Origin of the sequence: Anoxybacillus sp. ST4, assembly GCF_019448545.1 — a bacterium.
GTDB classification, from domain to species: domain Bacteria; phylum Bacillota; class Bacilli; order Bacillales; family Anoxybacillaceae; genus Anoxybacillus; species Anoxybacillus pushchinoensis.
The window spans coordinates 1-48264 of record NZ_JAHZOE010000018.1; the positions used below are offsets into that span (position 1 = coordinate 1).

46 protein-coding genes, 2 tRNA genes, 1 rRNA gene and 3 pseudogenes are annotated in these 48264 nt (G+C 41.2%); 35 read left to right on the forward strand and 17 right to left on the reverse strand.

Features of this window, described 5'->3' with window-relative positions:
• The 8 genes from K1I44_RS10980 to dnaA all read right to left on the reverse strand — a co-directional run.
• Positions 1-115: ribosomal RNA gene (locus K1I44_RS10980) — 16S ribosomal RNA — on the reverse strand; the annotation flags it as partial.
• Positions 116-265: 150 nt separating this feature from the next.
• Positions 266-1351 carry an HD-GYP domain-containing protein gene (locus K1I44_RS10985; protein WP_219986157.1) on the reverse strand — a complete coding sequence of 362 codons (1086 nt, stop codon included), beginning with the start codon at positions 1349-1351 and terminating at the stop codon, positions 266-268.
• Between the two features lie 42 nt (positions 1352-1393).
• The gene (gene gyrA / locus K1I44_RS10990) at positions 1394-3847 is read right to left on the reverse strand and encodes a DNA gyrase subunit A (RefSeq protein ID WP_003397599.1); all 2454 of its coding nucleotides are present in this window, start codon (positions 3845-3847) and stop codon (positions 1394-1396) included.
• Positions 3848-3919: 72 nt separating this feature from the next.
• Positions 3920-5836 carry a DNA topoisomerase (ATP-hydrolyzing) subunit B gene (gene gyrB, locus K1I44_RS10995; RefSeq protein WP_370627995.1) on the reverse strand — a complete coding sequence of 639 codons (1917 nt, stop codon included), beginning with the start codon at positions 5834-5836 and terminating at the stop codon, positions 3920-3922.
• 60 nt (positions 5837-5896) lie between these two features.
• Positions 5897-7012, reverse strand: a complete 1116-nt coding sequence (gene recF / locus K1I44_RS11000) for a DNA replication/repair protein RecF (RefSeq protein ID WP_003397597.1) — start codon at positions 7010-7012, stop codon at positions 5897-5899.
• Positions 7013-7026: 14 nt separating this feature from the next.
• Positions 7027-7239, reverse strand: a complete 213-nt coding sequence (gene yaaA, locus K1I44_RS11005) for a S4 domain-containing protein YaaA (RefSeq protein ID WP_003397596.1) — start codon at positions 7237-7239, stop codon at positions 7027-7029.
• A 97-nt stretch (positions 7240-7336) separates the two neighbouring features.
• Complete coding sequence (dnaN, locus tag K1I44_RS11010; RefSeq protein ID WP_003397595.1) at positions 7337-8473, reverse strand: DNA polymerase III subunit beta; 1137 nt, start codon at positions 8471-8473, stop codon at positions 7337-7339.
• Positions 8474-8630: 157 nt separating this feature from the next.
• The gene (dnaA, locus tag K1I44_RS11015) at positions 8631-9974 is read right to left on the reverse strand and encodes a chromosomal replication initiator protein DnaA (protein ID WP_003397593.1); all 1344 of its coding nucleotides are present in this window, start codon (positions 9972-9974) and stop codon (positions 8631-8633) included.
• A 469-nt stretch (positions 9975-10443) separates the two neighbouring features.
• Here dnaA and rpmH point away from each other — a divergent pair, with 469 nt between their 5' ends.
• From rpmH to K1I44_RS11070, 11 genes are all read left to right on the forward strand, one after another.
• Positions 10444-10578 (forward strand): 50S ribosomal protein L34, encoded by a 135-nt coding sequence (gene rpmH / locus K1I44_RS11020; protein ID WP_003397591.1) that lies wholly within the window; start codon positions 10444-10446, stop codon positions 10576-10578.
• A gap of 63 nt (positions 10579-10641) precedes the next feature.
• Entirely contained in the window at positions 10642-10980 is a 339-nt protein-coding gene (gene rnpA, locus K1I44_RS11025; RefSeq protein WP_003397588.1) for a ribonuclease P protein component, read from the forward strand.
• A gap of 60 nt (positions 10981-11040) precedes the next feature.
• On the forward strand, positions 11041-11808 hold the full coding sequence (gene spoIIIJ, locus K1I44_RS11030; protein WP_003397587.1) for a YidC family membrane integrase SpoIIIJ: 768 nt from the start codon (positions 11041-11043) through the stop codon (positions 11806-11808).
• A complete protein-coding gene (gene jag, locus K1I44_RS11035; protein ID WP_003397586.1) occupies positions 11805-12422 on the forward strand; it encodes an RNA-binding cell elongation regulator Jag/EloR in 618 nt (205 codons plus the stop codon). Before spoIIIJ ends, jag begins: the two co-directional genes overlap by 4 nt.
• 169 nt (positions 12423-12591) lie before the next feature.
• On the forward strand, positions 12592-13977 hold the full coding sequence (gene mnmE, locus K1I44_RS11040) for a tRNA uridine-5-carboxymethylaminomethyl(34) synthesis GTPase MnmE (protein WP_219986158.1): 1386 nt from the start codon (positions 12592-12594) through the stop codon (positions 13975-13977).
• A gap of 15 nt (positions 13978-13992) precedes the next feature.
• Positions 13993-15882, forward strand: coding sequence for a tRNA uridine-5-carboxymethylaminomethyl(34) synthesis enzyme MnmG (gene mnmG, locus K1I44_RS11045; RefSeq protein ID WP_003397584.1), 1890 nt, complete (start codon positions 13993-13995; stop codon positions 15880-15882).
• A gap of 13 nt (positions 15883-15895) precedes the next feature.
• Positions 15896-16609 (forward strand): 16S rRNA (guanine(527)-N(7))-methyltransferase RsmG, encoded by a 714-nt coding sequence (rsmG, locus tag K1I44_RS11050; RefSeq protein ID WP_003397583.1) that lies wholly within the window; start codon positions 15896-15898, stop codon positions 16607-16609.
• Between the two features lie 35 nt (positions 16610-16644).
• Entirely contained in the window at positions 16645-17490 is an 846-nt protein-coding gene (gene noc, locus K1I44_RS11055) for a nucleoid occlusion protein (protein ID WP_003397581.1), read from the forward strand.
• A gap of 101 nt (positions 17491-17591) precedes the next feature.
• Positions 17592-18353, forward strand: a complete 762-nt coding sequence (locus K1I44_RS11060; protein ID WP_003397580.1) for a ParA family protein — start codon at positions 17592-17594, stop codon at positions 18351-18353.
• Positions 18346-19209: a ParB/RepB/Spo0J family partition protein gene (locus tag K1I44_RS11065; RefSeq protein ID WP_003397578.1), complete on the forward strand. Its 864-nt coding sequence runs from the start codon at positions 18346-18348 to the stop codon at positions 19207-19209. The genes K1I44_RS11060 and K1I44_RS11065 overlap by 8 nt, the downstream gene beginning before the upstream one ends.
• Positions 19210-19223: 14 nt before the next feature.
• The gene (locus K1I44_RS11070; protein WP_003397577.1) at positions 19224-19928 is read left to right on the forward strand and encodes a DUF554 domain-containing protein; all 705 of its coding nucleotides are present in this window, start codon (positions 19224-19226) and stop codon (positions 19926-19928) included.
• Here K1I44_RS11070 and yyaC read toward each other — a convergent pair.
• The gene (gene yyaC / locus K1I44_RS11075) at positions 19920-20510 is read right to left on the reverse strand and encodes a spore protease YyaC (RefSeq protein ID WP_003397575.1); all 591 of its coding nucleotides are present in this window, start codon (positions 20508-20510) and stop codon (positions 19920-19922) included. The two genes, K1I44_RS11070 and yyaC, sit on opposite strands and share 9 nt — an antisense overlap.
• Before the next feature lie 181 nt (positions 20511-20691).
• Here yyaC and K1I44_RS11080 point away from each other — a divergent pair, with 181 nt between their 5' ends.
• From K1I44_RS11080 to rlmH, 21 genes are all read left to right on the forward strand, one after another.
• Positions 20692-21567 (forward strand): mechanosensitive ion channel family protein, encoded by an 876-nt coding sequence (locus K1I44_RS11080; RefSeq protein WP_219986159.1) that lies wholly within the window; start codon positions 20692-20694, stop codon positions 21565-21567.
• 41 nt (positions 21568-21608) lie between these two features.
• Positions 21609-21785, forward strand: a complete 177-nt coding sequence (locus K1I44_RS11085; RefSeq protein ID WP_198525516.1) for a DUF951 domain-containing protein — start codon at positions 21609-21611, stop codon at positions 21783-21785.
• Between the two features lie 20 nt (positions 21786-21805).
• On the forward strand, positions 21806-22906 hold the full coding sequence (gene ychF, locus K1I44_RS11090; protein WP_003397572.1) for a redox-regulated ATPase YchF: 1101 nt from the start codon (positions 21806-21808) through the stop codon (positions 22904-22906).
• A gap of 109 nt (positions 22907-23015) precedes the next feature.
• Complete coding sequence (gene rpsF / locus K1I44_RS11095; protein ID WP_003397571.1) at positions 23016-23303, forward strand: 30S ribosomal protein S6; 288 nt, start codon at positions 23016-23018, stop codon at positions 23301-23303.
• A 26-nt stretch (positions 23304-23329) separates the two neighbouring features.
• Positions 23330-23821 (forward strand): single-stranded DNA-binding protein, encoded by a 492-nt coding sequence (gene ssb, locus K1I44_RS11100; RefSeq protein WP_003397569.1) that lies wholly within the window; start codon positions 23330-23332, stop codon positions 23819-23821.
• Positions 23822-23851: 30 nt separating this feature from the next.
• Entirely contained in the window at positions 23852-24088 is a 237-nt protein-coding gene (gene rpsR / locus K1I44_RS11105) for a 30S ribosomal protein S18 (RefSeq protein WP_003397568.1), read from the forward strand.
• A 62-nt stretch (positions 24089-24150) separates the two neighbouring features.
• Positions 24151-25083, forward strand: a complete 933-nt coding sequence (locus tag K1I44_RS11110; protein ID WP_003397567.1) for a YybS family protein — start codon at positions 24151-24153, stop codon at positions 25081-25083.
• Positions 25084-25104: 21 nt separating this feature from the next.
• Positions 25105-27078, forward strand: coding sequence for a DHH family phosphoesterase (locus K1I44_RS11115; RefSeq protein WP_003397566.1), 1974 nt, complete (start codon positions 25105-25107; stop codon positions 27076-27078).
• Positions 27075-27524: a 50S ribosomal protein L9 gene (rplI, locus tag K1I44_RS11120; RefSeq protein WP_003397565.1), complete on the forward strand. Its 450-nt coding sequence runs from the start codon at positions 27075-27077 to the stop codon at positions 27522-27524. Before K1I44_RS11115 ends, rplI begins: the two co-directional genes overlap by 4 nt.
• A gap of 75 nt (positions 27525-27599) precedes the next feature.
• A complete protein-coding gene (gene dnaB, locus K1I44_RS11125; RefSeq protein ID WP_003397564.1) occupies positions 27600-28964 on the forward strand; it encodes a replicative DNA helicase in 1365 nt (454 codons plus the stop codon).
• A 115-nt stretch (positions 28965-29079) separates the two neighbouring features.
• Positions 29080-30366, forward strand: coding sequence for an adenylosuccinate synthase (locus K1I44_RS11130; RefSeq protein ID WP_003397563.1), 1287 nt, complete (start codon positions 29080-29082; stop codon positions 30364-30366).
• 100 nt (positions 30367-30466) lie between these two features.
• Positions 30467-30542, forward strand: a tRNA-Asp gene (locus tag K1I44_RS11135).
• 113 nt (positions 30543-30655) lie between these two features.
• Positions 30656-30728: transfer RNA gene (locus K1I44_RS11140), tRNA-Phe, on the forward strand.
• Positions 30729-30828: 100 nt separating this feature from the next.
• On the forward strand, positions 30829-31533 hold the full coding sequence (yycF, locus tag K1I44_RS11145; protein WP_003397562.1) for a response regulator YycF: 705 nt from the start codon (positions 30829-30831) through the stop codon (positions 31531-31533).
• A gap of 4 nt (positions 31534-31537) precedes the next feature.
• Positions 31538-33352 (forward strand): cell wall metabolism sensor histidine kinase WalK, encoded by a 1815-nt coding sequence (gene walK, locus K1I44_RS11150; RefSeq protein WP_003397561.1) that lies wholly within the window; start codon positions 31538-31540, stop codon positions 33350-33352.
• A 5-nt stretch (positions 33353-33357) separates the two neighbouring features.
• Positions 33358-34686, forward strand: a complete 1329-nt coding sequence (locus K1I44_RS11155; RefSeq protein ID WP_219986160.1) for a YycH family regulatory protein — start codon at positions 33358-33360, stop codon at positions 34684-34686.
• Complete coding sequence (locus K1I44_RS11160) at positions 34673-35458, forward strand: two-component system regulatory protein YycI (RefSeq protein WP_219986161.1); 786 nt, start codon at positions 34673-34675, stop codon at positions 35456-35458. The genes K1I44_RS11155 and K1I44_RS11160 overlap by 14 nt, the downstream gene beginning before the upstream one ends.
• 5 nt (positions 35459-35463) lie before the next feature.
• A complete protein-coding gene (locus K1I44_RS11165; protein WP_003397556.1) occupies positions 35464-36252 on the forward strand; it encodes an MBL fold metallo-hydrolase in 789 nt (262 codons plus the stop codon).
• 117 nt (positions 36253-36369) lie between these two features.
• Entirely contained in the window at positions 36370-37578 is a 1209-nt protein-coding gene (locus tag K1I44_RS11170) for a S1C family serine protease (protein ID WP_003397554.1), read from the forward strand.
• 53 nt (positions 37579-37631) lie between these two features.
• Complete coding sequence (locus K1I44_RS11175) at positions 37632-37787, forward strand: CxxH/CxxC protein (protein WP_003397553.1); 156 nt, start codon at positions 37632-37634, stop codon at positions 37785-37787.
• 83 nt (positions 37788-37870) lie between these two features.
• Positions 37871-38350: a 23S rRNA (pseudouridine(1915)-N(3))-methyltransferase RlmH gene (gene rlmH, locus K1I44_RS11180; protein WP_003397552.1), complete on the forward strand. Its 480-nt coding sequence runs from the start codon at positions 37871-37873 to the stop codon at positions 38348-38350.
• On the opposite strand, the gene K1I44_RS11185 is transcribed toward rlmH, so the two are convergent.
• From K1I44_RS11185 to K1I44_RS11195, 4 genes and pseudogenes are all read right to left on the reverse strand, one after another.
• Positions 38291-39286 (reverse strand): recombinase zinc beta ribbon domain-containing protein, encoded by a 996-nt coding sequence (locus K1I44_RS11185; protein WP_255573386.1) that lies wholly within the window; start codon positions 39284-39286, stop codon positions 38291-38293. The genes rlmH and K1I44_RS11185 overlap by 60 nt on opposite strands.
• Entirely contained in the window at positions 39244-39465 is a 222-nt protein-coding gene (locus tag K1I44_RS15405) for a recombinase family protein (RefSeq protein ID WP_370627994.1), read from the reverse strand. The genes K1I44_RS11185 and K1I44_RS15405 overlap by 43 nt, the downstream gene beginning before the upstream one ends.
• 137 nt (positions 39466-39602) lie before the next feature.
• A pseudogene (locus tag K1I44_RS11190) lies at positions 39603-40960 on the reverse strand (IS1380 family transposase).
• Positions 40961-41003: 43 nt separating this feature from the next.
• Positions 41004-41669, reverse strand: coding sequence for a recombinase family protein (locus tag K1I44_RS11195; protein ID WP_219986162.1), 666 nt, complete (start codon positions 41667-41669; stop codon positions 41004-41006).
• Between the two features lie 425 nt (positions 41670-42094).
• Between K1I44_RS11195 and K1I44_RS11200 the strand changes: the two genes are divergently transcribed.
• Entirely contained in the window at positions 42095-43261 is a 1167-nt protein-coding gene (locus tag K1I44_RS11200) for an IS256 family transposase (RefSeq protein WP_003397546.1), read from the forward strand.
• Between the two features lie 617 nt (positions 43262-43878).
• Positions 43879-44250, forward strand: coding sequence for a VOC family protein (locus tag K1I44_RS11205; protein ID WP_003397545.1), 372 nt, complete (start codon positions 43879-43881; stop codon positions 44248-44250).
• 341 nt (positions 44251-44591) lie between these two features.
• On the opposite strand, the pseudogene K1I44_RS11210 reads toward K1I44_RS11205, so the two are convergent.
• From K1I44_RS11210 to K1I44_RS11220, 3 genes and pseudogenes are all read right to left on the reverse strand, one after another.
• Positions 44592-44978: pseudogene (locus K1I44_RS11210) on the reverse strand (transposase); the annotation flags it as partial.
• A gap of 207 nt (positions 44979-45185) precedes the next feature.
• A complete protein-coding gene (locus K1I44_RS11215; RefSeq protein ID WP_003397543.1) occupies positions 45186-45986 on the reverse strand; it encodes an ExeA family protein in 801 nt (266 codons plus the stop codon).
• On the reverse strand, positions 45979-47202 hold the full coding sequence (locus K1I44_RS11220) for an IS481 family transposase (RefSeq protein ID WP_003397542.1): 1224 nt from the start codon (positions 47200-47202) through the stop codon (positions 45979-45981). Before K1I44_RS11220 ends, K1I44_RS11215 begins: the two co-directional genes overlap by 8 nt.
• A gap of 432 nt (positions 47203-47634) precedes the next feature.
• Between K1I44_RS11220 and K1I44_RS11225 the strand changes: the two genes are divergently transcribed.
• The gene (locus tag K1I44_RS11225) at positions 47635-48018 is read left to right on the forward strand and encodes a hypothetical protein (protein WP_128682684.1); all 384 of its coding nucleotides are present in this window, start codon (positions 47635-47637) and stop codon (positions 48016-48018) included.
• Positions 48019-48170: 152 nt separating this feature from the next.
• Here the strand turns inward: K1I44_RS11225 and K1I44_RS11230 are convergent.
• Positions 48171-48264, reverse strand: a pseudogene (locus tag K1I44_RS11230) (ATP-binding protein); the annotation flags it as partial.

The window sequence follows — 48264 nt, forward strand, 5'->3', positions numbered from 1 at the left end:
CTCACCCGTCCGCCGCTAACGATTCAAAAGCAAGCTTTTGAATCGTCCGCTCGACTTGCATGTATTAGGCACGCCGCCAGCGTTCGTCCTGAGCCAGGATCAAACTCTCCATAGAAAGTTTATCTCTAGCTTTTACGCTGCTGTTTTGTTCAGTTTTCAAGGAACATCAAGCACAAGATATATCATACAAGAGCCCTTTGTTATTGTCAACACTTTTTCTTATGTTTTTTATAAAAAAATAAAATGACAACAGTGATGACCGTTGTCATTTTATAATTTCTTCGATAAATACATCTTTTTCTTCTTTCAGTGAAACAATTTGATTTGTCCCACTTATTTTAATCATCGGATGAGACGGTGAATCTTGCTCGAAAAAGATAATTTCCCCGACCTGCTCGTTTGATAATTTCACTTTTGATCCAATCGAAAGGGTCATTAAAAGCGATGCTAGCGCTTGAACAACGGAAAGATCAAATTTCCCAAAACAATCTTTATGAATTTGTTCGAACACTTTAAAAAGAGATTGCTTGTTACGATAAGGACGTTCAGAAATCATCGCATGGTATACATCAGCAACAGCAACAATTTTACTGTAAGGGTGTATTTTCTCTTCTTTCACATTAAGCAAATACCCGCTTCCATCATTTCTCTCATGATGTTGCAAAATTGCAAGCTTTACCCCTTCTTGTAGCGCTGTAACTTTTTGAACCATTTTATACCCATAAACAGTATGTTGACGCATATCTTTATATTCGGCCGGGGTGAGGGCTGTACTTTTAGTCAGTATTTTCGGATCAACCTTTGCCATGCCACAATCGCTTAGTAAACCAGCGATGGCTACTTGGCAATAGTCACCTTTTGTATATTGTAACTTTTTAGCCAATACACCTGAAAGAAGGCCAACCGTTACCGCATGATGAAATAAATATTCTGACTTTGTACAGTAATGGTGAAGAAAGAGCAATTCTTTTTCCGCTTCTAGTACTTTTTCGAATAAAGGCATAAACATTTTCCGGACTTTTCCGATATCAATAGGCAATCCTGACTGCCAACTTTGAAACATCTGTTTGTATTGCTGAACAGCTTCCAAATATAGCGTCAATACGTCTTTATTCCCTGTTGCTTTTGGCTTTGGTACATCCTCTTGAATAATTTCACTCGGACGAAATGTACTCCCGTCGACAAGGACGGATTGCACACGCACTTGGGTAACAAGAAATTTTTGTAATACAGTTAACATTTTTTTGTTCAACACCGTATTTTTCGGAACGATCACACGATTTGACTTTCCAATGACATCTTCCGCTAAGATGCATCCCTCTTGCAGTTGGGCTGTTTTTACTAACAACACATCTCCCCCCACCTTTGTAGAACGGTAGAGGGGGAACCCCCTCTACTCCTCTTGCAATAGTTCTTTTTCTTCTTCTTTCGGCACTTTGGCCACTGTTGCCACGTACTCTTGCTCATTGTCTTCATCTAGACGAATAAGTTTCACACCTTGTGTATTCCGTCCCATAACAGAAATATCTCCAACTGCTATGCGAATCATTACACCACTTGCAGTCATTAACATGAGATCTTCTTCGCCTGTGACTGTTTTCACGGCCACGACGTCGCCATTCTTTTCAGTAATATTGCACGTTTTTATTCCTTTTCCTCCCCGGCTTTGAATGCGATATTCGGAAGCTGGAGTTCGTTTTCCATATCCTTTTTTCGTTACAATTAAAATTTCCTCATTACCGTTTAAACTTTCCATTCCAACAACTTCGTCACCCGGACATAGCGTAATCGCCTTCACACCTGCAGCTGTTCGTCCCATCGAGCGAACATCTGTTTCAGGAAAACGGATCAACATTCCATTTTTCGTTCCGACGATGATATGTTTATGGCCGTCTGTAAGTTTTACGGATATTAACTCATCACCTTCATGCAAATGAATTGCAATTAAACCGTGGTTCCGGATGTTAGCAAATGAAGATAACGGTGATCGTTTAGCAATACCCTGCTTTGTTGTGAAAAATAAAAACGCATCTTCATGAAATTGTTCGATAGCAATAACTGTATTAATGACTTCATCTTTTTCAATGTTTAATAAGTTAACGATTGGAAGACCTTTTGCTGTACGACTAAATTCTGGGATTTCATATCCTTTTGCCTTATATACTTTTCCTTTGTTTGTAAAAAATAAAACGATATCATGTGTAGATGTAATAACTAGGTGTTCAACGAAATCGTCCTCGTTCGTATTCATTCCTTGAATACCTCGCCCACCTCGTCTTTGGCTCCGATATGTTGAGACAGGGAGTCTCTTAATATATCCCCGGTGAGTTAGCGTAACAACAATATTTTCACGAGTAATTAAGTCTTCATCATCAATCGTTTCTAAACTACCGCTTACAATTTCTGTGCGACGATGATCATTGAACTTTTCTTTAATTTCAAGCAACTCATCACGAATAATTTGTAACACTTTTTGTTCATCAGCTAAAATAGCCTTTAAACGTGCGATAAGTCCTAATAATTCAGCGTACTCTTGCTCAATTTTTTCACGCTCTAATCCCGTTAAACGTTGCAGGCGCATATCTAAAATAGCTTGCGCTTGCTTCTCGCTTAACTGAAACCTCGTCATTAATCCTTCTTTTGCTACGTCCGCTGTGGCAGATTGACGAATAAGCTCAATCACTTCATCTAAATGATCGAGGGCAATACGTAATCCTTCTAAAATGTGCGCGCGAGCTTCTGCTTTGTTTAATTCAAACTGCGTGCGACGACGAATGACAACTTTTTGATGATCTAAGTAATGTTGTAAACATTGCTTTAAATTCAATACTTTCGGCTGCCCGTCGACAAGCGCAAGCATGTTAATACCAAAGCTCGTTTGTAAAGCGGTTTGTTTATATAAATTGTTAAGTACGACATGGGCGCTCACATCTCTTCTCACTTCAATGACGATACGCATGCCGCTTCGATCCGATTCATCACGCAAATCTGTAATGCCATCAATTTTCTTTTCGCGTACAAGCTCAGCAATTTTTTCAATCAACTTAGCTTTATTTACTTGATAAGGCAATTCACGGACAATAATCATTTCTTTTCCGTTTTCTTTTTGTTCAATCTCCGCTTTTGCACGTAACGTAATTGAACCTCGACCTGTTTCATACGCTTTCCGAATGCCGCTCCTTCCAATAATTTGAGCACCTGTCGGAAAATCTGGACCCGGCAAATACTCCATCAGTTCGGCAACAGTCATGTCCGGGTCTTTCATAAGCTCTAATAAAGCGTCAATAACCTCCCCAAGTTGGTGAGGTGGAATGTTTGTCGCCATTCCAACTGCAATGCCCGAAGACCCGTTTACGAGTAAATTTGGAAAGCGAGCCGGCAAAACGATTGGTTCACGTTCTGAACCGTCGTAGTTATCTTGATAGTCGATCGTGTCCTTGTTAATATCACGCAACAGCTCCATCGAAATTTTCGACATTCTCGCCTCTGTATAACGCATAGCCGCTGCGGCATCCCCATCGATCGACCCGAAGTTTCCATGGCCGTCAACAAGCATATATCGATAGTTAAAATCTTGAGCCATCCGCACCATCGTATCGTATACTGCTGCATCACCGTGCGGATGATACTTTCCGATAACTTCACCAACAATGCGTGCTGACTTTTTATAAGGCTTGTCCGCCGTCATCCCTAAATCGTGCATCGCATATAAAATGCGACGATGTACCGGCTTGAGCCCATCACGCACATCTGGAAGTGCACGCGATACGATGACGCTCATAGCATAGTCAAGAAACGATGCACGCATTTCTTGACTAATGCTTATTTCTTTTACCCGTTCAGACATATAGCAACAAACCTCCCTTACTTAACAAATAAAGAAAACAGGGGGAGGGTGAATAAACACTCTCCAACATGTTTAAATGTCAAGATTTTTTACGTATTTTGCATTTTCCTCGATAAACTGTCTACGTGGTTCAACTTTATCTCCCATTAAGATTTCAAACGTCTCATCCGCTTCCATCGCATCTTGCAAACTTACTTTTAACAATGTTCGCGTCTCAGGGTTCATCGTTGTTTCCCAAAGTTGTTCTGGATTCATTTCACCAAGACCTTTGTAACGTTGAATGATCGGTTTTGGCTGCTCAGGCAAACGGGCGAGTATTTCTTCAAGTTGTCGATCGCTATACGCATACTCAATTCTTTTCCCTTGTTGAATTTTATATAACGGTGGCTGAGCAATATACACGTAACCTTGTTCGATTACATCGCGCATATAGCGGTAGAAAAATGTGAGCAACAATGTTCGAATGTGAGCACCATCCACATCCGCATCCGTCATAATAATAATTTTATGGTAACGTGCTTTTGTAATATCAAAATCTTCCCCAATTCCCGTACCGAGAGCTGTAATAATTGCACGCACTTCATTGTTTGATAAAATTTTATCTAATCTCGACTTTTCAACGTTAATAATTTTACCTCGTAGCGGTAAAATCGCTTGAAAATGACGATCACGTCCTTGTTTAGCAGAACCACCCGCTGAATCTCCCTCAACGACATACAACTCGCATATTGATGGATCTTTTGAAGAACAATCCGCTAATTTCCCAGGCAAACTCGATACTTCAAGAGCATTTTTTCTTCTCGTTAGCTCTCTTGCGCGCTTAGCTGCTAGACGTGCGCGCGAAGCTAAAATTCCTTTTTCAACGATTTTTTTTGCAACAGACGGGTTTTCTAACAAAAACTTCTCGAATTGTTCGGCAAAAATAGACTCTGTCGCTGTACGAGCATCGCTATTTCCAAGCTTCGTCTTCGTTTGTCCTTCAAACTGAGGTGACGGATGTTTCACTGAAATGATTGCAGTAAGCCCTTCACGTACATCTTCACCCGTCAAATTCGCATCTTGCTCTTTGAACATATTATTTTTCCGACCATAATCATTAATAATTCGCGTTAAAGCGGTCTTAAAACCAAGTTCATGCGTACCGCCTTCATGCGTATGAATGTTGTTCGCAAAAGAGTAAATATTACTTGTATATCCGTCATTATATTGTAAAGCGATTTCCACTTGGATACCGTCTTTTTCGCCCTCAATGTAAATCGGCTCCTCATGGAGCGTCTCTTTTGTTCGATTTAAATGCTTGACATATGAGGAGATTCCACCCTCGTAGTAATATTCATTAGCACGCTTCTCTTCACGACGATCTTCGAGCGTAATGCGAATACCTTTGTTTAAAAAGGCGAGCTCTCTCAATCGATGTGCGAGCGTATCATAATCATATTCAGTTGTTTCTTCAAAAATCTCTGGGTCTGGTTTAAAATGGATCGTCGTCCCTGTTCGATCTGTCTCGCCTACCACTTGCAAATCCGAACAAGGCACTCCCCGCTTATATTTTTGATAGTGAATTTTCCCGTCGCGATGTACGTATACTTCTAATTCTTCTGACAAAGCGTTGACGACAGATGCACCGACCCCGTGCAAACCACCGGATACTTTATAGCCGCCCCCGCCGAACTTTCCACCTGCATGTAGCACAGTCATAATGACTTCAACAGCTGGTCTTCCCATCTTTTCGTGAATACCAACTGGAATCCCGCGCCCGTTATCAATCACTGTAATGCTGTTATCTTCTTCAACAATGACGTTAATTTCTGTACAAAATCCAGCTAATGCTTCATCGATACTGTTATCAACAATTTCCCACACAAGATGGTGCAGTCCTTTTGCCCCGGTTGATCCGATATACATTCCAGGTCTCTTTCGTACCGCTTCCAATCCTTCGAGAACTTGAATTTGACTTTCATCATAAACCGTTTGCTCTCTTTGTTCCATCGTCATTATTGATCACCTACGCTTTCCTTTTCGAACAATATGTTCGAGTTTTATGAACGACTAGCGTTTTATCATTTGCCCTGATATGACTTCATACACATCTGCATCTTGAATGACGCGGTGCTCAATTCCATCGATGCTCGTTGTTGTGACAAATGTTTGAACTTTGCCTTGTATAGCATCTAGCAAATGCGTTTGGCGGAAATCATCGAGCTCCGATAGTACATCATCGAGCAAAAGAATTGGATACTCACCGATCTCCGAAAAAATTAAATCAATTTCAGCTAACTTTAATGAAAGAGCTGCCGTTCGTTGTTGACCTTGTGAACCAAACGTTTGCACATCTTTTTCGTTGATTGTAAACGATAAATCATCCCGATGTGGTCCGATGAGTGTTGTGCCTCGTTCTATTTCTTTTGTTTTTATTTTTGTGAATTTGTCGTTATACGCTTCTACTATTCTCGACAATTGTTGTTTATCTAATACATCAATGGACGGACGATAATGAATGGCTAACTGTTCGTTCCCTCGACTAATTTCGGCATGAATCGGTTTTGCCCATGTTTGTAGTAATTCGATAAATTCATATCTTTTCAGAGTAATTTTAGCTGCGAGCTGCACAAGCTGTTCTGTAAGCACATCGAGGAATGTTTCGTCCGTTTGCTTTTTTGACTGAAGTAGTTTTAAATATTGATTTCTTTGTTGTAACACTTTTTGATATTGTGCAAGCCCATGCATATACACAGGCGATACTTGACCAATTTCCATGTCGATAAAGCGCCTTCGAATTTGCGGGCTCCCTTTTACAAGGTTTAAATCTTCTGGAGCAAACATAACAACATTCATGTGCCCAACATAACTACTCAATTTTGCTTGTTCAATGTAATTTAGTCTCGCCTTTTTTCCCTTTTTCGATAGCGTCAACTGTAAAAAAGTTGAACCGTTTTTCTTTCCTACTCTACCTTCTATTTTAGCATAATCTTCGTCCCAACGAATTAAATCTTTATCGTTCGTCGTCCGATGCGACTTCGCCATCGCCAACACATAAATAGACTCCATAACGTTTGTTTTTCCTTGGGCATTCTCCCCCAAAATGACATTTACTTTATTTTTAAATTGCCAATCACCTTGCTCATAGTTTCGGTAATTTTTTAAAGTTAACTGTTCTAAAAACAAAGGTGCCCCCACCTTTACGAACGAATCGTAAATGTACCGATTGTTTCAATATCAACAACGTCCCCGACTTTCAACTTGCGACCGCGACGTTGTTCCCGTTCACCGTTAACAAATACATCGTTTGTTTGTAAAAACCATTTCGCCATGCCACCTGTTGAAATGACGTTCGCTAATTTCAAAAATTGTCCAAGCGTAATTGTTTCTGTTGCAATTTTTATTTCTTTCATCCATCATCCGCTCACTTTCCATAAAAAGTGTCCATTCTTTCATTGTACTAAAAAATAGGGATTAAGAAAAGGAAAGCTGCTAGTCTGTCTAGCAGCTTTAGTATGTGCGCACAGGTAAAATTAACTGAAGCATCGAATCATCATGGAGCGGGCGAATCAAAAATGGTCGCATCGCACCAGTAAAACTAATTTTAATCTCTGCTCCTTCTAACGCTTTTAATGCGTCCATCATATATTTAGCACTGAAAGAGATTTTTAGCTCTTCACCTTCTAGTTGTTCGCATTGCACTTCCTCTACCACTTTTCCGATTTCCGGTGAGTTCGAAGAAATTTCAACGACTTTTCCAGGTAACGTTGTTAAACGGACGACATTGTTTCTTCCTTCACGCGCTAGTAGCGACGCCCGGTCGATCGCTTGCAAAAACTCTTTTGTTTTTACAATCATATCCGTTTGGCTGTCTGTAGGAATAAGCCGCGATGTGTCCGGATAGTTTCCGTCTAGTAACCGTGAGAAAAATAGTAAATGTTTCGTTTTGAATAATACTTGATTTTCAGTTACAACAATGTGAACAAGTTCATTTGTTTCCTCGAGAATTTTATTTAATTCATTCAAGCTTTTTCCAGGAATAACGATGTTGTAATGTGCCTCGGCCTCGGTTTCCACTTTCGCTTTTCGCATAGCTAGCCGGTGACTGTCTGTTGCAATACACGTTAGCTCATTGTTTTCGATCCGCCAATTTACACCTGTTAAGATTGGTCGTGTTTCTGAGGTGGACACAGCAAAGACCGTTTGACGAATGACATGTTTCAACAAATCAGCTGGTATTTTAAACATGTTTTCCTCTTGAATTTGCGGCAAGCGTGGATATTCTTCTGGATCTAACCCATTCAAATAAAACTCTGTTTTTCCTGAACGAATTGTTGTAACAAATTGATCTTTTACTTCAATTTCTACTGCTTCTTTTGGTAATTTGCGAACAATCTCGCTAAAAAAACGGGCTTGTAATACGACACTTCCTTGTTTAATGACATCGACAATCATTCGATCTTCTTCCTCTGCAGGGATAAATGACTCAATAGAAATGTCTGAATCACTTCCTGTCATTGTGACACCATGTTCGGAAGCGACAATTTTAATTCCAGTTAAAATAGGGATCGTTGTGCGGGATGATACAGCTTTCATAACATCTTGTACACTTCTCACTAAGTGATCGCGATCGATAATAACTTTCACAAGGAAAACCTCCCTAAAATTTATTTATTATTTTTTTAAAAAACTATTAATCGTAGTACTAGGCGCTGTGATTATGTGGATAAGTGAATAAAACAAAGGAAGCACAGGCTATCCACATGTGGACAGTCTGTGCACAAATAAAACAAAGTTATTCACATTATTTCAGTTTCTCCATAATTTCTTTCAACTGTTTTTGTAGTTGAACATCTGTTTGAATGAGAGCTGAGATTTTTTCATGTGCATGAATGACAGTTGTATGATCACGTCCACCAAATTCTTCACCAATTTTCGGGAGTGAACAGTCCGTCAGCTCACGTGAAAGATACATCGCAATTTGGCGCGGAAAAGCAACAGATTTTGTCCGCTTCTTCGCTTTAAAATCTTCAAGTTTCACGTTAAAATGTTCGCCAACGACACGCTGAATGTCTTGAATGGTAATCACTTTTGGCTTCGAACTTGGAATAATGTCTTTTAACGCCTCGGCTGCTAGGTCAGCGTTAATTTCTTTGTTGATTAAGGAAGAGTAAGCAACGACGCGAATGAGCGCTCCTTCTAATTCACGAATGTTTGAATCAATTTGATTAGCAATATACAACATCACTTCGTTCGGTATATCGAATCCTTCTGCTTTTGCTTTCTTGCGTAAAATGGCAATCCTCGTTTCTAAATCGGGTGGAGTGATATCTGTAATCAAGCCCCATTCAAAACGAGAGCGAAGGCGATCTTCTAACGTCGGAATTTCTTTTGGAGGTCGGTCGCTTGATATGACAATTTGCTTACTTTCTTCATGTAGTGTATTAAACGTATGGAAAAACTCTTCTTGCGTTTGTTCTTTTCCAGCTAGAAATTGAATATCATCTATTAACAGCACGTCCACGTTGCGATATTTGTTGCGAAAATCATCCGGGCGGTTATCGCGAATGGCGTTAATAAATTCATTTGTAAACTTTTCCGAAGATAAATATACAACTTTTGCTGACGGATTATGTTCAAGAACGTAATGACCGATCGCATGCATGAGGTGCGTCTTGCCTAGGCCTACACCACCATAAATGAAAAGGGGGTTGTACGCTTTGGCCGGTGCTTCTGCTACCGCTAAAGATGCGGCATGGGCAAAGCGGTTTCCGGATCCAATGACAAATGTGTCGAACGTATATTTTGGATTGAGCATACTTTGTGGAAATTCTGTTTGTTCATCATCGTGTTTTCGCGGTTTGCTTGTTGGCTTTACATCAAATTCTTCCGGTGTTTGATCGTTAGGAATCGTGCATTTGATTTTTAATTCTTCCCCGGTAATATCATAAAGCGTTTGTTCGATAAGCCGGGTGTAACGCGACTCGAGCCAGTCTTTCGTAAATTCGTTTGGAACGGTAATAATAAGTATGTCGCCTTTTAGCGAATGGGCCGTTGTTGATTTCAACCATGTTTCGAAGCTAGGCTTGCTAATTTTTTTCTCAATTTCTGCTAACGCTTTATTCCATAAGTCTGAAATGTTTTCCACGCCGCTCTCCCTCCTTCTCCGCGCGGGTGTATAACTTTTGCACAACGTTACCTATAAAAAAATTTTTTTTCGACAGTTTTCACCGATTGTGGACAAATATTTACACATAATGTGGACGAAACTGTCCACACATTATCCACATTTTGTGGATAATGAGAAAAAAATATGGAATTATCCAGAGTAAAAACAACAATATAATAGCAGATAAATACTTATGTTGCAATGGTTTTAAAATATTATCCACAAAACAAAAAAGATGTGAAAAAATTTTATCCACAAGGTTATAAGATGTGAAAAACTTGTCGATAAATGTTGTGGATACAAAAAAAGCGACAAAAACTTTATCCACAGTAATAATCACAGGATCGTCAAAAAAAGATACTCCCGGAGTAGTTGACATTTCTCTTAATTTCTCACTATAATTAGAAAGACTGTCTTTTAACAGTTATTCCTCAGGGAGGTGTCATATATGAAAAGAACGTATCAACCAAACAAACGGAAACGTAGCAAAGTACACGGTTTCCGCGCGCGTATGAGCACAAAGAACGGCCGTAAAGTTCTTGCTCGCCGTCGTCGTAAAGGAAGAAAAGTATTATCTGCATAGGCCACTGAACGATCAGTGGTCTTTTTTCTAACGGGAGTTACGATCGAGGTGTTATCGGAGCACATGAGAAAAAAATATCGCATAAAAAAAAATGACGAGTTTCAAGAAGTGTTTAAGAAAGGAAAATCGGTAGCGAACCGACAGTTTGTCATATACGTTCTAGATAAGCCTGAACAATCGTATTTCCGCATCGGATTATCTGTTAGTAAGAAAATTGGGAAAGCGGTCGTTCGAAATCAGGTGAAGCGCTATATTCGTCAAGTGTTTCATGAAGAACGTGATCGAATTCAAGCTGGCAAAGATTATGTGATCATTGCGCGAATGCCGGTCGCTACAATGGAATATGAAGAGGTGAAAAAAAGCTTATTGCACGTTTTGAGACGGGCGAACGTTTTTCGTTAAATTTGATCGACCATATGTTAAAATATTTCAAGGAACGTATAAAGTAAGGGGGAAAAGTGAGTGAAAAAAAGGCAAGTCGCATGGCTGTTTTTACTTCTTGCTGTTGTGCTAGCAGGATGTACGGAAATTAATCAGCCAATTACTGCAGAAAGCAAAGGGTTTTGGAACGAGTATATCGTTTACCCGCTATCTTGGTTAATTACATATACGTCTGAGTTGTTTGGTTCCAATTATGGATTAGGGATTATTGTCGTTACAATTTTAATCCGTTTAGCTATTTTGCCGCTCATGATCCAACAGACGAGAAATTCAAAAGCAATGCAGGCGCTGCAACCAGAGTTACAAAAACTCCGTGAAAAATATAGCTCAAAAGATGCACAAACGCAGCAAAAATTGCAACAAGAGACGATGTTGCTTTTCCAAAAACATGGCGTTAATCCGCTGGCAGGTTGTTTGCCGCTGCTCATTCAAATGCCAATTTTAATCGGTTTTTACCACGCGATTATGCGTACAGAGGAAATCGCGCGCCATAACTTTTTATGGTTTGATTTAGGGGAAAAGGATCCATTTTTCATTTTACCGCTTGTCGCGGGAGTAACGACGTTTATTCAGCAAAAAATGATGATGGCTGGCACCGAGCAACAAAATCCACAAATGGCCATGATGCTCTGGTTAATGCCGATCATGGTTGTTGTATTTGCAATTAACTTCCCGGCAGCACTTTCGCTTTATTGGGTAGTTGGTAACTTGTTTATGATTGCACAAACGTATTTTATTAAAGGACCGGAATTAAAAGCAACGAATCAAGCTGGGGGAACAGGAAAGTGAAACGAATAACGATGGGTGGCCAAACGGTAGAAGAGGCAGTGGAAAAAGCGTTAGCGCAATTACATGTGCCGAAAGAAGCGGTCGATATTGTCGTTTTGCAACATGAAAAAAGGCCGTTTCTTGGCTTATTCGGCGGGAAAGAGGCGATCGTTGAAGTGACGATCAGCAACCCATTTTATTGTGTTGAATCGTTTTTAAAGCAAGTGATCGAACAGATGAACGTGCGTGTTCATCTGTCGTGCCATAGCGAAAAAGATCGCTTAGTTGTTTTGCTGTCAGGTCCAGATGTTGCACGAGTCATCGGAAAGCACGGTCAGACGTTGAATGCATTGCAATTGTTGGCGCAAGGCGTTTTAAATCGTTGTGCCGATCGTTCGCTTTATGTTGTCATTGATGCCGAAGGTTACCGAAAACGGAGAGAAGAAACGCTCGTTCGTTTAGCGAAAAGCATGGCGAAAAAAGTAGTACAAACTGGAAAAGATATGTCGCTAGAGCCGATGAGTGCATGGGAACGAAAAGTCATTCATGCGGCGTTGAGCGACGATGAAAAAGTACAAACGTTTTCGGCTGGAACGGAGCCGCATCGCCACGTCGTTATTTCATTAAAACAATAAACATTCTCTAGGGGAAGTTGTTCCTAGAGAATTTTTTTTGTAAATTGAAACACGGTGTGTATGTTGTTATTCACATGTGGATAAGTTAAAATTTATTTGATTAACATTGTGAGTAACATATGTGTGACATAGATGTGGATGATTTTTTTCATGGAAGAAGGTGAGTAACATGGAGTTTGATACAATTGCAGCAATCTCAACCCCGATGGGTGAAGGGGCAATTGCAATTGTCCGCCTAAGTGGGGATAAAGCGATACAAATTGTCGATCAACTGTTTGCCGGAATTGCCGGGAAGAGGCTTAAAGACGTCCCATCTCATACAATTCATTATGGGCATATCGTTCATCCGGAGACGAAGGAAACAGTTGAAGAAGTGATGGTAACTGTTATGAGAGCGCCAAAAACGTTCACACGCGAGGATGTCGTTGAAATTAATTGCCATGGCGGTCTCATTTCTGTTAACCGCGTGCTTCAACTCGTGTTAGAGTACGGCGCTCGTTTAGCAGAACCGGGTGAATTTACGAAGAGAGCTTTTTTAAACGGACGCATTGATTTATCGCAAGCGGAAGCGGTGATGGACTTAATCCGCGCTAAAACGGATCGTGCGATGGCCGTTGCATTGAACCAAATGGAAGGAAGGTTATCAAAACTTATTCGTCGTCTACGTCAAACGATTTTAGAGACGTTGGCACACGTCGAAGTAAATATTGACTATCCAGAATATGATGATGTCGAAGAAATGACGCATCGTTTGTTGCTTGAGAAAGCGACAGAAGTGAAAAATGAAATTGAACGATTGTTACAAACAGCACAACAAGGAAAAGTGTTACGAGATGGATTAGCGACCGTCATTGTCGGACGTCCAAATGTCGGAAAATCATCGCTATTAAACAGCTTGGCCCACGAAAATCGAGCGATCGTCACCGATATTCCCGGCACGACGCGTGATGTGATCGAGGAGTATGTCAATGTCCGGGGTGTACCACTCCGCTTGTTAGATACGGCAGGCATTCGCGAAACAGAGGACATCGTTGAGCGCATTGGGGTCGAGCGATCACGGAAAGTGTTAAAAGAAGCCGATTTGATTTTACTTGTGCTCAACTATAATGAACCGTTGACGCTAGAAGATGAACAGCTCTTTGAAGCAGTAAAAGGGATGGACGTAATCGTTATTGTCAATAAGACGGACTTGCCTAAACGAATAGATATGGAGCGGGTAAAACAATTGGCGCAAGGGGCACCAATTATTACGACATCGTTGCTAGAAGAAAGAGGAATCGATCAACTTGAAGAGGCGATTGCCTCATTGTTTTTCAGTGGGGATGTCGAAGCACGTGATTTAACATATGTATCAAATTCGCGCCATATTGCGTTGCTGACGCAAGCGAAAAAGTCGATAGAAGAAGCGATTCACGGCATCGAGTCGGGCATGCCGATCGACATCGTACAAATTGATTTAACAAGAGCGTGGGAGTTACTAGGAGAAATTGTTGGCGATACGGTACACGAAAGCTTAATTGATCAGTTGTTTGCACAATTTTGTTTAGGAAAATAAGGAGGGAACTTCATGATGCATTACGAGGCAGGGTCTTATGATGTCATCGTCGTCGGTGCTGGTCATGCTGGGTGTGAGGCTGCGCTTGCTGCTGCGCGCATGGGGGCAAACACTTTAGTCATTACACTTAACCTTGATATGATCGCTTTTATGCCATGTAATCCATCCATTGGCGGTCCCGCAAAAGGGATTGTCGTACGCGAAATCGACGCGCTTGGCGGCGAAATGGGCAAAAATATCGACAAAACGCATATTCAAATGAGAATGTTAAACACAGGAAAAGGACCGGCGGTGCGGGCGCTGCGTGCACAAGCAGATAAATTTTTATATCAACAGGAAATGAAAAAAACGTTAGAAAACCAAGAGAATTTAACATTATTACAAGGAAAGGTAGAAAAATTAATCGTCGAAAATGGTGTATGTAAGGGAGTAATAACACATACAGGTGCTCACTATTACGCAAAGGCTGTTGTTATTACGACAGGGACATTTTTGCGCGGTGAAATCATTATTGGAGATATTAAATATTCAAGCGGTCCAAACAATCAACAACCATCAATTAAGCTCTCAGAACATCTAGAGGAGCTTGGTTTTGAGCTCGTTCGTTTTAAAACAGGGACACCGCCGCGAGTCAACAGCCATACGATTGACTATAGCAAAACAGAAATTCAGCCAGGGGACGACGTGCCGCGCGCGTTTTCATATGAAACGAAACAATACATTACTGATCAGCTTCCTTGTTGGCTCACTTACACGACTGAGGAAACGCACCGAATTATCGATGAAAATTTGCACTTGTCACCGATGTATTCAGGAATGATTAAAGGGACAGGTCCACGCTATTGTCCATCGATCGAAGATAAAATCGTTCGTTTTCATGATAAGCCGCGTCACCAAATTTTCCTTGAGCCTGAAGGAAGACACACACAAGAAGTGTACGTGCAAGGGTTATCCACAAGTTTGCCGGAACATATTCAACGTCAAATGTTAGCGACTATTCCGGGATTAGAGAAAGCACAGCTGATGCGAGCTGGCTATGCGATCGAATATGATGCGATTGTCCCAACGCAATTATGGCCAACGTTAGAAACAAAAGTCGTTCAGCGACTATACACAGCGGGACAAATTAACGGAACATCAGGATATGAAGAGGCGGCTGGCCAAGGATTAATTGCTGGTATTAATGCTGCGTGTAAAGCGCTTGGCAAAGAGGAATTAATTTTAAGTCGTTCAGAAGCGTATATTGGTGTTTTAATCGATGATCTTGTCACAAAAGGAACGAATGAACCGTACCGCTTGTTAACATCCCGTGCTGAATATCGTCTTTTACTCAGACATGACAATGCTGATTTACGTTTAACGGAAATTGGATATAAGCTCGGTTTAATCTCACAAGAGCGATATGAAAAGTTTTTAGCGAAAAAAGAAGCGATCGAAGCGGAGAAGAAGCGGTTAAAATCGTACATTATTAAACCGACGCCGCAAGTGCAAGAAATGATTCGGCGTGTCGGGGGGAGCGAGTTAAAAGACGGCATTCGCGCTGCCGACTTGTTAAAGCGTCCAGAAATGACATATGAACATATTCAAATGCTTGTGCCAACGGAGCAGCCGATTGATCCGGAAGTGGCGGAACAAGTGGAAATCCAAATTAAGTACGAAGGATATATTGAAAAATCGCTACAACAAGTGGAAAAGTTGAAGAAAATGGAGAATAAAAAAATTCCAGAAGATATTGATTACGATGCGATTACAGGATTGGCGACAGAGGCGCGACAAAAGCTAAAACAAGTCCGTCCGCTTTCTATTGCACAAGCATCGCGAATTTCAGGGGTCAACCCAGCTGATATTTCAATTTTATTAGTGTATTTAGAGCAGGGAAAAATCGCACGCGTGTCAAATGAATAAAGAGGGATGAACAATGGATGTAAATGTATTTAAACAAATGCTAGAGGAGAAAGGCATCTCGCTTTCTCCTCAACAACTCGCTCAATTCGAAACATATTATGAACTGCTTGTTGAATGGAATGAGAAAATGAACTTAACGGCCATTACAGACAAAGAGGGCGTATACTTAAAGCATTTTTTTGACTCGATTACACCTGCTTTTTATTACGATTTTTCACAGCCGTTATCGATTTGCGATGTCGGGGCGGGGGCAGGATTTCCGAGCATACCGTTAAAAATTTGTTTTCCTCACCTACATGTATCAATTGTTGATTCTTTACAAAAACGAATCACGTTTCTTAATCATTTAGCAGGGCAACTTGGACTTGAGGGAGTTGCTTTTTACCACGACCGCGCTGAAACGTTTGGACAAAAAAGTGTCCGCGAGTCGTTTGATGTTGTGATGGCTCGTGCTGTCGCGCGATTGTCTGTGTTAAGCGAGCTTTGCTTGCCGCTTGCAAAAGTAGGTGGGGTGTTTATTGCGATGAAAGGTGCATCAGCAAAAGAGGAGCTTGAACAAGGAAATACAGCGATTCGCGTGCTTGGTGGGGAAGTGGCGAAAGTGGAACAATTTGTATTACCGATTGAGGAAAGTGAACGAGCAATCATTTTTATTGAAAAAAGAAGAAAAACACCGAAGAAATATCCACGTAAACCAGGGGTACCGAACAAACTTCCAATTGAATGAATGTGTTGAGTTCTCAAAGGTGGTGTCAGGGGGAAATGAAGCATCCTTTTTCGCGCTTTTTTAGCTTTGGTGAGAAAGAGCAAGAGGAGATCGTCGTACCGAATGAAGAAATTAAGCGAATAGCTATTTCACAAATTGTTCCAAATCGGTTTCAGCCGCGGACTATTTTTGTTGAAGATAAAATTGACGAGCTTGCTCAAACCATTCGAACGCACGGGATGATCCAACCAATTGTCGTTCGGGAATGTGAAGATGGAAAGTTTGAAATTATTGCTGGCGAACGGAGATGGCGAGCTGCGCAAAAGCTCGGTTGGACCGACATACCTGCCATTATTAAAAATTTAAATGATACAGAAACGGCTTCTGTTGCCTTAATTGAAAACTTGCAACGGGAAGAGTTGACTCCGATTGAAGAAGCGATTGCTTATGCTCGTTTGCTTGAATTGCATAATTTAACACAGGAGGCGTTAGCCCAAAGGCTCGGAAAAGGACAATCGACCATTGCTAACAAGCTTCGCCTATTAAAACTACCTCAAGAAGTACAAGATGCATTGTTGCAACGTCAAATTACAGAGCGTCATGCTCGCGCGTTAATTGTGTTAAAAGATTACGATAAGCAGCTAAAGTTGCTTGAAGAAATTATTCAAAAGCAACTAAACGTCAAACAAACGGAAGATCGAGTGGCTAAAATGCTAGAAGAAAATGAAAAACGCCCGAAACCAAAGCGAAAATCATTAAGTAAAGATATGCGCATTGCTGTCAATACGATTCGTCAGTCGTTAACGATGGTCGCTGATAGTGGAGTTGCCATCGATTCAGAAGAAGAGGAATTTGAAGACTATTATCAAATTACAATCCGCATCCCGAAAAAACAAAAATAACACCTCATCAAAAACGACGATGAGGTTTTCTTTTTGTATATGAAAATATTGAAAAATTCGTGATACAATAAAGGTATTATAGGTAAAGGATGGGGAGCATTGTGGGGAAAATTATCGCTATTGCCAATCAAAAAGGCGGTGTTGGCAAAACGACAACAGCAGTAAACTTATCTGCTTGTTTAGCTCATATGGGGAAGAAAACGTTGCTTGTTGACATTGATCCGCAAGGAAATGCGACGAGTGGTATCGGTGTGGAAAAACATGAAATTGAACAATGTGCATATGACTTATTAGTTGAGGAAGTAGATGTACGTCAAGTGATTCGTCCGACAAATATCGAGCGTCTGCATATTATCCCTGCTACCATTCAACTCGCCGGTGCGGAGATTGAACTCGTCCCGATCGTTTCAAGGGAAGTTCGTTTACAAAAGGCATTAAGTCCAGTCAAGGATATATATGATTTTATTATTATCGACTGCCCGCCTTCCCTAGGATTGTTAACGATCAATGCTTTAACTTCAGCTGATACGGTATTAATTCCTGTCCAATGTGAATATTACGCATTGGAAGGGCTTAGTCAATTGTTAAATACGATTCGCCTTGTGCAAAAACATTTGAATTCGGATTTACGCATCGAAGGTGTGTTGCTTACCATGTTTGACGCCCGTACAAACCTAGGCATTCAAGTCATTCAAGAAGTGAAAAAGTATTTTCGTGAGAAAGTATATGAAACAATTATTCCGCGCAACGTTCGACTAAGTGAGGCACCAAGCCATGGAAAGCCAATTATTTTGTACGACGCAAAATCGCGAGGGGCAGAAGTGTATGCAGACTTTGCGAAAGAGGTGATCGCAAATGGCTAAAGGGCTCGGGAAAGGCATTCATGCTCTCTTTACTAACTTAGAAGCGGAGAAAGGGGAGACGGTGCAAGATATTGACATTCAACAGCTTCGTCCTAACCCATATCAGCCGCGTAAAACGTTTAACGAACAGGCGTTAGAAGAACTAAAACAGTCCATTGTGGAACATGGAATTATTCAACCTCTCATCGTTCGCCAGACGATTAAAGGATATGAGATTGTTGTAGGTGAACGGCGGTTTCGTGCGGCGCAATTGGCAGGGATGAAAACTGTTCCGGCAGTTGTGCGCGAGCTTTCGGATGAACAAATGATGGAGATTGCGCTACTTGAGAACTTACAACGTGAAGATTTAAATCCAATTGAAGAAGCGACAGCATACCAATTATTAATTACACGATGCAAATTAACACAAGAAGAGCTCGCCAAACGTTTAGGAAAGAGCCGACCACATATTGCGAATCATCTGCGCCTTCTATCGCTTCCAAGTGACGTTCAGCAAATGATTGAAGAGGGCACGTTATCCATGGGACATGGTCGCGCATTATTGGCATTAAAAAACAAACAGAAGCTCTCAGCCGTAATTCAACGTGTGATTCGTGAATCACTTAACGTTCGGCAACTTGAGGCGCTTATTCAACAGCTGAACGAAAATGTTCCACGTGAAACATTAGGGAAGAAAGAGGAGAAAAGTGTATTTTTGGCACAAAGTGAAGCGTTATTACGGGAACGTTTAGGCACCGCTGTATCCATCAAAAAAAATCGAAAAAGAGGGAAAATCGAAATTGAGTTTTTCTCCGAGGAAGATTTAACACGTATTTTACAATTGTTGAACGCATATGACGAATATATGGATGAATGAGGATGTGAAACATTTTGGCTTTGCTCGGTACGCTTGTTAACGGAATATGTATTATCATCGGTGCACTATTAGGAGCTTTTTTTCGCAACATCCCTGAACGTATAAAATCGACAGTGATGAACGGAATTGGACTTTCGGTCGTCGTTCTCGGGGTGAAAATGGGATTAGAGAGCGATCAATTTTTAATTGTTATTATTAGTTTAGTTGTTGGCGGAGCGCTAGGAGAGATGTGGGATATTGAGGAGAAGCTTGAAAGGTTAGGAAAATGGGTAGAAAGACGAATGGGATATGGGGCAGAAGGGATGATTTCAAGAGGGTTTGTTAGTGCAACCCTTCTGTTTGTTGTTGGCTCAATGGCAATTGTCGGTGCGTTACATAGCGGTTTAAGAGGGGATCATCTTGTACTATATACAAAATCAATTTTAGACGGCTTTGCAAGCATCATCTTAACCGCTACGTTTGGCATCGGCGTTCTTTTTTCGGCCATTCCTGTCGTCATTTATCAAGGCTCCATCGCTTTGATGGCTACACAAATTGATCGTTTTATTCCGGCAAGCGCTCTGGAAGCGTTCATTGCTGAATCAACTGCTACAGGCGGAATTTTAATTATTGCAATTGGATTAAATATGTTACGTTTGACATCTGTTCGCGTCGCAAACTTATTGCCAAGCATTTTAGTGAACGCGTTCATTGTCGCTTTCATGTATACGTTATTCTAACAGTTTGTATTGTAACTCATTTATTTGTAAAGAAGCTAATCGTTGTTGTTTCTTTCGCTGTACTCCAGCTTCGTAAATGCCTGTTGCAATAGTTTCTGCCATATTCATTACTAAGTGAAGTCGAGTATTTTGCAGCACGAAAAATTCCATAAACCCGCTCACATTGACAATCCCAGTAATATGGGCGTCACCGACGGAAGGGAGATTTTTATTGACAGCCGCCCCTGGTTTTAATGGACCTTTTTCAATCGTGACCATCCCGATGTTTTTTACACGGCCAAGGCAAGCATCGACAGCGATAATGAATGCATGTTTATGTTGTTGATGAATGTCTCTTAGTTTTTCTTCTAAATTAACAGCATGAATCGGATCTTTTAACGTTCCGTACACATAAAACGGCAACGGCTCTTTTTGGCCAAGCATCGTACCGACAAGTGGTCCGAGCGAATCGCCAGTTGAACGATCTGTACCGATACACATGATGACAATTGGTGTATGTGTAGAAGCTGGTAGTAAGCGTAAAATGGATGATGAAAGTTGAGCTGCCGCATTTGGCTCATCGTAAAAAAATTTGTTTTGCATATGTCCGTTCCCTCCTTCGATTCAATGACGTGGTAACAGTATACGGAAAAATGTGAATATATATACATTGAGCGTCGTAGAAAGTTCATGTGCTACAAATGTAAGCAAAATACTGTTACAATAACTTATGCGTGAGCAAAGAAGCTTGTATAGGTTATTTCGCTACGATGGAGGTGGACGAATGGAACAAATGAAAAAAATATATGATCGTGTTGTTGCACAAATATTAGAAGGTGACTGGCTCGTTACAGTCGGTGTCAATTTATTTAAAATTGTCACGATTGTTTTTTTGGCATCTATTTTGTTAAAGGTTGTAAAATTAACGATTGCGAAGTTTTTCGCTGTCCGACAAAAAGCACCGATCCGCTTGTCTGAGCGAAGAGAAGCGACGTTAATGCGTTTGCTGAACAATATTGCTACGTATAGCATTTACTTTATTACGTTTATGATGGTTTTAGACGCTGTTGGCGTTGATATTCGTGCGATTTTAGCAGGTGCCGGGATCGTTGGGCTTGCTGTCGGATTTGGGGCGCAAAACCTTGTTCGCGATATTATTACCGGATTTTTCATTATTCTTGAAGATCAGTTTGCGGTTGGAGATTATGTGCGTATCGGGACATTTGAAGGACATGTAGAAGAAATCGGTTTGCGCACGACGAAGCTGAAAAGCTTTACGGGTGAAGTGCACATTTTGCCAAATGGAACGATTACACAAGTGACAAACTTTTCTTTAAACAATAGTGTTGCTGTTGTTGATGTGAGCATTGCCTATGAAGGCGATTTAGAAAGGGCGGAAGCTGTTATTCGTGAAGTGCTAGAAGAAATGCCAAGCAAATATGAAGACATTGTGAGTACGCCAGAACTGTTAGGCGTTCAAAACTTAGGGCCGTCTGAAGTTGTCATGCGCATTACGTGTGAAACGAAGCCGATGCGCCATTGGCATATTGCCCGCGCCTTGCGAAAAGAAATTAAGCTTCGTTTGGACGAGTGTGGAATTGAAATTCCGTTTCCTCGCTTAGTTCTTTATAATCGCGAACAGCAGGCAGAGCGTGCTTAAACAACGGAAAGGAGTGTGCTATATTGAATAAAGAGTATGGCATGCACGATATTGTTGAAATGAAAAAGGCGCATCCTTGCGGTACAAATCGTTGGAAAATCATTCGAATGGGTATGGATATTCGCATCAAATGCGAAGGATGTGGTCATAGCGTTTTGTTACCGCGGAAAGAATTTGAGAAGAAAATGAAAAAAGTGCTTGTCAAACATGAGGAATAGATGAAGAGAGGAGCATAACGATGGGTTTAACAGCAGGAATTGTCGGTCTTCCGAACGTTGGAAAATCAACGTTGTTTAATGCAATTACAAAAGCAGGTGCGGAATCTGCTAACTATCCGTTTTGTACGATCGAGCCAAACGTTGGGATTGTTGAAGTGCCGGATGAGCGGTTGAAAACGTTGACGCAACTATTTAATCCGAAGCGCACGGTTCCAACTGTATTTGAGTTTACAGATATCGCGGGAATTGTAAAAGGCGCAAGCAAAGGTGAGGGACTAGGGAATAAGTTTTTATCCCACATTCGTCAAGTGGATGCTATTTGCCAAGTTGTTCGTTGTTTCGCTGATGAAAATATTACTCACGTTGCTGGAAAAGTAGACCCGATTGCTGATATTGAAACAATTAATTTAGAGCTCATTTTTGCTGATTTAGAAACGGTAGATAAGCGAATAGACCGCGTTGGAAAAATGGCGAAGCAAAAAGATAAGGAAGCGGTATTTGAATATGACATTTTAACGAAACTGAAAGAAACATTTGAAGCGGGGAAACCGGCGAGAACGCTCTCATTTACTGAGGAAGAAATGAAAGTCGTGAAGCAACTCCATTTACTAACAATTAAACCGATGTTGTACGTTGCTAACGTTGGAGAGGAAGATTTAGCTGATCCGAACAACAATGAGTATGTCCAACGAGTAAAAGCATTTGCAAAAGAAGACAACGCAGAAGTCATTGTTGTGTGCGCAAAAGTCGAGGCGGAGATGGCAGAATTGGACGATGAGGAAAAAGAGATGTTTTTACAAGAGCTCGGCATCGAGCAATCCGGCTTAGACCAGCTTATTCGTGCCTCATATAGCTTGCTTGGACTAGCAACGTACTTTACAGCGGGCGAGCAAGAAGTGCGTGCATGGACGTTTCGTAAAGGAATGAAAGCACCACAATGTGCCGGAATTATTCATTCGGATTTCGAAAGAGGATTTATTCGAGCTGAAACAGTATCTTATGAAGATTTAGTTGCGGCAGGGTCGATGGCTGCAGCACGTGAAGCAGGAAAAGTACGGCTAGAAGGAAAAGATTATGAAGTGCAAGATGGGGACATTATTCATTTCCGTTTCAATGTCTAATGTTGCACATAAAAGACGTTCGTGATATAATCATCAAATGTGAGTAATGATATATTGCTCCTTGCTCTATAAAGAGCCGTGTAGACCAAAAGGAGGTGACTGTGTCGTGATGAGAAAATACGAAATTATGTACATTATCCGTCCAAATATGGAAGATGAGGCGAGAAAAGCGTTAGTTGAGCGTTTTAATAACGTTTTAACAGAAAACGGCGCGGAAATTACAAACGTGAAAGAATGGGGTAAGCGTCGTCTCGCTTATGAAATTGAAAAGTTCCGTGACGGTTACTACATGATTTTAAACGTTGTTGCGAAGCCAGCAGCGGTTCAAGAATTTGACCGTTTAGCACGCATCAGCGAAGACATCATTCGTCATATCGTCGTGAAGGAAGAAGAATAATTTCCTCATGAATAGGAGTGGTTCTGATGATTAATCGCGTAATTCTCGTCGGAAGGCTGACAAAAGATCCGGAATTACGCTATACTCCAAATGGAGTTGCTGTTGCCACGTTTACGCTAGCGGTGAACCGAACATATACAAACCAACAAGGTGAACGTGAGGCAGATTTCATTAACTGTATCGTTTGGCGCCGACAAGCTGAAAATGTGGCAAACTACTTGAAAAAAGGTAGTTTAGCTGGCGTAGAGGGTCGAATTCAAACGAGATCGTACGAAAACCAAGAAGGAAAGCGAGTATATGTGACAGAGGTTGTCGCCGATAGCGTGCAGTTTTTGGAGCCGCGGGGTAGCGGTGAACAGCGTGGCATGGCATCAGGCAGCTATGGCGAGCCGTTTCCATTTGGATCAAATCAGAACCCGAACCAAGGACGTAGCAGCGGATTTAGTCGTATTGATGATGATCCATTTGCGAACGATGGACAACCAATCGACATATCGGACGATGATTTGCCGTTTTAATATAAATTAGTGTAGAAAGGAGGATATACGATGGCAGGACGTAAAGGTGGACGTACAAAACGTCGTAAAGTTTGCTACTTTACAGCAAACGGAATTACGCACATCGACTACAAAGATGTAGATACATTAAAGAAATTCATTTCTGAGCGTGGTAAAATTTTACCTCGCCGCGTAACAGGTACGAGTGCGAAATATCAACGTAAATTAACAATTGCGATCAAACGTGCTCGTCAAATGGCTTTATTACCATACGTTGCGGGCGAATAAAAAAGAGAAAGCAGTAAGGGGGACGAAACCTTACTGCTTTTTGCTTTCGAGGAGGGAAAAAAGTGAAGAACGCGCGCGTATTAACAGAGGGAGCGGTACAACTTGCTATTTTTACCGTGCTTCTTTTGCTTAGTTTATATATGCCAGTGTTTGGAATGGTCACTACGTTTTTTTTAGCTGTTCCATTTCTTTTGTTTACTATGCGTCACACATATAAAAATGGTTTGTTTTTACTTGCTGCATCATTTATTCCATCCGTTTGGTTCGGTTCACTATTTTCTGTCCCGATGACGCTAATGTTTGCAACGAGTGGAGTGGTGATGGGGCACGTTTGGCGAAAAAAGGGTGGAACATATGCGGTTTTGCTCGTTGGAACGCTTTCTTTTTTACTTAGCATGATCATCATTTATGCCGCATCTGTTTTGTTCTTCGACATTCATATTGGCAAGCAAATTGAAGAAATGATGCAACAATCGTTTCAAAGTGCACAGGCGGTGTTAGAACAGTTTGGTCAACCAGCGAATGAGCAGTTTGAAAAAACGATGAAACAAACGATGGACGTTGTCCTCGATTTATTGCCGACTGCGTTTATCTTTGCTGCCGCATTTTTCGCTTGGATGACTCAACGAGCTGCTTTGCCAATTTTAAAACGATTAAACGTACCTATTGGCGATTGGCAGCCGTTTCGTGAGCTCGTTTTACCAAAAAGCTTACTATGGTACTATTTAGCTGTGATGGTTTTGCTCTTTTTCCCAATTGAGCAAGAATCGTTTCTTTATGTTGCGCTTCTCAACTTATTTCAAATTTTACAGCTTCTTATGACGATTCAAGGATTTTCATTCATTTTTTATTGGATGCATCATAAAAAGATGGGGCGTAAAGGAGCTATTGTGATTGTCGTTTTATCTCTATTTTTCCCTTTTTTACTTCACCTCGTACGAATATTGGGTATAATTGATTTAGGATTTGATTTGCGAAAGAGGCTGAATGATTAATGAAACAAGGAGCTGACGTTCATGTCTAGTTTGTATGAAAAGCAGAGGCATCGCTATCCCTTGTACGTTTTAATTAGTATTACGCTCGTATTACTTATTATTGTCACATATTTTCAATGGATCATTGGGATAGTTGTTGCTGTGCTCCTTGGACCAACGTTATTTCATGTGTTCCGATCGTATAAAGTTGCCCAAGAAGAAATTGAAGATTACATTTCCACCCTTTCGTATCGTATTAAAAAGGTTGGAGAAGAAGCGTTAATGGGCATGCCGATTGGCATTATGCTCATTAACGAGGAGTTAGAAATTGAGTGGACAAACACGTTTCTATGCTCTTGTTTTGGAGTCGATACGTTAGTTGGGCAATCGTTATATGATGTCGCTGAACAACTCGTTCCTCTTATGAAAAAAGAGGCAACGGAAGAAGCAATTACGTTACACGATCGAACGTTTAAAGTGATCATTCGCCCCGAAGAGCGCTTACTTTACTTTTTCGATATTACCGAGCAGGCTCAATTGGAGAGAAGATATGAACAAGAAAAGATTGTGCTAGGTGTCATCTTGCTTGATAATTATGACGATGTGACGCAAGGAATGGACGATCAAACGAAAAGTCAACTGAATAGCCAAGTGACGTCAATTTTAAATAGATGGGCAAGCGAATATGGGTTATTTTTAAAACGCACGTCATCTGATCGCTTTGTCGCCGTGTTAAATGAACATATTTTACAACAACTTGAGAAAAACAAATTTTCTATTTTAGATGAAGTGCGTGAACAAACAGCTAAAAATCATGTACCACTCACGTTAAGTATCGGGATTGGAACAAATTCGCCGTCCTTGCCAGAGCTAGGCGCATTGGCACAATCTAGTTTAGATTTAGCGCTTGGGCGTGGCGGTGACCAAGTAGCCATTAAACAACCGAACGGAAAAGTGAAATTTTATGGCGGGAAAACGAACCCTATGGAAAAACGTACAAGAGTTCGGGCGCGCGTCATTTCACACGCGTTAAAAGAGCTTATTTTAGAAAGCGAACAAGTATTTATTATGGGACATAAGTATCCTGACATGGATGCGATTGGAGCTGCGATCGGCATTTTAAAAGTCGCCCAAATGAACGAAAAAGAAGGGTTTATTATTATTGATACGAACCGAATAGATTCTGGTGTGCAACGACTGCTTGACGAAGTGAAAAAGCAAACGGAGCTTTGGTCGCGCTTTATTTCTCCTGAACAAGCATTAGAGTTGGCGACAGACGATACGTTACTCGTTGTCGTTGATACGCATAAACCTTCACTTGTCATTGAAGAGCGGCTATTGCTTCGTTTAGATCGGGTTGTCGTTATTGATCACCACCGTCGTGGTGAGGAGTTTATTAAAGATCCAATACTCGTTTACATGGAACCATATGCTTCATCAACGTCAGAGTTAGTGACGGAATTGTTAGAATATCAGCCGAAACGTTCGAAGTTGTCGATGCTTGAAGCGACCGCTTTATTAGCAGGCATTGTTGTTGATACGAAAAGTTTTACGTTGCGTACAGGATCGCGAACGTTCGATGCCGCTTCATATTTGCGAGCGCAAGGGGCTGATACGACGCTCGTTCAAAAGTTGTTAAAAGAAAATATTGAGCATTACATGAAGCGTGCTAAAATTATTGAGAACGCTATCATTGATGAACATGGTTTTGCTATTGCGAAAGGAAACGCCAATGAAGCATACGATCCCGTTTTAATTGCGCAAGCGGCGGACACGCTATTATCTTTACACGGCGTTGTCGCTTCGTTTGTCATTTCAAAACGAAACGATCAAACTATAGGGATTAGTGCCCGTTCATTGGGAGATGTGAATGTTCAAATCATTATGGAGAAGCTTGATGGCGGAGGCCATTTAACGAACGCTGCAACTCAGCTCACTAACGTAACGATTGATGAAGCTGAGAAACGATTGAGAGCAGCGATTCAAGAATATATTGAAGGGGGTAAACAATCATGAAAGTGATTTTCTTAAAAGACGTTAAAGGGAAAGGAAAAAAAGGTGAAGTTAAAAATGTTGCTGACGGTTACGCACAAAACTTTTTATTTAAGCAAGGGCTTGCTATCGAAGCAACACCAGCTAATTTAAAAGCGTTAGAAGCTCAAAAAAATAAACAAAAGAAAGAAGCTGAAGAAGAACTAGCTCGCGCCAAGCAACTAAAGGAAAAAATGGATACGTTAACAGTTGAATTGTTTGCGAAAGCTGGTGAGGGTGGACGATTATTCGGTTCAATTACAAGTAAACAAATTGCTGAGGCGCTTCAGCAACAACATCATATTAAAATCGATAAGCGCAAAATTGAACTTGACGATGCGATTCGGGCGCTTGGATATACAAATGTGCCAGTGAAACTTCATCCGGAAGTAACTGCAACATTAAAAGTGCATGTGCAAGAACAAAAGTGATGAAATGTGATTTTATGCCGGATTTTTTCCGTGCATATAATCACATTTTTCTTATGAGAAAGGATGGTGAGTAACATGGACGACGTATTTGCTGATCGACTTCCCCCACAAAATATTGAAGCTGAACAGGCTGTACTCGGGGCGATTTTATTAGAGCCATCCGCGCTCACAACCGCTTCAGAAATATTAATCCCTGAAGATTTTTATCGGGCGGCTCATCAAAAAATTTTCCGGACGATGTTGCAATTATCCGATCGCGGTGAGCCGGTTGATTTAGTGACAGTCACATCAGAGCTAGCAGATGCAAATGCGCTTGAGGAAGTGGGCGGTGTTTCATATTTAACAGAGCTTGCGAATGCTGTTCCAACAGCAGCAAACGTGCAATATTATGCGAAAATTGTTGAAGAGAAATCCATTTTGCGCCGTTTAATTCGCACGGCTACATCGATTGCCCAAGACGGCTATACGCGCGAAGATGAAGTAGAGGATGTATTAAATGAAGCTGAAAGAAAAATTTTAGAGGTCTCCCAACGAAAAAATACGACGGGATTTCAAAATATAAAAGATGTACTTGTTCAAGCATATGATAACATTGAAATGCTCCACAACCGAAAAGGCGAAATTACCGGTATTCCAACCGGCTTTATTGAGCTTGATCGTATGACAGCAGGATTTCAACGGAGCGACTTTATTATTGTCGCTGCTCGCCCGTCTGTCGGGAAAACGGCATTTGCATTAAATATTGCCCAAAATGTAGCGACGCGTACAGGGGAAAACGTGGCCATTTTCAGCTTGGAAATGGGGGCTCAACAACTCGTTATGCGTATGCTTTGTGCGGAGGGCAACATTAACGCTCAAAATTTACGGACGGGCAAATTGACACCGGAAGATTGGGGAAAGTTGACGATGGCAATGGGAAGCCTTTCGAATGCAGGTATTTTTATTGATGACACCCCGAACATTCGCGTCAGTGAAATTCGCGCCAAATGCCGTCGTTTAAAGCAAGAGCAGGGGCTTGGTATGGTACTCATCGACTATTTGCAACTTATTCAAGGAAGTGGACGAAATCGTGAAAATCGCCAACAGGAAGTATCGGAAATTTCCCGCTCGCTAAAAGCGCTAGCACGTGAATTAGACGTTCCTGTCATTGCCTTATCTCAGCTTTCTCGTAGTGTAGAGCAGCGTCAAGATAAGCGACCGATGATGTCGGATTTGCGTGAATCGGGAAGTATTGAACAAGATGCTGATATTGTCGCCTTTTTATACCGCGATGATTATTACGACAAAGAATCGGAGAATAAAAATATTATCGAAATTATTATCGCAAAACAACGGAACGGTCCTGTTGGCACGGTGCAGCTTGCTTTTGTGAAAGAATACAATAAGTTTGTCAACTTAGAGCGCCGCTTCGATGATGCAAATGTTCCACCTGTCGCTTAATTTATACGAATAAAAAATGTTGATATTGATATAAATGTTCGGTTTTTTATTGATTTTTGGCAGTTGATTTGGTACACTTACTTTGTTTGGAATTGATGAAGCGGAGGTGCTCGCTATGTCTTCAGTTGTTGTTGTCGGAACACAATGGGGCGATGAGGGAAAAGGAAAAATTACGGATTTTTTGTCACAACATGCGGAAGTCATTGCACGATATCAAGGTGGAAATAACGCCGGACATACAATTGTATTTAACGGTGAAAAGTATAAATTACATTTAATTCCTTCAGGCATTTTTTATAAAGATAAAATTTGCGTCATTGGAAACGGAATGGTTGTTGACCCGAAAGCTCTCGTGCAAGAATTAGCTTATTTACATGAGCGCGGAGTGAGTACGGAAAATTTACGCATTAGCAATCGTGCACACGTCATTTTGCCTTATCATTTGAAACTTGATGAAGTGGAAGAAGAACGAAAAGGGGCTAACAAAATTGGAACGACGAAAAAAGGAATTGGCCCGGCCTACATGGATAAGGCAGCCCGTGTTGGCATTCGCATTGCAGATTTACTCGATCGTGAAGTATTTGCGGAAAAATTAGCACGCAATTTAGCAGAGAAAAATATTCTTTTTGAAAAAGTATACGGTGTTGAAGGATTTAAATTAGAGCATATTCTCGATGAGTATTATGAGTATGGACAACAAATCGCAAAATATGTTTGCGATACATCTGTCGTATTAAACGATGCACTTGATGAAGGGCGCCGTGTTCTATTTGAAGGTGCACAAGGGGTTATGCTCGATATTGACCAAGGAACATATCCGTTTGTTACGTCATCAAACCCGGTTGCTGGTGGGGTGACAATTGGCGCTGGTGTTGGTCCGACAAAGATAAAACACGTTGTTGGTGTCGCGAAAGCATATACAACACGTGTAGGCGATGGTCCATTTCCAACCGAGTTGAACAATGAAATTGGTGATCGCATTCGTGAAGTAGGTCGTGAGTATGGGACAACGACAGGACGCCCACGCCGCGTTGGTTGGTTCGATAGCGTTGTTGTTCGGCATGCGCGTCGAGTAAGTGGCATTACAGATTTATCATTAAATTCGATCGACGTATTAACAGGTATTGAAACATTAAAAATTTGCGTTGCTTATCGCTACAAAGGGCAAATCATCGAAGAGTTTCCGGCTAGCTTAAAAGTATTAGCAGAATGTGAACCTGTGTACGAAGAACTGCCAGGATGGACAGAGGATATTACTGGCGTCAAAAGCTTAGATGAACTACCAGCTAATGCGCGCCATTATGTTGAGCGCATCTCGCAATTAACAGGCATTCCGCTTTCCATTTTCTCTGTCGGCCCGGATCGTTCTCAAACGAATGTTGTTCGCAATGTGTATGCATAACTAAAAAAACGTCGATGGACAATTCATCGACGTTTTTTTATTAAAAACTATTGCTTTATGACTATTTTTATAATAAAATAATTTATGTCTTTTGAGATGCGGTTCCGTGGTGTAGGGGTTAACATGCCTGCCTGTCACGCAGGAGATCGCGGGTTCGAATCCCGTCGGAACCGCCATTTTTTATTTGCATAGGTGTACCGCTCGACCAGCATCTTGAGTAAGCAAACGGAGAGCGGGACGAAGGACGTTGTTTTAAGCGGAATAGTATGGTGGAGAAAGTCGTTTATATGGCTCGGTAGCTCAGTCGGTAGAGCAAAGGACTGAAAATCCTTGTGTCGGCGGTTCGATTCCGTCCCGAGCCACTTGGAAGCATAGATACATATATGTGTCTATGCTTTTTTATTTTATAATGATGACATGATACACTATAAGTAAATATTCCTTTTGGGGGAGTGAATACAGATGGAGAAAAAAATTTTAGTTGTAGACGATGAAAAACCAATTGCTGATATTTTGCAATTTAATTTAAAAAAAGAAGGATATGACGTATATTGTGCATATGATGGTGTCGAAGCGTTGCAAAAAGTAGAAGACGTACAACCAGACTTAATTTTATTGGATATTATGCTACCACAGAAAGATGGAATGGAAGTATGTAGAGAAATTCGAAAAAAATACGATATGCCCATTATTATGTTGACAGCAAAAGATTCTGAAATCGATAAAGTGCTCGGGTTAGAGCTTGGCGCTGACGATTATGTAACGAAGCCATTCAGCACACGTGAGCTATTGGCGCGCGTGAAGGCGAATTTACGACGTCATCAACAAAAACAAGAACAAGATCCAAAAGAAATGAGCGAAATCAAAATCGGTTCGCTTACCATTCATCCGGACGCCTATACTGTATCCAAACGAGGAGAACAAATTGAATTAACTCATCGCGAATTTGAACTGCTTCATTACTTGGCGAAACATATCGGTCAAGTCATGACGAGAGAACATTTATTGCAAACAGTATGGGGGTACGATTACTTTGGCGATGTGCGCACCGTTGATGTAACCGTCAGACGTTTGCGTGAAAAAATTGAAGACAATCCTTCGCACCCAACATGGATTGTTACAAGACGCGGGGTAGGGTATTATTTACGAAATCCGGAACAGGAGTAACAGCATGAAAAAAGTAAGTATATTTCAATCGATTCACGTCAAATTTGCCCTAATTTACATTTTGCTTATTTTAATTGCTATGCAAATTATCGGAGCTTATTTCGTTCGCCAGCTGGAAGCTCAGCTTGTTGAAAACTTCAAAAACTCATTAAATGAACGGGTTATTTTACTTGCCTATAACATTGAACAAGAAATGAATAAAGAACGAGATAAAAAAAGTCCTACACTCGAAGAGGAAATTCGTTCGATTTTACAAGATTTCGTCTCACAAGATATTTCTGAAGTACGGGTCATTGATAATAAAAGTAAAGTATTAGGCACATCGAATCCATACAATCAAAATATCGTTGGGAAACGAACAACAGACTTGCTTATTAAACGAACGCTAGTGGCAGGGGAAATGGCAGAAAAAATGCTTGTCGATCCGAAAACGGGACATCGGATGTACATTTCCTCTACACCTATTAAAGTAAAAAATGAAATTAAGGGCGCGATTTATGTCATCGCGTCAATGGAAAATGTTTTCGCACAAATGAGGCAAATTAACAACATTTTAGCGACAGGAACAGGGATTGCTTTAGTCATTACGGCATTGTTAGGCATCTTGTTAGCGCAGACAATTACACGTCCTATTTCAGATATGCGTAAACAGGCGTTAGCGATGGCGAAAGGTAACTTTTCACGAAAAGTAAAAGTGTACGGATATGACGAAATTGGACAACTTGCTCTCAGCTTTAATAACTTAACGAAAAAGTTACAAGAAGCGCAAGCAACGACAGAAGGTGAACGACGTAAATTAGAGTCTGTTTTGACACATATGACAGATGGTGTCATTGCGACTGATCGGAAAGGGAGAATTATTTTAATTAACGATGCAGCGCTAAACATTTTGAATGTTTCACGTGAAACAGTCATTTCTGCTCCGATTGTGACGATATTAGGTTTGGATGAACAATATACGTTTGAAACGTTGATTGAAGAGCGGGAAACGTTAATTTTAGACTTTAGCACAGAAGAAGAAATGTATATTTTACGTGCCTCTTTATCTGTCATTCAAAAAGAAAAAGGGTTTGTAAATGGGCTCATCGTCGTGCTACATGATATTACGGAGCACGAAAAAATTGATCGCGACCGTAGGGAGTTTGTTGCAAATGTTTCGCATGAATTGCGCACGCCATTAACAACGATGCGCAGTTATTTAGAGGCGCTTGCTGACGGCGCTTGGCGCGATGAAGAAATTGCCCCACGATTTATTGAAGTGACCCAAAACGAGACGGAACGAATGATTCGCCTTGTGAATGATTTATTACAACTTTCTAAGCTCGACAGCAAAGACTATAAATTGAAAAAAACACGTGTGCATTTCATTCCTTACTTCCATAAGGTAATTGACCGATTTGAATTAACGAAAAAAGAGAACGTTTCATTTGTTCGTAACTTTCCAGATGAAAAAATTATTGTTCATATGGATGAAGATAAAATTACCCAAGTGCTTGATAATATTATTTCGAATGCCCTTAAATACTCGCCACAAGGTGGCACAATTACGTTCCGCGTTGAAAAACTAGAAAACGACATTCAAGTAAGCGTGAAAGATGAAGGAGTAGGTATTCCGAAAGCAGACTTATCAAAAATTTTCGAGCGCTTTTATCGTGTTGATAAGGCGCGTTCACGTAAGCTCGGTGGCACAGGATTAGGTTTGGCTATCGCAAAAGAAGTTGTCGTGGCGCACGGTGGGCGTATTTGGGCAGAAAGTCAAGAGCGAAAAGGGACAACGATTTACTTTACTTTGCCGATTGAACAACAGAAAAAAGGATGAAAGCGATGAAATACGAAACGATCAAGTCGATTGTATTGACGATTCTTGTATGTACGAGCGTTTTTTTAACTTGGAGTTTATGGACGTATCAGCCAAAATATGACTTCATTGAAAACGCAAAGTACATTCAAAACGTTCCTGTCAGCAACGTCGCTGTTGATTATGGCACAGTTATTCAGCCGCGTTATGTTTTTATTCATAAAGGTACACAACATTATGGAATGACGCAGCACTCGGATATTTATAAGTTGATGAAGGAAATGAAAAATTGGACATTTGATCACTTTGAAAATATATCAGGATCTATAGGAAGAGAACAGTTTCTCTCTTTTATACATGGGAAAGGGAAAATAGAGATCATTTATCCAGATGATATACCGATTGAAATATACCGAACTATTTTCCAAATTGAAGATCAAGACGTGGAAAAGGTGCGTTTTGATCGTGTCGTCATTCCAATGAATGAAAATGAAGAAGAGATAAACGTGTATTTCGTTTCTGCAAATGAAAAACGAATATATAAAGCAGTCGTTCAAAATGCATCCATCGAACACGTAAAACAAACGTATTATGATCGTGCAGATCGCTATACGCCTTTTTTATCGTATGACATTAGTGAAACAAAATCTTTATTTTTACCTGCTCGTCCGCTCGTGTTGAACCGATTGCAGTACTATATGGATGAATTAAGTACAGATCGTTTTAAAGATGCCTTGTTTACAGATCCAAGCTTTGTCAAAAAAGATGTACTTGCTTTTGGAGAGGAATATACAGACGGATCGCGTTTAATGGATGTCGATTTATCTAAAAAGTTATTGCTGTATGTCAATCCTGCGGCTCGCGGTGAGGTAAAAACGTCAGATCCAACCATTTTGCAAAAGAGCATTGATTTTGTGAACGATCACGGTGGATGGACAGATACGTATTATTTTGACCGATTCGATGAAGAAGATAGAAAAGTGACGTTTCGTTTGTTTGCCAATGGGCACCCTGTATTTAATCGTTACGGAATGGCGGAAATCATACAAATATGGGGAGAAAATGAGATTATGAATTACCAAAGGCCGCTATTTACATTGGCAATTCCTGACCGCGTTAGCTTGCCCATTACACTTTCGTCCGGGTATGAAGTCGTTGATCAATTAAAAAAGCAAAAAAATGTTCAGCATGAGTTTATCGATGACATTACAATCGGTTACGAACTCGTTCGCGATACAGAACGGGAAAATATCGTTATGCTAGAACCGGCTTGGTACTGTTTATACAACGGCACATGGCGAAAAATCGTGATGACGACAGATGAACGAAGAGGGGATATCATTGGATTGGAGTAAAACGAAAACTATTTTTATTATTACGTTCCTCATTCTTGATATATTTTTAGGCTATCAATTTATTCAGAAAAAAAATAGCAGTCAGCTCGATGTCATTTTAGAAGCGACGATTGAGGAGCAACTTGAAGCCGATGGTATTACATATGTCGATTTACCAAAAGAAATAACAAAGGCGACATATGTGAGTGGGAAAAGTAAAACATTTACGGAAGAAGAGATAAGGAGATTGCCTAATCAACAAGTTGAAACCGCAAATGAAACGGTGCTACAAGCCCATTTTATTAAACCGATTCTCCTACAAGACCCAAAAGATGGCTATCGGTTAACGGAATTTTTAAAGCAAAATATAATTGCCGGCGATCAATATACGTTTTGGAAGTACGACGAAGATTTACAAGCAATGATCTACTTTCAACAATATGATGGGAAGACGATTTATAAAAATGTAAGTAGCATGCTAATTATTTACGTGAACGACCAAAATGAAATGGTCGGTTATGAACAAACATTGCTCATTGATCTAGAAAAGGATGAGAAAAAACAAGAGATTTTACCGGCCATTAAAGCGTTAGAGACGCTGTACAAACGAAATTACTTAAAGCCTGGGGATCGAGTGACGAAAATCGACCTTGGTTACTATGCGCTCGTTCAATTTACTGCTTCACAAGTATTAACGCCGACGTGGCGTGTTGTTGTGAACGGGAAAACGGATTATTATGTAAATGCATTTGAAGGACAAGTCATTAGTGACGAAAATAAAGTGTTGGAGTGAATGAGATGAGGTTTAGCGTCCTAGCAAGTGGCAGTACCGGAAACGCTTTTTACGTGGAAACGGAACGCGAACGATTGCTCGTTGATGCAGGGTTAAGCGGCAAACAGTTAGAACAATTGTTTGCTCATATTCATCGCAATATTCAAGATGTAACCGGTGTTTTAGTGACACATGAACATAGCGATCATATTAAAGGACTAGGGGTCATTGCTCGCAAATATCGCCTCCCGATTTACGCGAATGAAAAAACGTGGAAAGCAATGGACGGATTGATTGGCGACATCCCTATTGAACAAAAATTTATTTTTCCTACTGGTACAGTTCGTACGTTTGGCGATATGGATGTGGAGTCGTTTGGCGTGTCGCACGATGCGGCTGAGCCGATGTTTTACGTGTTTCATTATGGCGGAAAGAAACTAGTGTTGATTACAGATACAGGATATGTGAGCGATCGGATGAAAGGTGTCATTCGCCATGCCGATGTATTTGTGTTTGAAAGCAACCACGACGTGGATATGTTACGGATGGGAAAATATCCGTGGCATATTAAACGTCGCATTTTAAGCGATGTAGGACATGTGTCAAATGAAGATGCTGGCTTTGCCTTAGCGGATGTCATTGGCGATCAAACAAAGCGCATTTATTTGGCCCACTTAAGCCAAGATAACAATATGAAAGAATTAGCGCGCATGACAGTTGCTCAGACGCTTGAAAGAAAAGGGGTGATCGTAGGAGAATCATTTCAACTTTATGATACGGATCCGGCTCGCCCAACGGAGCTTATTTCTGTATAAATTTCACCGTTTTTTCACCAATATACTGTATGTATATCATTAGATTAGATAGTTAGGAAAAAAGAGTATTATAATGGAAAAGGGAGCAACATGTTATAAAGAAAGGACGGGTGAAAGATGGGGTATTATGATGATCATTATGAACATATTCGTCAAAAACAAAAAGGAAATCGTAGAGGAACGTTTTTAGCAGGATTAGTCGGCGCTGTTTTAGGGGGAATGCTTGTCATCGTGGCTATTCCTTCATTAGTGAAATGGGACGTGCTTCCTTATCATGTCGAACAAACGGAAGAAAAACAGAAAACGGTGACGGAGCAGCCAACAACCGAAAAAACTATAGCGGTAAATGTTGAGACGCAAGTGACGAAAGCAGTTAATAAAGTGTCTGATGCAGTGGTAGGGATCGTAAACATTCAAGAAGCAAGTTTTTGGTCGGAAGGCGGCGAAGCAGGAACAGGATCAGGTGTCGTTTACAAAAAAGAAGGGAATAAAGCATATATTGTGACGAATCACCACGTTGTTGAAGGTGCTAGTCGCATTGAAGTGAGTTTAAGCGATGGAACAAAAGTGCCAGCACGTTTGCTTGGCAGCGATATATGGACGGATTTAGCTGTATTGGAGATTGATGCGAAACACGTAACCAACATAGCTGAATTTGGTAACTCGGATGTCGTGAAGGTTGGTGAACCAGTTATTGCAGTTGGGAACCCGCTTGGTTTACAATTTGCAGGTTCAGTGACGCAAGGAATTATTTCTGGGGTAAACCGTACGATTCCGATCGATATTGATCGCGATGGCATTCCAGATTGGCATGCCGAAGTATTACAAACAGATGCTGCTATCAACCCGGGCAACAGCGGAGGGGCGCTTGTTAACATTGAAGGTCAAGTGATCGGAATTAACTCCATGAAAATTGCCCAAGAAGCGGTTGAAGGGATCGGATTATCGATTCCAATCAATTACGCCAAGCCTATTATTGCTGACTTAGAAAAATTCGGACAAGTTCGTCGTCCGTACATGGGAGTGGAACTTCGCTCATTAAGTGACATCCCGGCATACCATTGGCAACAGACGCTTCACTTGCCAGCTAACGTGAAAGAAGGCGTCGCTATTTTGCAAGTTGTACCAGGATCACCAGCAGCGCAAGCTGGATTGCGTGAATTCGATGTGATCGTAGAGTTAGATGACGAAAACATTCCAGATGTGATCGCTTTAAGAAAACATTTATACAATCGCAAGCAAATCGGTGATACGATGAAAGTCACATTTTATCGCGATGGTAAAAAACAAACGGTTACGCTAAAACTAGCAAAACAATCGTTATAAAGAAACGGCAGGGAGATCCCTGTCGTTTCACTCTTCAATAAGGAGGGGTGAATGTGTGGAAATGTTGTGCACAACATGTTGAGCTTGCGATTGATATGTATGTAGATGAAAAACAACGAGCACCAGAAATATTAACAATTTCTGTGGATAAAAAAGAGGAAATATGTGATTTTTGTGAACAAAAAGCAATATATGTAGTAGGGAACTAATGTTTTTACACAATATGTGGATTGTACTTGTGGATATGTGGATAAACCTTGTGGATATCATGTTTGTAAAGTGGGGATCACTTGTGAATATATACATCATTGCTGTGGGTAAGTTGAAAGAAAAATATTTAAAGCAAGGGATAGAAGAGTATGTGAAGCGACTATCGTCATACGCGAAAATAGACATCATCGAAGTAGCTGATGAGAAAGCGCCAGAACAGCTGAGTGAGCAACAAATGCAACTCGTGAAAAGAAAGGAAGGTGAGCGCATTTTAACAAAAATAACAGAAGACATGTATGTGATCGCCTTAGCGATTGATGGAAAAATGATGTCTTCGGAACAATTTGCCCAAACGCTCGATCGATTGGCGACATACGGAAACAGTAAAATTGCCTTTGTAATCGGCGGTTCGCTCGGCTTAAGCGATGACGTCATGAAACGAGCAAACGAATCGCTTTCATTTTCCAAAATGACGTTCCCACATCAGCTTATGCGCCTCATTTTAACGGAGCAAATTTATCGCGCCTTCCGCATTAATCGCGGGGAACCGTATCATAAGTAGAGGCAAAAATTTTTGGAGATATGGAGGAAGATAGTTCTCATTCATATTATCTGTGGATAAATCATGTTCTGTTTCTTGATTGTTGTACAGATGGTGGATAAGTATAAATGATTTTGATTTGTGTATATCGCGAAAATCAAATTCTAATTCTACCTTGTCAACAATTCGTTTCCTATCTGACAGGGGGACAAGAGTAATCTTCTTAATTAATAGGTGTAGAAGATGCTTTTTCTGTTCCCTTGTCGCTACTTTATAAACGTCAACAAATTTTGCAAGCAGCTCTCTGACTGGTTCAGGAGAAATTTTTTTTGTTTCCGCTTGCTGTAGCCCATTCTGCATTTCATATATTTTTTGTTCGATAGCTGCTTTCTCCTTTGCGATAATATCAAGCCGTTCCTGTAGCATAGAAATAGGGAAAAGGTTCTTTTCAAATGCATTAAAGTATTTTTCTTGTAGTTCTGTCAATTCTTGAAGCATGCCATTTAGTTTATCTAACTCATAAAGCAATGTATCTTGATTTTCTTCGGCCGTTCGATTAATGCTGAGAATTTTTTGATTGAAAAGGTCGTTGTTTTGTAAAAATTGTTCTATCAGTTGAAACACAATCTCCTCGGCTTCATTTGCTTTGATGGAGTTGGCTTTGCAAGCAACAGAGCCTTTGTTATGAAAAGAGCCGCAGACATAGTAACGATGGCGTCTTTTTGTGCCATCTTTACGGGTATAAGTCGTAATACTTGGCACCATCCCTTGTCCACAGGAAGGGCATTTTAATAATCCGCTCAATAAGAAAGGTTCGTGCGATTGACGCTGTTTAAATGATTTACTTTTTCTTCTCTCTTGAACAACATCCCATAGGGCAGTGTTTATAATTGGCTCATGGCAACCATCAGCAATTATAGGATTGGGGTTTGTCCCTTTCTTCTTTTTTCGTCCCAATTTTCAACCTTAAGCCAGGATATCTTGCCAACGTACAAAGGATTATCAAGGATTGTGGCAATGGTATTTATAGAAAAATGTTTTCCTCTTTTTGTACGATAGCCTAACTTCCTGAATCCGTGATGGATTGACATCGACTTTGACTTTTTTGCTGGTTTTATGGATGCGTGATCCACCATTCCCTTTTTATGTTTAAAACAGATGTCATCTTCACTCTCAGAAATGAAATAAATATCTTTTTTAGGTATATAAACCAAAGAAAAAACAAAAAAGGACAGAGGGTTAGGATGAGTACAGAATTACGAACAATTGTTCGTTATACTCCTTCTCTCCATTTTATGTAAATGTTCAGAAGGGGCTCGCTATAGCCACTCCTTCGCGTCAACTTCATCCATAGCTGCCGCGATCGGCGAACGAGTCGTCCTGCCATCGTGATCACCGTCTGAATGATCGTCTTGATGCGGCGGCGTTTCACTTTATGATGTAATGGATGTCTCGGATCGCTTAATAGATCTTGTCCAATCAGACGAAGAAGGTTGTACACGAATGCTCCCATGACTAACACGAGCGCATTCGTTTTCATCTTCCCTGATGGAAGTCGCTCTAAATCTAAGTCGCTTTTCAGTTCGCTATGAAACTGTTCGCATGTCGCATGATCGTGATACAATGCGAGCACATCACTCATTCGAACATGCTCGTATCCTTCGAGGCGCACCCAGTAGCTTTCGACTTCGTAATTAGGAACGAGCATCAGCTGTCCATTTCGTTCCATCGTTCGTTCCGTCACTTGGGTGACTTGAACGTACGTATACGTGTGTCCATCGATTGCTGCGGTCTGTGGAAGGCATAACTCATACGTTTGTACTCCTTCGGTTTGTCCATCATCGATGCGTCTGCCCTTTTGCGAAGCGATCTGGAACCAAAGCGCTTTCGATTCTCGGCGTAAGTTTCGCTTGATGACAAAGTCCACGTATGCACATTCGCTTCCGCATCGTTTCCTGCATCCATGCGGACAAGCAGACGAGACGAGGTCAGCGGACGAGCTCGACGGATGGCGGTAGTTAAAAACGAAGGCATGTTGTCTTGTACATGTTGTTTCCCTGGACGCAGCTCGGCATGAACGATATACCCTTCCTTCCCTGCGTACGCAAACAACGGTGTAAAACCGTCAAATCCTTTATACGTTCGACTCACTCCTTCTTTCTTCGTATCGGAGTTGTCAAATGGGGAAGCATCTATATCAAGGGGAAGCCATGTCGTTTTCCCTTTCGCCCAACAAGGGGACAAGGTAGCGTGTTGTCGAACCAACAGACGCATCGATTCCTCCCAAATGATGGTTTCGGTCATCGGAAGACAAGCGAGCTGATCGAGACGCTGTCGCAACGTTGGGGAGGAAGGTACGTGCCGAATGCCCATTGATGTCGAAAAGATATCGTCCTGACGATACGCTTCGATATGATCAAAATCCGTTTTTCCTGTGGCAAGCAAGCCGATCATCGAGCGAATGACGTCGCTATGGGAAATGTGCACATCTCGACGAACCGTTGGGAGCCGAAGGGCGTTTACTCGTTTATCCAGCTTCGTTTGGTGCAGTAAGTAGCCCACGAGAGCAAGCCCAGCACTTGGAGTAATCGCTTCATCTGTCAATACAAACCGAATCGGGAAATCTTTCATCGCATTCACCTACTTGATGAAGAGTCGTCAACGTCGTTTTCCCTTATCGTATCAACGGTTTGCATCCATTGTAAAGATGTTTTGTCACGGATTCAGGTAACTTATTTAGATGGTTTGCAATGGCTCTTAAGCCTTTGCCATTCGCGTATTCCCGAAAGATAAGACGGACAATTTCTGCTTCTTTTTCGTTTACGATTAGCTTCTTTTCTACAGAGTCATAGCCAAGGACGAGTCCGCCATTCCAGCCGCCCTCCACGGCTTTTTGCTTCATTCCCAATTTGACGTTTTCACTTAATGTGTTGCGTTCCATTTCCGCAATGCCTGCCATAATCTGAAGAACAAGCTTCCCTATAGGAGTTGATGTATCAAAGTGTTCAGAGTAAGAAATAAATTGAACATTATGCTCCTCAAATTTTCTTAATAGAAGCAAGGTGTCATAAAGACTTCTTGAAAGGCGAGAGATTTTCCATACCAGCACGGCATCAAATTGTTTTCGACTTAAGTCGGTGAGTAAACGTTGCAACTGTGGTCGTTTTTCGATTGATTTTCCGCTGATTCCTTCATCTACATATTCGTTTACAATTTCCCATCCATGTAGTTGTGCATATTGCCGCAAAGTATTGAGTTGCGCAGATATGCTAAAACCTTCGACTGCCTGTTCTTCAGTCGAAACTCTGCAATAAAGACAAACCTTTTTAATTTCCTTCAATTGTTGACAAACCTCCTTTTCATCCATCATCATAAGATGAAAAAGCAAAAAAGGAAAGGGGGTCCCTTTCCTTTTAGGTCAAGCTGTGACAAGATTGGTTAGGTCATTAACGTTAAAATAGTATTCAATTTTTTTAATTTTTCTGCCTTTTGCATTCTTTGATGGATACACTTGTATCTCTTTTATAAGCGTCCTTAAAAGTTCCTTCTTTTGGGTATCATCAAGTTGATTAAAGAAGGATTCAAAGTTATTAAGAATATTTTTGACGACAAGAGCTATATTTAAATTGGTTTTATAATTAATATCGTCTTCTAATGATGATGTATAAAATTTTGTGTAAAGCATTTTACTAGACCAAAAGAAAAAAGGTAGGGTATTCTCTGATTTGGACAAAAACACATTCCAGAGAAAGGAGAACCCTACCTATGTCTAAAAGTATACCGAATGTAGACTGGGCAAATCAACTGGAAAGTGTGATTCGTCAGTTTGTAAAGGAAAAATTAGAACTGATCATGCGGGAAGAAATGAAAAATTTCCTCGAAATCGAACAGGCCGGAACATCGAATATGAGAAACGGCTACTATCAACGAAATCTAGATACGCAATATGGCCGAATTGAAGGCCTTTTGGTCCCAAGAGATCGAAATGGGGAATTTCAAACGCAGCTGTTTGCCCCTTACCAACGTCATACTGGTTGGCTCGAGGAAGCCGTCATCAAAATGTATCAAAGTGGCATGAGTACGAGGGAATTTGGCAAGTTTATCGAACGAATTTTAGGAAATGCCTATTCTCCAACGACAATCAGTCGTATTACCGATGTCGTGAAGGAAGACATCGAGAAATGGCACAATCGTCCTCTACATCAGCGTTATTCGGTTTTATATTTGGATGGTTTATACGTAAAACTTCGTCGCGAAACCGTGGAGAAAGAAGTCATTTATGTGGTGTTAGGGGTGAACGAAGAAGGATATCGCGAAATTCTTGATTTCTTTGTGGGAGGACAAGAAAGTGGCTATGTATGGCAAGAAATTCTTCAAAACCTCTACCAAAGAGGCGTCAAGGAAGTGCTTCTGGGCGTATTCGATGGTCTTCCGGGGCTGGAGGAAGCTTTTCGCTCGGTTTATCCGAAAGCCGATGTGCAGCGTTGTGTCGTTCACAAAGTACGTAATACCTTACATCGTGTTCGGAAAAAAGATCAATTTGAAGTGGCAGAGGATCTCAAACTGATTTATCGCGCACCGAATAAGGAGATAGCGTTACAGATGTTTCAACAGTTTGAGTCGAAATGGTCCAGCAAGTACCCGAGAGAAGTTCAATCTTGGGCCAATGAGTTGGATGTCCTCCTTACATTTATGGATTATCCAAGCAGTATTCGAAGTGTGATTTACACGACGAATGCCATCGAACGAACGATCAAGGAGATTCGGAAACGCCTAAAGCCGATGAACAGTTTGAGCAGTTTAGAAGCCGCTGAAAAAGTCGTGTATTTGACCATTCAAGATTTTAATGAGAAATGGGCAGGGCGAAAGTTACGAGGATTTGCCGAAGCGCATGAAGCCCTTCAACGAATGTTTGAAGAACGTTATTGTTAACCAAATATTGTAAATAAACAAAATAAGGGGATTCTCCCTTTCCACACAAGAGACTGAATATTCAGTCTCTTGTGTGGAGGAAATATCCCCCTCTATTCTAAATCCATTTCAGAGATACCCTACCCCATTTACATTACACAAAATTCTTGACGGTACCCCCCAAACACCCAAAATAAGGTATTGCAATAAAATATTGCAAACCTCTACTTTTATTTTATAAAAAATTATTATATTGTCAATATTATATTAAATTTTTAATAATTGAAAATTTCTGTTTATAAGTTATAATAAGTATAGAATAGAAATTTATTCTATCATTTAGCTTGAAAATACCGTTAAAATCATTCATTCAATCCTATTCACTATATCTTCTAGTTCGTGACGACATTACTAAGGATTGAACTGTTACTTCAAATAACCGTGTTCTCAGTAAATTTGTTCTATGAAAGAGTATCATTTTTCACTGTTGTTCAAACTTTAAATTAGAGTGATAACATAATTGTCATTCGCTGCAAAGCATATACTGTTCTTGCGCGACAAACATGTTCAATAAATTAAAATAAATTAAAATAAATTATTTTAACTTAATTTAATATATTTACTGAGGAGGAATATACATGAACTTTACTTTCTTAGAAATTGATCATGTTCAAGTTGCTGCTCCTAAAGGTTGTGAAGAAAAAGCACGTGAGTTTTACGGAAAAATTTTAGGAATGAAAGAGATCCCAAAACCTGAGAACTTACAAAAGCGAGGTGGAGTATGGTTTCAATGTGGGAGTCATCAGCTACATATTGGTGTACAAGATGATTTTCAACCTGCTAAAAAAGCACACCCAGCCTTTCATGTAAAAAATCTTGCTGTATTGCGTGACCACTTAATTGAGAAGGGGATTGCAGTAAAGGAAGATGAACCGCTAGAAGGAGCAAATCGTTTTTATGCCAATGATCCTTTTGGCAACAGACTCGAATTTTTAGAGTGGATTAAATAATAACTGTACTTGAGCAAATTAAGCACCACGTCGCTAATGATAGGATATACAAAACTTCCTAATAACGAAATAAGAAACAAAGAAAATGAAATAATAACCATTTTATTACTTTTCAATTCTCTTCGCTTATTACAATAAAAAGCTCCTAAGCATATAGAACTTAGGAGCTTCCTGCATTTTTATACAATTCCTCCATAACGATATCTTCCAAGGACCTCGCTGTTAAAGACTATACGATATGCTCCCTCTTCGTCACCTAGCTTCTTTGCTAGGTCAGTAGCCATTCTTTTAATAAGAAGGTCATTTTGTGCGAGTTTTTTCATTTTGATGGTGTTGCAAAACTAGAGTAAAAACTCGAAGTTATGCATAAGGATACAACATAACACATGCAGTAAATATCGATGAAATCCATACCATCGAGGCTGTTCCACCCCGTCACTTTTTAACTCATTAAATACCCGTTCAATCTCGCGGCGAAGCCCAAACAGCCATTGGCCAAATCTTGTTTTCAAAAAGACAGAAAGAACCCGACCATAGGCATCTTTCCGTTCCACACTATTGCGGCGGTTGATGGGGGAAAGAAATAAGATTCCTGCTTGTTCGGCAGTTTGTCGAACCTTTTCACTGTCGTATGCGGCATCGCCTAATACCAACTCAATATCCCACTGCTGTAAAGAAACCAGCAGCTCTGGCGCCACTGCCGCATCCTTCCGATTCGCTGTGGTCAATGTAAATTAGCACATTATTTCAGAATCCCTTTTTCAAATTATTTCAGGCGGATTCGGAAATAATGTGCAAAATTTTTGCGGATTGTTCCGGATTTTGCACATTCTTTCGGAACGTTTGCACGCTCTTTCAGATGAAGATTTCCAGCGCGCCTGATGGACCTATGGAAAAGAGAAAGCACAAAAGAGGCCGATTCGGCCCCTTTCGTGCTAATACCCCATTTCCTCTGCGGCCATGCGCACCATTTCTTCGTCAATGACGTCCTTTTTCAGCTGATACCCGTATAACAGGCACGTCGTGGCCAACGTGTTGATCACCCGAGGCCATCCCCGCGACTGCAGGGCAATCGCCTCTAACGCCGATGGGGTGAAGATCGGATGCTTCGCCCCGGCCTGTTTCATCCGATGCTTGATGTAGCCCGCCACCTCTTCCTTCTCCAGCGGCCCCATCCGGTATCGCATGATGATCCGCTGGTCGAGAGGGCGGTGCTGATTGAGCCGCAGCTTCCCCTGTAAATGGGGCAGCCCGGCCAAAATCAAGACAAATGGGTTGGTCGAATCCATCTCAAAGTTGAACAAGATCGCGATGTCCTGTAAAAATGCATCCTTCGCTAAATGCATCTCGTCCAAAATGAACACCGGCGTGATCCGCCGTTCATGATACAATCGCTCGATCGCCTGCTGGATTTGGCGGAAGAGGTCTACCTTGCGGTACTTCGGTTCCTCTCCTAATCCCAAGGCCAAACCACGGTAAAAATCCATCACGCCTCCGGTGGATAACGGAAAGTAGACGACATGATACAATGATGGATTCAATGATTCTTTCAGCGCCCGAAGGGCGAACGTCTTGCCCGCCCCCGGCTCTCCGATCAACAGCCCGATCCCCCGGGTTCGTTTCACGTACTCCAGCGCCCGCAACGCTTCCTGAAACGGCGCCCCTTTATACGCCTCGGACGGGTCTGTTTCTTTCGCAAACGGCTCCCGCGAAAGGAAGTAAAACGATTTATACACCGTGTTCTCCCTCCTTCGCCGGAATCGCCGCAAACGGGGACCGATGGCGTTTTACATAGGCGTTGTCCTCCAAACGAATCCGAACGGCCTCCGCCACCTTCCTTCCATCTTCGTACACATAGACGCCCCGTTCGTCATAGCGGAGTTCAATCGATTGCCCAATGAACCGGGGCGGCACTTCATACAGCTGCTTGTTCAAGGTGATCGTTCCATCGGCTTTGACCTTGCGGTGCTCCCGCTTCAGAAAAATCGCATCCAGCCAATCGCTATCTTCGATGAACGACACGAGATGCACTTGCGATTGAAACACCTCATGCGGCGTTTTTCCGTCCAGCGAGGCGTGCGGTTTTCGATGATACTCCTCTTCAAGCCACCTCCAAAAGCGCTCGTTCAGCTCTTCGAGCGACTTCGGGGGATCCAACTCCAGTAGCGGATAAAACCGCGTCTGTACGGTGCGGAAGAACCGTTCGATTTTCCCTTTGCTTTGCGGGTCATACGGCTGGGTGTGGATGAGCGTAATTCCCATCTCGGCGCACGCATACTGCAGCACCTCGGATCGATAAATTTTCCCGTTGTCCGAGTAAATGCGCTTCGGCTTCCCGCAACGAAGCACCGCTTCCTTCGTGACGATCCGCAGCCCGTCAAACTTCTCCGAAGGGAAAAACTGCGCGTACGGCACAAACCGCGAGCAGTCATCGATATAGGCGATCAAAAACGTTTTCTGGGCTTTCCCATTGACTCGAATCGTTGGTCCATGGGATAAGTCCCCTTGCCAAAGCTCATTGATCTGGTCATACGCAAAGCGCTTTCGCTCCGGCATGGGCAAGATTTCTTTCCCGACAAGGTTGTGTTTTTTCAACAATCGGTATATAGTAAAGTAAGAGGTATGATTTTCTGGGATTTCCCCCTGCTCGATCAGGTGTTCGTAGAACACCGTCACGGGCATGGTGGGATGTTCTTTTCTTAGGGCTAAAATATGATCCTCATCATCGGGCGACAGACGCCTTGAGTGGCCGCGGTCCGAACGGCGCTTCGGCTTTAAGGCGTCAAAGCCCCCTTTTTTGTATCGGGTGCACCAATCGAGGATCGTCTTGGCTGCGATTCGTTTGTCGCCCTGGTGGGGAACATGGTGCACTCGCTCGCTCACCTCTTTCAGATACGTCTTCGGTTCCACCTGCCCATTCACCAACGGAGCGATTAGCCCGTACCGAAACATGCCAGAGCGCCAAATCGGCACACAACCGCTGAAGCGACTGACAGGCGAGCGATCCGTCTCCCCAAGCACATAGCGTCAGAAAGGCTTCCGCTGTTAATGAACGCTGCCGCTGAATGAATCCGACTTTCCGTGCCAGACGGGTCAGTTCTTCAGAGGAGAAGAGTTGACGAATCGTTTTTATCCATGCCTTTATCTTTTTTGCCATCAAAAAACAATCCTTTCCAACGATGATTTTCGTTAGAAAGGATACCATGTTTTTGGCGCTGAAAAAAGATCAAATTCTTAACTTGATGGCTATGGGGATTCTCCCTTTCCATACAGGAGACTGAATATTCAGTCTCCTGTGTGGAGAAAATCAGTCCCCTATCAATTCAAATCCATTTCAGAGAAACCCTACCCCATTTACATTACACAAAATTCTTGACGGTACCAATGAAACGCTTAGTTAAAGCCAATAAAGTTAAAAAAGTTACATTAGATTGTTCTCAATTCTTTTTAGATAAGGAAACAATTTACGAAAAAAGCAGGGTTAGCAATAATGAGTTGCCTTATTTTGCTCCTATATTTGATGTGCCTCAACAATATATTGTTGTCGATGGGAATAAGCGGATTATGGCAAAACTAAAAAACGGGCAACGCACATTTACTGGCTATGCATTTACTCCACAGCAAGTGATAGAGTCTTTTTTCTTTGAGTTAGATGGTTGGTTTTACCGCTTGTTGGCGGAGATGAGTGTTTTTTCTAAAATGATTTTCTTTAAAATTCCCTATAGTGAGATTAAAAAACTCTCAATTATAAATTTCCAAAATAATTGAGATGAGGAGATTTTTCCCCTCATCTCTGTATATGCATTAGTAAAGACTATATTTTCAATTTTTATTGTGTTAATTTTTTGCCTCTTGCAATGTTTGTCAAGGCCGATTATTTTTTCCCCAAAATCGCCGGTTTAAAATTCCCCAGAAGGACCTCATTGATCCTTCTGTTTTTCTTCTTGGAGCCTCTTTTCCCGTAATCGATAGCTTTCCCCCTTTAGGTTGAAAATGATGGAATGATGCAGTAAT

Coding starts and splice junctions, on each gene's coding strand:
- gyrA (WP_003397599.1), bottom strand. CDS start 3,847: ATGTCTGAACGGGTAAAAGAAATAAGCATTAGTCAAGAAATGCGTGCA.
- gyrB (WP_370627995.1), bottom strand. CDS start 5,836: ATGGAACAAAGAGAGCAAACGGTTTATGATGAAAGTCAAATTCAAGTT.
- yaaA (WP_003397596.1), bottom strand. CDS start 7,239: ATGAAAGAAATAAAAATTGCAACAGAAACAATTACGCTTGGACAATTT.
- rpmH (WP_003397591.1), top strand. CDS start 10,444: ATGAAAAGAACGTATCAACCAAACAAACGGAAACGTAGCAAAGTACAC.
- rnpA (WP_003397588.1), top strand. CDS start 10,642: ATGAGAAAAAAATATCGCATAAAAAAAAATGACGAGTTTCAAGAAGTG.
- mnmE (WP_219986158.1), top strand. CDS start 12,592: ATGGAGTTTGATACAATTGCAGCAATCTCAACCCCGATGGGTGAAGGG.
- mnmG (WP_003397584.1), top strand. CDS start 13,993: ATGCATTACGAGGCAGGGTCTTATGATGTCATCGTCGTCGGTGCTGGT.
- rsmG (WP_003397583.1), top strand. CDS start 15,896: ATGGATGTAAATGTATTTAAACAAATGCTAGAGGAGAAAGGCATCTCG.
- noc (WP_003397581.1), top strand. CDS start 16,645: ATGAAGCATCCTTTTTCGCGCTTTTTTAGCTTTGGTGAGAAAGAGCAA.
- K1I44_RS11065 (WP_003397578.1), top strand. CDS start 18,346: ATGGCTAAAGGGCTCGGGAAAGGCATTCATGCTCTCTTTACTAACTTA.
- yyaC (WP_003397575.1), bottom strand. CDS start 20,510: ATGCAAAACAAATTTTTTTACGATGAGCCAAATGCGGCAGCTCAACTT.
- K1I44_RS11080 (WP_219986159.1), top strand. CDS start 20,692: ATGGAACAAATGAAAAAAATATATGATCGTGTTGTTGCACAAATATTA.
- K1I44_RS11085 (WP_198525516.1), top strand. CDS start 21,609: ATGCACGATATTGTTGAAATGAAAAAGGCGCATCCTTGCGGTACAAAT.
- ychF (WP_003397572.1), top strand. CDS start 21,806: ATGGGTTTAACAGCAGGAATTGTCGGTCTTCCGAACGTTGGAAAATCA.
- rpsF (WP_003397571.1), top strand. CDS start 23,016: ATGAGAAAATACGAAATTATGTACATTATCCGTCCAAATATGGAAGAT.
- ssb (WP_003397569.1), top strand. CDS start 23,330: ATGATTAATCGCGTAATTCTCGTCGGAAGGCTGACAAAAGATCCGGAA.
- rpsR (WP_003397568.1), top strand. CDS start 23,852: ATGGCAGGACGTAAAGGTGGACGTACAAAACGTCGTAAAGTTTGCTAC.
- K1I44_RS11115 (WP_003397566.1), top strand. CDS start 25,105: ATGTCTAGTTTGTATGAAAAGCAGAGGCATCGCTATCCCTTGTACGTT.
- rplI (WP_003397565.1), top strand. CDS start 27,075: ATGAAAGTGATTTTCTTAAAAGACGTTAAAGGGAAAGGAAAAAAAGGT.
- dnaB (WP_003397564.1), top strand. CDS start 27,600: ATGGACGACGTATTTGCTGATCGACTTCCCCCACAAAATATTGAAGCT.
- K1I44_RS11130 (WP_003397563.1), top strand. CDS start 29,080: ATGTCTTCAGTTGTTGTTGTCGGAACACAATGGGGCGATGAGGGAAAA.
- yycF (WP_003397562.1), top strand. CDS start 30,829: ATGGAGAAAAAAATTTTAGTTGTAGACGATGAAAAACCAATTGCTGAT.
- walK (WP_003397561.1), top strand. CDS start 31,538: ATGAAAAAAGTAAGTATATTTCAATCGATTCACGTCAAATTTGCCCTA.
- K1I44_RS11155 (WP_219986160.1), top strand. CDS start 33,358: ATGAAATACGAAACGATCAAGTCGATTGTATTGACGATTCTTGTATGT.
- K1I44_RS11165 (WP_003397556.1), top strand. CDS start 35,464: ATGAGGTTTAGCGTCCTAGCAAGTGGCAGTACCGGAAACGCTTTTTAC.
- K1I44_RS11170 (WP_003397554.1), top strand. CDS start 36,370: ATGGGGTATTATGATGATCATTATGAACATATTCGTCAAAAACAAAAA.
- K1I44_RS15405 (WP_370627994.1), bottom strand. CDS start 39,465: ATGGTGGATCACGCATCCATAAAACCAGCAAAAAAGTCAAAGTCGATG.
- K1I44_RS11200 (WP_003397546.1), top strand. CDS start 42,095: ATGTCTAAAAGTATACCGAATGTAGACTGGGCAAATCAACTGGAAAGT.
- K1I44_RS11205 (WP_003397545.1), top strand. CDS start 43,879: ATGAACTTTACTTTCTTAGAAATTGATCATGTTCAAGTTGCTGCTCCT.
- K1I44_RS11220 (WP_003397542.1), bottom strand. CDS start 47,202: ATGTTTCGGTACGGGCTAATCGCTCCGTTGGTGAATGGGCAGGTGGAA.
- K1I44_RS11225 (WP_128682684.1), top strand. CDS start 47,635: ATGAAACGCTTAGTTAAAGCCAATAAAGTTAAAAAAGTTACATTAGAT.